42 protein-coding genes and 8 pseudogenes (2 of these 50 running past the window's edge) are annotated in these 57671 nt (G+C 72.1%); 24 read left to right on the forward strand and 26 right to left on the reverse strand.

Annotated elements, in window-relative coordinates; genetic code table 11:
- The 4 genes from ABZ079_RS27170 to ABZ079_RS27185 form a co-directional block, all read right to left on the reverse strand.
- A protein-coding gene (locus ABZ079_RS27170; RefSeq protein ID WP_356942069.1) for a SpoIIE family protein phosphatase crosses the window boundary here: on the reverse strand, positions 1 to 1422 show its 5' portion. It extends 1317 nt beyond the left edge of the window; the window shows 1422 of its 2739 coding nt (coding positions 1-1422); its start codon is at positions 1420 to 1422; its stop codon lies off the left edge, out of view.
- 85 nt (positions 1423 to 1507) lie between these two features.
- The gene (locus tag ABZ079_RS27175; protein WP_356942070.1) at positions 1508 to 4000 is read right to left on the reverse strand and encodes a SpoIIE family protein phosphatase; all 2493 of its coding nucleotides are present in this window, start codon (positions 3998 to 4000) and stop codon (positions 1508 to 1510) included.
- A gap of 671 nt (positions 4001 to 4671) precedes the next feature.
- Positions 4672 to 4959 carry a YkvA family protein gene (locus tag ABZ079_RS27180; RefSeq protein ID WP_356942071.1) on the reverse strand — a complete coding sequence of 96 codons (288 nt, stop codon included), beginning with the start codon at positions 4957 to 4959 and terminating at the stop codon, positions 4672 to 4674.
- 48 nt (positions 4960 to 5007) lie between these two features.
- Positions 5008 to 6213, reverse strand: a complete 1206-nt coding sequence (locus tag ABZ079_RS27185) for a hypothetical protein (RefSeq protein ID WP_356942072.1) — start codon at positions 6211 to 6213, stop codon at positions 5008 to 5010.
- Between the two features lie 202 nt (positions 6214 to 6415).
- On the opposite strand from ABZ079_RS27185, the gene ABZ079_RS27190 reads away from it, so the two are divergent.
- Positions 6416 to 6811 (forward strand): hypothetical protein, encoded by a 396-nt coding sequence (locus ABZ079_RS27190; protein ID WP_356942073.1) that lies wholly within the window; start codon positions 6416 to 6418, stop codon positions 6809 to 6811.
- 127 nt (positions 6812 to 6938) lie between these two features.
- On the opposite strand, the gene ABZ079_RS27195 is transcribed toward ABZ079_RS27190, so the two are convergent.
- Both ABZ079_RS27195 and ABZ079_RS27200 read right to left on the reverse strand, forming a co-directional pair.
- Positions 6939 to 8303, reverse strand: a complete 1365-nt coding sequence (locus ABZ079_RS27195; protein WP_356942074.1) for an FAD-dependent oxidoreductase — start codon at positions 8301 to 8303, stop codon at positions 6939 to 6941.
- 350 nt (positions 8304 to 8653) lie between these two features.
- Positions 8654 to 10513 carry an NlpC/P60 family protein gene (locus tag ABZ079_RS27200; RefSeq protein WP_356942075.1) on the reverse strand — a complete coding sequence of 620 codons (1860 nt, stop codon included), beginning with the start codon at positions 10511 to 10513 and terminating at the stop codon, positions 8654 to 8656.
- A gap of 405 nt (positions 10514 to 10918) precedes the next feature.
- On the opposite strand from ABZ079_RS27200, the gene ABZ079_RS27205 reads away from it, so the two are divergent.
- Positions 10919 to 12955 carry a DUF1996 domain-containing protein gene (locus tag ABZ079_RS27205; protein ID WP_356942076.1) on the forward strand — a complete coding sequence of 679 codons (2037 nt, stop codon included), beginning with the start codon at positions 10919 to 10921 and terminating at the stop codon, positions 12953 to 12955.
- A 350-nt stretch (positions 12956 to 13305) separates the two neighbouring features.
- On the opposite strand, the gene ABZ079_RS27210 is transcribed toward ABZ079_RS27205, so the two are convergent.
- Positions 13306 to 13983 (reverse strand): lipoprotein, encoded by a 678-nt coding sequence (locus tag ABZ079_RS27210; protein WP_356942077.1) that lies wholly within the window; start codon positions 13981 to 13983, stop codon positions 13306 to 13308.
- 120 nt (positions 13984 to 14103) lie between these two features.
- Here ABZ079_RS27210 and ABZ079_RS27215 point away from each other — a divergent pair.
- Positions 14104 to 14754: pseudogene (locus tag ABZ079_RS27215) on the forward strand (lipase family protein); the annotation flags it as partial.
- Positions 14755 to 14760: 6 nt separating this feature from the next.
- Here the strand turns inward: ABZ079_RS27215 and ABZ079_RS27220 are convergent.
- Positions 14761 to 15402, reverse strand: coding sequence for a class I SAM-dependent methyltransferase (locus tag ABZ079_RS27220; RefSeq protein ID WP_356942078.1), 642 nt, complete (start codon positions 15400 to 15402; stop codon positions 14761 to 14763).
- Positions 15403 to 15525: 123 nt separating this feature from the next.
- On the opposite strand from ABZ079_RS27220, the gene ABZ079_RS27225 reads away from it, so the two are divergent.
- From ABZ079_RS27225 to htpG, 3 genes are all read left to right on the forward strand, one after another.
- A complete protein-coding gene (locus ABZ079_RS27225; RefSeq protein WP_356942079.1) occupies positions 15526 to 15984 on the forward strand; it encodes a flavodoxin family protein in 459 nt (152 codons plus the stop codon).
- A gap of 124 nt (positions 15985 to 16108) precedes the next feature.
- Complete coding sequence (locus ABZ079_RS27230; protein WP_356942080.1) at positions 16109 to 16522, forward strand: DUF6193 family natural product biosynthesis protein; 414 nt, start codon at positions 16109 to 16111, stop codon at positions 16520 to 16522.
- Between the two features lie 545 nt (positions 16523 to 17067).
- Complete coding sequence (gene htpG, locus ABZ079_RS27235; protein WP_356942081.1) at positions 17068 to 18897, forward strand: molecular chaperone HtpG; 1830 nt, start codon at positions 17068 to 17070, stop codon at positions 18895 to 18897.
- Between the two features lie 42 nt (positions 18898 to 18939).
- Here the strand turns inward: htpG and ABZ079_RS27240 are convergent, their stop codons facing one another.
- Together ABZ079_RS27240 and ABZ079_RS27245 are read right to left on the reverse strand one after the other, a co-directional pair.
- A complete protein-coding gene (locus ABZ079_RS27240) occupies positions 18940 to 19596 on the reverse strand; it encodes a GNAT family protein (RefSeq protein ID WP_356942082.1) in 657 nt (218 codons plus the stop codon).
- A 104-nt stretch (positions 19597 to 19700) separates the two neighbouring features.
- Positions 19701 to 19883 (reverse strand): hypothetical protein, encoded by a 183-nt coding sequence (locus ABZ079_RS27245; RefSeq protein WP_356942083.1) that lies wholly within the window; start codon positions 19881 to 19883, stop codon positions 19701 to 19703.
- Between the two features lie 867 nt (positions 19884 to 20750).
- Between ABZ079_RS27245 and ABZ079_RS27250 the strand changes: the two genes are divergently transcribed.
- The 4 genes from ABZ079_RS27250 (at position 20751) to ABZ079_RS27265 (ending at position 23779) form a co-directional block, all read left to right on the forward strand.
- A complete protein-coding gene (locus ABZ079_RS27250; RefSeq protein ID WP_356942084.1) occupies positions 20751 to 21626 on the forward strand; it encodes a helix-turn-helix transcriptional regulator in 876 nt (291 codons plus the stop codon).
- Between the two features lie 83 nt (positions 21627 to 21709).
- On the forward strand, positions 21710 to 22525 hold the full coding sequence (locus ABZ079_RS27255) for an SAM-dependent methyltransferase (protein ID WP_356942085.1): 816 nt from the start codon (positions 21710 to 21712) through the stop codon (positions 22523 to 22525).
- Positions 22526 to 22623: 98 nt separating this feature from the next.
- Positions 22624 to 23100: an SRPBCC domain-containing protein gene (locus tag ABZ079_RS27260; RefSeq protein WP_356942086.1), complete on the forward strand. Its 477-nt coding sequence runs from the start codon at positions 22624 to 22626 to the stop codon at positions 23098 to 23100.
- A gap of 169 nt (positions 23101 to 23269) precedes the next feature.
- Positions 23270 to 23779: a hypothetical protein gene (locus tag ABZ079_RS27265; protein ID WP_356942087.1), complete on the forward strand. Its 510-nt coding sequence runs from the start codon at positions 23270 to 23272 to the stop codon at positions 23777 to 23779.
- A 67-nt stretch (positions 23780 to 23846) separates the two neighbouring features.
- On the opposite strand, the gene ABZ079_RS27270 is transcribed toward ABZ079_RS27265, so the two are convergent.
- Together ABZ079_RS27270 and ABZ079_RS27275 are read right to left on the reverse strand one after the other, a co-directional pair.
- The gene (locus ABZ079_RS27270; RefSeq protein WP_356942088.1) at positions 23847 to 23969 is read right to left on the reverse strand and encodes a hypothetical protein; all 123 of its coding nucleotides are present in this window, start codon (positions 23967 to 23969) and stop codon (positions 23847 to 23849) included.
- Positions 23970 to 24110: 141 nt separating this feature from the next.
- Positions 24111 to 24338 carry a hypothetical protein gene (locus ABZ079_RS27275; protein ID WP_356942089.1) on the reverse strand — a complete coding sequence of 76 codons (228 nt, stop codon included), beginning with the start codon at positions 24336 to 24338 and terminating at the stop codon, positions 24111 to 24113.
- A gap of 114 nt (positions 24339 to 24452) precedes the next feature.
- Here ABZ079_RS27275 and ABZ079_RS27280 point away from each other — a divergent pair, with 114 nt between their 5' ends.
- Genes ABZ079_RS27280 through ABZ079_RS27290 form a run of 3 tightly spaced genes read left to right on the forward strand, consistent with a single transcriptional unit; the run spans position 24453 to position 26145 of the window.
- Positions 24453 to 25139, forward strand: a complete 687-nt coding sequence (locus tag ABZ079_RS27280; protein ID WP_356942090.1) for a hypothetical protein — start codon at positions 24453 to 24455, stop codon at positions 25137 to 25139.
- The gene (locus ABZ079_RS27285) at positions 25136 to 25405 is read left to right on the forward strand and encodes a BON domain-containing protein (protein ID WP_356942091.1); all 270 of its coding nucleotides are present in this window, start codon (positions 25136 to 25138) and stop codon (positions 25403 to 25405) included. Before ABZ079_RS27280 ends, ABZ079_RS27285 begins: the two co-directional genes overlap by 4 nt.
- Entirely contained in the window at positions 25402 to 26145 is a 744-nt protein-coding gene (locus tag ABZ079_RS27290) for a metallophosphoesterase (protein ID WP_356942092.1), read from the forward strand. Before ABZ079_RS27285 ends, ABZ079_RS27290 begins: the two co-directional genes overlap by 4 nt.
- 15 nt (positions 26146 to 26160) lie before the next feature.
- Here the strand turns inward: ABZ079_RS27290 and ABZ079_RS27295 are convergent, their stop codons facing one another.
- From ABZ079_RS27295 to ABZ079_RS27310, 4 genes and pseudogenes are all read right to left on the reverse strand, one after another.
- The gene (locus ABZ079_RS27295) at positions 26161 to 27534 is read right to left on the reverse strand and encodes an MFS transporter (RefSeq protein WP_356942093.1); all 1374 of its coding nucleotides are present in this window, start codon (positions 27532 to 27534) and stop codon (positions 26161 to 26163) included.
- Positions 27535 to 28315: 781 nt separating this feature from the next.
- Positions 28316 to 29305: an aldo/keto reductase gene (locus ABZ079_RS27300; protein ID WP_356942094.1), complete on the reverse strand. Its 990-nt coding sequence runs from the start codon at positions 29303 to 29305 to the stop codon at positions 28316 to 28318.
- Positions 29306 to 29490: 185 nt separating this feature from the next.
- Positions 29491 to 29648 (reverse strand): annotated as a pseudogene (locus ABZ079_RS27305) (cytochrome P450); the annotation flags it as partial.
- Positions 29649 to 29691: 43 nt separating this feature from the next.
- Positions 29692 to 29894, reverse strand: a pseudogene (locus ABZ079_RS27310) (cytochrome P450); the annotation flags it as partial.
- Positions 29895 to 30225: 331 nt separating this feature from the next.
- On the opposite strand from ABZ079_RS27310, the gene ABZ079_RS27315 reads away from it, so the two are divergent.
- Positions 30226 to 31092 carry a hypothetical protein gene (locus ABZ079_RS27315; RefSeq protein WP_356942095.1) on the forward strand — a complete coding sequence of 289 codons (867 nt, stop codon included), beginning with the start codon at positions 30226 to 30228 and terminating at the stop codon, positions 31090 to 31092.
- A 247-nt stretch (positions 31093 to 31339) separates the two neighbouring features.
- A complete protein-coding gene (locus ABZ079_RS27320) occupies positions 31340 to 34714 on the forward strand; it encodes a pyruvate carboxylase (RefSeq protein ID WP_356942096.1) in 3375 nt (1124 codons plus the stop codon).
- A 90-nt stretch (positions 34715 to 34804) separates the two neighbouring features.
- On the opposite strand, the gene ABZ079_RS27325 is transcribed toward ABZ079_RS27320, so the two are convergent.
- The 4 genes and pseudogenes from ABZ079_RS27325 to ABZ079_RS27340 form a co-directional block, all read right to left on the reverse strand.
- The gene (locus ABZ079_RS27325; RefSeq protein ID WP_356942097.1) at positions 34805 to 35257 is read right to left on the reverse strand and encodes a hypothetical protein; all 453 of its coding nucleotides are present in this window, start codon (positions 35255 to 35257) and stop codon (positions 34805 to 34807) included.
- Between the two features lie 91 nt (positions 35258 to 35348).
- The gene (locus tag ABZ079_RS27330; protein ID WP_356942098.1) at positions 35349 to 36125 is read right to left on the reverse strand and encodes a polysaccharide lyase family 7 protein; all 777 of its coding nucleotides are present in this window, start codon (positions 36123 to 36125) and stop codon (positions 35349 to 35351) included.
- A gap of 257 nt (positions 36126 to 36382) precedes the next feature.
- A pseudogene (locus ABZ079_RS27335) lies at positions 36383 to 36710 on the reverse strand (chitinase); the annotation flags it as partial.
- Between the two features lie 244 nt (positions 36711 to 36954).
- Positions 36955 to 39051: pseudogene (locus ABZ079_RS27340) on the reverse strand (TIM-barrel domain-containing protein); the annotation flags it as partial.
- A 1157-nt stretch (positions 39052 to 40208) separates the two neighbouring features.
- On the opposite strand from ABZ079_RS27340, the gene ABZ079_RS27345 reads away from it, so the two are divergent.
- Positions 40209 to 41315, forward strand: coding sequence for a GNAT family N-acetyltransferase (locus ABZ079_RS27345; RefSeq protein ID WP_356942099.1), 1107 nt, complete (start codon positions 40209 to 40211; stop codon positions 41313 to 41315).
- Positions 41316 to 41590: 275 nt separating this feature from the next.
- On the opposite strand, the gene ABZ079_RS27350 is transcribed toward ABZ079_RS27345, so the two are convergent.
- The gene (locus ABZ079_RS27350; protein WP_356942100.1) at positions 41591 to 42328 is read right to left on the reverse strand and encodes a VOC family protein; all 738 of its coding nucleotides are present in this window, start codon (positions 42326 to 42328) and stop codon (positions 41591 to 41593) included.
- Between the two features lie 321 nt (positions 42329 to 42649).
- Between ABZ079_RS27350 and ABZ079_RS27355 the strand changes: the two are divergent.
- Positions 42650 to 43419: pseudogene (locus ABZ079_RS27355) on the forward strand (phytanoyl-CoA dioxygenase); the annotation flags it as partial.
- 242 nt (positions 43420 to 43661) lie between these two features.
- On the opposite strand, the pseudogene ABZ079_RS27360 reads toward ABZ079_RS27355, so the two are convergent.
- A pseudogene (locus ABZ079_RS27360) lies at positions 43662 to 44157 on the reverse strand (aminoglycoside phosphotransferase family protein); the annotation flags it as partial.
- Between the two features lie 95 nt (positions 44158 to 44252).
- Positions 44253 to 45260 carry a Ppx/GppA family phosphatase gene (locus ABZ079_RS27365; protein ID WP_356942101.1) on the reverse strand — a complete coding sequence of 336 codons (1008 nt, stop codon included), beginning with the start codon at positions 45258 to 45260 and terminating at the stop codon, positions 44253 to 44255.
- Between the two features lie 523 nt (positions 45261 to 45783).
- Between ABZ079_RS27365 and ABZ079_RS27370 the strand changes: the two genes are divergently transcribed.
- From ABZ079_RS27370 to ABZ079_RS27385, 4 genes and pseudogenes are all read left to right on the forward strand, one after another.
- Entirely contained in the window at positions 45784 to 46965 is a 1182-nt protein-coding gene (locus tag ABZ079_RS27370) for an NAD(P)/FAD-dependent oxidoreductase (RefSeq protein WP_356942102.1), read from the forward strand.
- 187 nt (positions 46966 to 47152) lie between these two features.
- Positions 47153 to 48949, forward strand: a complete 1797-nt coding sequence (locus tag ABZ079_RS27375; RefSeq protein WP_356942103.1) for an RICIN domain-containing protein — start codon at positions 47153 to 47155, stop codon at positions 48947 to 48949.
- Positions 48950 to 49067: 118 nt separating this feature from the next.
- Entirely contained in the window at positions 49068 to 49886 is an 819-nt protein-coding gene (locus ABZ079_RS27380) for an inositol monophosphatase family protein (RefSeq protein WP_356942104.1), read from the forward strand.
- Between the two features lie 98 nt (positions 49887 to 49984).
- Positions 49985 to 50207, forward strand: a pseudogene (locus ABZ079_RS27385) (coagulation factor 5/8 type domain-containing protein); the annotation flags it as partial.
- A 7-nt stretch (positions 50208 to 50214) separates the two neighbouring features.
- On the opposite strand, the gene ABZ079_RS27390 reads toward ABZ079_RS27385, so the two are convergent.
- Positions 50215 to 51168, reverse strand: coding sequence for an AraC family transcriptional regulator (locus tag ABZ079_RS27390; protein WP_356942105.1), 954 nt, complete (start codon positions 51166 to 51168; stop codon positions 50215 to 50217).
- 133 nt (positions 51169 to 51301) lie between these two features.
- On the opposite strand from ABZ079_RS27390, the gene ABZ079_RS27395 reads away from it, so the two are divergent.
- The gene (locus ABZ079_RS27395; protein ID WP_356942106.1) at positions 51302 to 51649 is read left to right on the forward strand and encodes an ANTAR domain-containing protein; all 348 of its coding nucleotides are present in this window, start codon (positions 51302 to 51304) and stop codon (positions 51647 to 51649) included.
- Between the two features lie 15 nt (positions 51650 to 51664).
- Here the strand turns inward: ABZ079_RS27395 and ABZ079_RS27400 are convergent, their stop codons facing one another.
- Complete coding sequence (locus ABZ079_RS27400; RefSeq protein ID WP_356942107.1) at positions 51665 to 52831, reverse strand: amidohydrolase; 1167 nt, start codon at positions 52829 to 52831, stop codon at positions 51665 to 51667.
- A gap of 142 nt (positions 52832 to 52973) precedes the next feature.
- Here ABZ079_RS27400 and ABZ079_RS27405 point away from each other — a divergent pair, with 142 nt between their 5' ends.
- Complete coding sequence (locus ABZ079_RS27405) at positions 52974 to 54437, forward strand: ornithine decarboxylase (RefSeq protein WP_356942108.1); 1464 nt, start codon at positions 52974 to 52976, stop codon at positions 54435 to 54437.
- Between the two features lie 410 nt (positions 54438 to 54847).
- On the forward strand, positions 54848 to 57127 hold the full coding sequence (locus tag ABZ079_RS27410) for a catalase (RefSeq protein WP_356942109.1): 2280 nt from the start codon (positions 54848 to 54850) through the stop codon (positions 57125 to 57127).
- Between the two features lie 135 nt (positions 57128 to 57262).
- Here the strand turns inward: ABZ079_RS27410 and ABZ079_RS27415 are convergent, their stop codons facing one another.
- Positions 57263 to 57671, reverse strand: the 3' end of a protein-coding gene (locus ABZ079_RS27415) for a GAF domain-containing SpoIIE family protein phosphatase (protein ID WP_356942110.1). The gene runs 1268 nt beyond the window's last position; 409 of the gene's 1677 nt are visible here — the last part of the coding sequence; the start codon falls outside the window, past its right edge; the stop codon is at positions 57263 to 57265.

The raw sequence follows: 57671 nt of genomic DNA on the forward strand, positions 1-57671 counted from the left end.
GCGCCAGCCGGGCGCCTGTCGCAGCCGGGGCTCCACCATCGGCTGCCCGGTGGTCAGGCTGCGGGCCTGCGGCGAGGTGGCCACGAACCGGATGCGCTCGCCGACCGGGTACAGCGGGGCGTCCCCGCGGACGCCGGCGCAGGCCGCGCGGCACAGCGCGGTCCCGGGCCTCGGCTCCTCGCCGCTGAGCACCGCGTCGAACAGGTCCACCGTCGCGAAGTCCGCGAACCGGGGCACCGCAAGCTGGGCCAGCTCCTCGGCGGTGCGGGTCACATCCAGGCTGGTGCCGATGCCCACCCCGGCGTCGTACAGCATGTTCAGCCGCTCGCGCGCCACCTCCGCGCGGCCGGACAGGGCGCGCAGCTCGGTGGAGTCCCGCAGCGTCGTGACGCTGCCGGCCGGGCCGCCGCGCAGGTCGGTGGGCCGCTGGTTGATCGCCAGCAGCCGGTCCTTGACCAGATGCACCTCATCGGTGGCGACCCGCCCGGAGGCGAGCAGCGTCGCCGTCTCCTCGTCCAGGCCCAGCTCCAGCACATCCCGCCGTTCGGCGTCCTGGGGCAGGCCCAGCAGGCGGTGCGCCTCGTCGTTGGCGAGCAGCAGCCGACCGTCGCCGCCGACGATCAGCACCCCCTCCCGGACCGCGTGCAGCACCGCGTCGTGATGCTCGTACATCCGGGTCATCTCGTACGGGCCGAGCCCGTGCGTCTGACGCAGCAGGCGTCTGCTGACCAGGGCCGTGCCCGCGGTGGCCAGCGCCAGCGCCGCCGCGGCCGCGGCGAGCAGCAGCGGCAGTTGCTGTTCGGCGGCCCCTCCCACATGGGCGGTGGTGATGCCGGACGAGACCAGGCCCACCACCTTGCCGGCGGAGTCCCTCACCGGCACCACCACCTGCACGAGCGGGCCGATCGTGCCGTGGATGTGCTCGGTGACCGTGCCCCCGGCCAGGGCCGGGCCGATCGTGCCGACGAACTTCTTGCCGATGCGGTCGGTCCTGGGGTGCGTGTAGCGAATGCCGTCGGTGTTCATCACGACGATGAAGTCCACGCCGGACGCCTTGCGGGCGGCCTCGGCTCTCGGCTGCAGGACGGCCGTCGGATCCGGAGTACGCAGCGCGGCCGCCGTGCCGGGCGCGTTGGCGAACGTCTCGGCGACGGCGAGGGAGCGGTTACCGGCCTCGATGTCGCTGTCGTGCCGCACCTGGAGCACCTGTGCCACCACGGCCGAGACGACCAGCAGCAGCACGATCACCACCTGGAGGACGAACACCTGTCCGGCCACGCTGCGCCCGGACACCGCCGACCGCAGTACCCCCGGCCGATCGCCGTTCGTGTCCTTTCCGTACGGCCGCGGTCCCCGCGGTGCGCGCGGCTGCCCGAAAGGACGGGGCGGCCGGGTCGCCGGTCGGCCGGGCAGTCGCACCATGCGCCCATGTCTACACTGCCCGGCGCCGTCAGGCGAGACCGTGACCGGAGGTGGCGGCCGCTTGTCCGGGGCGGCGCCCGCCCGGTCACCGGTGCGTGGGTGCCGAACGGCGGGCGGCGAGCAGCAGCGCCACGTCGTCGGGCCGGTCCGCGGCCTGCCGGGCGCTCGCGGTGAGCCGGTCGGCGACCCAGGACAGCGACCGTCCGCCCCGCCGTCCGGTGGCGGTGCCGGCCCCGGCGAGCGCCAGCCGCAGCGCCGTGATGCCGTCGTCGATGTCGGTGCCCGGCCGCTCCACCAGGCCGTCCGTGTACAGCGCGAGGATCGCGTCCGGCTCCAGCAGCAGCTCGGTCACCGGGTACCGGGCGTACGGATCCACTCCGAGGACGACACCGCCGGGGATGTCCAGCACCCGGGCCCGCCCGTCGGGGGAGCGCAGCAACGGCGGCGGGTGGCCCGCCCGGGCGACCCGGGCGCGGCCGGTGGCCGGATCCAGCCGCAGATAGCAGCAGCTGGCGAACTGACCCGGATCGAGATCGATCAGCAGGTGGTTCGTCCCGCTCAGCACCTCGTCCGGCGGGCGGTCGCCCAGCGCGAACGCGCGGACCGCGCTGCGGAGCTGGCCCATGGTGGCCGCCGCCTGCACCCCGTGCCCCTGCACATCGCCGATGACCAGCGCGAGCCCGTCTCCGGCCTCCACCACGTCGTACCAGTCGCCGCCCACGTCCATGCCCTGCGTACCCGGCAGATAGCGTCCCGCGGTCTCCACCCGCGGATGCGCCGACAGCCGGCGCGGCAACAGGGCCTGTTGCAGACCGCGGGCGAGCGCCGCCTCGCTGTCGTAGCGCTGCGCCCGCTCCATGGCGTGCGCGATCAGGCCCGCGAGCGCGGTCAGGACCGTACATTCCTCGGTGCTGAAGCGGCGCGAGCCCTCGAAGCCGAGGATGCAGGAGCCGACCGGCCGGCCGGAGGCGATCAGCGGCAGGAAGGCGCGGGCGCCCTCGTCCGCGTCGAGCGGGATACCCGGGTAGGCGGCCGCCAGCTGCTGCATCGACTCGAAGAACAGCGGCCGGCCCGTGGTGAGGGTTTCCACGCCCGGCAGGTGGGCGTCCATGCCGACCCCGTCGAACGGGGCCAGGAAGCCCTGCGGGAAGCCGGTCTCCCAGGCCAGGTACAGGTGGCGGTCCTGGAGCAGGTAGATGGCCAGGCGGCGGCCGCCGAACGCCGGCAGCAGCTCCTGCATGACCACCGCCGACACCTGCCGCGCGGTGACCGCGTCCGTCAGTGCGATGGCCAGGGCGATCGGCCGGTACAGCGGTTCCAGCGAGTGCCCGCTCGCCACCGCCTCCTCGCGGACGTGCGCGTCGGAGACCGGCTCGACCGGCGCGTCCATGCGGCTGGCCGGAACGAGCGTGAAGGTCAGCAGGTCGGCGCCGGGGTGCACCGACACGGCGAGCCAGTCACCCGCCCCGTCCTCACGGTCGGCGGCCGGCCGCCGGACATGGAAATGCACCGGGCCCGCGGACAGCAGGGCACCCCGCAGATGGTCGTCGTACGGTGCCCCGGCCAGCCACGGCATGGCCTCCCACAGCTCCCGCCCGAGCAGCCGGTCCCGGCCCGCGAGCCGGGAGGCGGCCTGGTTGGCGTACACGATCTGCCCCAGCCGGTCGAGGCAGAACACGCCCTGCGGCAGCAGATCGGCCGCGCCGTCGGCGGAGACGGCGGGACCGGGGTCGAAGACCACCCCACCGATCCTCGCGGCACCGGCGTCCTCGGCCGCCCACAGGTCCAGCAGCCGCAGTGTGCCGTCCGGCGAGCGCAGTGTGAGTGGCGCGCCCGGCCGCTTCCCGGCGGCCGTATCGCGCAGCGCGGCCAGAATCCGGTGCGCGTCGGCCGGGGCCACGGCGTCCGCGAGCGCCGCGTCCGTCCCCGCGAACTCGCCGGGGCGCAGCCCGAGGAGGGTGTGCAGCCGGTCGTCCGCGCGGACCGAGGAGGTCGCCGGGTCCCAGCTGAACCGTCCCGCAGCGGCCCGCGCGGGCAGGCGGGCGGGCGGCCGCACGCACAGCGGCTCCCCGTCCCAGGCGACCGTGCCCGGGTCCCCGTCGGCCAGGCCGAGCAGCTCGGCGCCGAGCCCCTCGGCCAGCCGGTCCAGCAGGTCCCGGTCCAGCAACTCGTCCACGGACTCGGCGACCGCCGGCCGCAGCACCGTCAGCACACCCAGCGGCTCGGCCCCGCCCGGCACCGGCACGTGCACCGACCCGAACGGGAAGGGCAGACCCGCCGCGAACTGCGGATACCTGCGCACCGTCTCCGTGGCGTTCGGCAGCACCACCTGCACGCCCAGCCGGTACGCGTCGGCGACCGGGAAGGGACGGCCCACGTGCAGCCGCCACCAGGGCTTGAACAGCGGCCCGGGCAACCCCACGAGTACCGCGAGACGCAGCAGCCCCGGAGTGCTGGAGCGCAGGTACACGCCCGCCACCCGGCCGCCGGCCGCGCCGAGCGCGCCGGTCGACGCGTCGGCCAGCAGCGCGGCCAGCCGGGCCCGCGTACGGACCATCTGCTCGCCGCTCCCAGCCATCGGCCCTACCTCGTCCCGTGCGCCTCCGGTGGATGACACAGCAAGAATGCGCCAGAAAGAGTGTGGAACGCACCTGGGCGGGAGGGGGAACCGGCGCGGAGCGGGCGGCGGTGGCGGCGGGTAGCGGTGTGGGGGCGGCGAGTGGCGGTGCGGAGCGGTCCGCGAGGGGCTGGTCCGCGGCGACCGGGAGGCCCCGACCGTGAGCGACGTACGTGACCCACCGCCGGAGCGTCGGTCATCCGGGCCGCTTCGCGAGGAGGTGCCGCTCGCGGTTCGCAGCCCGGAGGCGAGCTGCGGGGGCCCGGGTCGGCGTCGCCTGCGCGGACGCGCTCCGCGCCGTACTGGGCACAGGCGAGATCCTCCTCGGCCCGCCCCGTACGTCTCCGCACATCGAGCGAGCGCAGTCTGCCGGGGGAGCCGGCCAGGTCGAAGCCGGCAACGGACGCCCCGTCCTGGGAGCGAGCCGGCCCGGCTGACGGGCCTTCAGCTCGAGAGCCTCCTCCTGCGTACCGGCGAGGACGATCCGCTCGGCACCGCGCCGGAACGCCCGGGAGGCCACGGTGAACGCGTGCACACCGCCACGACCACGGCCGCAGCGGGGGGCTTTCGGCGCCTTGGCGGAACGGTGAACACGGGCTGCACCGCTCCACGGCGCGGCACGCGGCGGGCGTTCAGGAATCGGTCGTCCCGGGCGGCAGGGGGCGAGCGGAACGCAGGCTGCGCAGCGCGAGGAGCAGCACACCGATGTCGTCCAGATAAACGGGGTCGGGCACCAGGTCGGTGGGCAGCAGGAGGTACACGACCGCGCCCCAGAACACCCAGCGCGGGCCCGTGGGCAGGCCGGCCCGCCGCAGCGTGCGCCGGGCGCGCACCAACCGGAGCAGCAGGACGACGGCGACGGCGAGCAGCGCCGCCGCGACGACGGCGGCGATCACCAGCAGGGTCGTGGGGGACTCCATCCGGCCTCCTTCTTCGGTGGGAGGGCTACGACGGTTTCGGCGGACGGGCTACGACGACCGGTCCGTGCCGTCCGCGATATCCGTTTCATCCGTGCCGCCCGGTGAGCCGCTCGGTGGGCCGTCCGGGGCGGGTGCCGGGTACCGCAGACCCTTGGTGGTGAACTTCAGCCGCTCGAACGTCCGTGTCAACTGCTGGAGTGCGCCAGGCGTCCGGGAAGCGGACCGCTGCTGCTGCGGCAGTACGGGCGCGGGCACGTCGCGGTAGGCGGACAGAGCCTCCAGGGCCTGCTCGGCGGCCTTTTTGTACAGGTCCCGGGACTTCGTCATCGCGTCCAGCGCTTCGGCGTACATGGCGACCAGCTGCCGTTGGCGTTCCAGCTCTTCCTGCGGCGTCATCAGGGTCCAGTTCTCGCGCAGGTCCGTCAGTGCCTCTTCGGCGTCCCGCGGCAGGGGTGGGGGCAGGGCGACGAAGTGCCGCAGAGCCGCGATGAGTTCGGCCGGCTCGGAGCCGTCCAGGAAGACGTTGCGCACCCTGTGCTCCCGGCCGTCGTAGTCCTTCGGCGCCGGGTCCGGCGGCAGCAGCACGGCACCGCCGCGCGGCACCTCGACGCCGAGGTCCTTCAGCGCCCAGTTGACGGCGCGCAGCTGGTGCGGGGCGGCCCGGTGCTCCACCATGCGGTGCCTCAGGCCCGGCGGCAGCAACCGCACCAGCGGCAGCCGGCCCCGCTCGTCCGGGGTCATCGCCTCGTGCACGACGACGTTGACGCACCAGGCCTCGCGAGCCGCGGCCCGCAGCCGGCGCCGCATCTCCTTGTCATCCGCGGGCAGCGGGTTGACCTGCCGGAAGCGCACTCCGGTGACGGTGGCGTGGTGGTCCCAGGAACCGTCGTCACCCCCGCTCGACCCGCCCTCGGGCCAGAACAGCGTCGCCGGCGAGGGCCACGACTCGTCCCACGGGCACTCGGCTTCCGCGACGAGCCGCCACTCGTGCCCCTGCGACCGGCCTGTGATCGGTACGAGGGCCAGCCGGGCCCGCACGGTCACCGTGCCCGCGGCCCGCCAGCGCGCCTCGAAGACCCGGCGGGCCGCGTCCTGTGACGCGGGCGGTTCGGTGAAGTCGTCGATGTCGCCGCTCTCCCTGTGCCGGCGCAGGGTGCGCCGGACGACGTCCTCAGGAGCGGGACCGGTGTGGCGGCCGCGGGCCGCCCAGAGGGTCTGCGGGATGGTGGCGCGGTCGGTGGCGGAGTTCGACATGGGCCAATCTGCTGATGGGGGCGGGTGCGCCTCTCAGTATCACCGTTCAGCGCCGGAATATGTCCGCCGGGTCCGGAAGGCGGCGCGTGGCGGCGGGTGCGCGCCCCCGCGCACGGGACGCGCGCCGTTCACCCGGGGTGTACGCGGAACGCGTCGGTGGGCTGCCGTTCACCCGTGGTGATGCCCGCGTACGGCGCCCACAATGGTCCGGCGAACGGGGCCCACCCGTCCATCCGCTCAGGGGCGGGCCCCGTTCTCACGACACCCACGCGCGCGTGACCGGCTGCTCGCGCTCGCCCGATCCACCGACCGCAATGTCCGCCGCTGGAACGGCTGGACGGCCGCCCGGCACAAGGCCGCGCAGGCGGAACCGGTGGCCGTCGGGGCGGTGGAGACCGGACGGCGGGCCCGCGCCGGGCGCACGGCCTTCGCCCACGACATGTGGGAGACCCTCGACGCACCCCACCTACCGGTGGAGGGAGGCAGGTTGAGCACGCACCTGGCGGTCAGGGGTGGCAAGAACGTGTACGGCCCCTTCACCCGGCTGCTGCCGCCGGTGCCGGTGCACGAGCTGTTCGCCCGGGCCGCGGGGGCCTGAGCCGGGAGGGGGCTGAGACCGCAAGAGGGTGCCGAACCGGAAGAGGGGGCCGGCGCCTCGGCGCCGGCCCTCTCGGAGCCGCTCACGGACCGGGGTTTGTGCCCTCGGAGCCGTTGGGTGGCAGCACTTACGCCCCGCTCTCCCGCAGCATGTCCTCACGCTCGACGATCTTCACACGCTCGCGGCCCTGCGGCTCACCCAGTGCGCGCTCGGCGGCGTCCAGCCTGTACCAGCCCTCCCAGGTGGTGTAGCGGACGTTCCGCTCGGCGAGGAAGGCGGCCACGGCCTCCGGCTCGGGCGAGCCGGGGGTGTGCAGGCGGCCGTTCGCGTGGTCGTCCAGCAGGTTGGCCACGGTCTCGTTGGCGTCGCCCTTGGTGTGGCCGATCAGACCGACCGGGCCGCGCCGGATCCAGCCGGTGACGTAGGTGGACTGCAGGTGGGCGCCGCCCTCCTCGATCACCCGGCCGCCCTCGTCCGGGACGGTGCCCGAGTCGATGTCCCAGGGCAGCTTGGGCAGCTTCTCGGAGAGGTAGCCGACGGCTCGGTAGACGGCGGTGACGTCCCAGTCCTTGAACTCGCCGGTGCCCTTGACGTTGCCGGTGCCGTCGAGGGCGGTGCGCTCGGTGCGCAGGCCGACGACCTTGCCGTCCTCGCCGAGGATCTCCGCGGGGGACTCGAAGAAGTGCAGGAACAGCTTGTGCGGGCGGTCGCCGACGTCCCGGATCGCCCACTTCTCCAGGGTCTTGGCGACCATGTCGGCCTGCTTGTTGCCGCGCCGGGTCTCGATCGAGCCCTCGTCGTAGTCGATGTCCTCGGGGTCGACGATGACCTCGATGTTCGGGGAGTGGTCCAGCTCGCGCAGTTCCATCGGGCTGAACTTCGCCTGCGCCGGGCCTCGGCGGCCGAAGACGTGGATCTCCAGGGCCTTGTTGGCCTTCAGGCCGTCGTAGACGTTCGGCGGTATCTCGGTCGGCAGCAGCTCGTCGGCGGTCTTGGCGAGGATGCGGGCCACGTCGAGCGCGACGTTGCCGACGCCGAGCACGGCGACCTTCTCGGCCTCCAGCGGCCAGGTGCGGGGCACGTCCGGGTGGCCGTCGTACCAGGAGACGAAGTCCGCGGCGCCGTAGGAGCCGTCCAGGTCGATGCCGGGGATGGGCAGTTCACGGTCGGCCGTCGCGCCCGTGGAGAAGATCACCGCGTCGTAGAAGGCGCGCAGGTCGTCCAGGCTGATGTCCGCCGGGTAGTCGACGTTGCCGAACAGGCGGATCTGCGGCTTGTCCAGCACCTGGTGCAGGGCGGTGATGATGCCCTTGATGCGCGGGTGGTCGGGTGCGACGCCGTACCGGATCAGGCCGAACGGGGCGGGCATCCGCTCGAAGAGGTCGATGGACACACCGGGGTCGGCGGCCACCTCGGACTTGAGCAGGGCGTCGGCGGCGTAGATCCCGGCGGGGCCGGCTCCGACGATGGCTACCCGCAGGGGGCGCGGCATGATCAGGTTCCCTTCGAGCGTGGACAGGGCGACTCGACTGGGAAGCCTAAACTAAGGCAGACCTAAGTCAGTATGGGGGTCCGGCCTATGACCTCATAAGGTGATCTTATGCCTTGCCCAGGCACCCCTTATGGGCCGGCGCAACCCCGGCCTGGTCCTGGGCCCTGCTTTCGGCCGCGCCCAGGACCACATCCGTGAAGCACCTCGGCATCCGTTTCCGCGTCGGCAACGCGTCCGGGAACCGGACCTCACCCGCAGGCCTTTGGAGGAACCCCCCTCGACCACTACGAGAGCCGGCGCGCCCACCGGCGCCGTGACCGCCCCCCGGTGACCGCCGCTCCGCCGCGATGTCAGGCGGGCCTGATGATCCGGTGGATCGCCGCTTCCCCGGCGCCGTAGATCGACTCCTCGCGGATCGACGAGCCCGGACCGGGGGCGTGCACCATCATGCCGTCACCGACGTGCAGGCCCACGTGCCGGTCGTCGTCGAAGAAGAGGATCAGATCACCGGGCTCGAGACCGGCGAGCGTCACAGGGGCACCGACGAGCGCCTGCTGGTGCGCGGCGCGCGGCAGCGTGACCCCGGCCGCCTTCCACGCGGCCTGCGTGAGGCTGGAACAGTCGTAGGAGTCCGGCCCGGTCGCACCCCATACGCACGGCTTACCGATCTGCGCCCGAGCGAACGCGATGGCTTTGGCGGCACGGAGGGCGTTGGGTGACTCGGGGGCCTGCGTGGGGAGGGGGAGGGACCCGGTGGCGGTGGCGTCGGTGGCGAACGAGCCTGTGCCGGTGACGTGGGCGGCGCCCAGGCGGGGGAAGGATCCCGTGCCGGTGGCATCGGCAGTGCCCAGGTGGGAAAACGATCCCGTGTCGGTGACGGGTGCGGGGGTGGTGGGGTACGCGAAGGAACCGGTGTCGGTCACCGGGGCGGTGGTGGCGGTCCCGGTGATCCCCATCGGGGGTGCCGGTGCCGCTGCCGTCGCGATGGCCGATCCGCCAGGTATCGCCCCTTGCGCCCGCTGCCACGGTTCCGTGGCCTGCCCCGCCTGGACCATGGCGGACCGAGCCGCCGCCCGCTGCGTACCGGTGTCCCAGACAGCCTGCGCGGGGGCGGGTTGAACGGCGGTGTCTCCTATGGCCGGTTGAGCGGTGTACCGGGAGAGCAGATCGCGTGCCGTGGCGAGTTTGCGCCGGTTGCCGGCCTTGGAGACGGCGGGGACGGGGCGACCGGACGCGGCCGAGCCGGGCAGTGTCCTGGGCTCCTGAACGGACGCCGCCTGTGCGGCGGGCAGCGCGGCGGCGGGCAGCGCGGCGGCGGGCAGCGCGGCGGCGGGCAGCGCGGCGGCGGGCAGCGCGGCGGCGGGCAGCGCGGCGACCGGCAGTACGGCCGTCTCGCCGAAACCGCCTGCGGCCGGTTCCGCCGTACCGAGACCGAGCGGCTCGGACACCGATCGGAGGCCGCCGAGGCCGGGCGGCTCCGGTGCCGATCCGAGCGTACCGAGAGCGGGGAACTCGGAAGCCGATCCCGGCGCCGCGAGACCGAGCGGTCCTTCCGCGCCGACTCCCGGCAGTCCCGCCGATCCGGGCGCCGCCAGTTCCGGTGCACTCCGGTCGCCCGGTTCAGCCACTGTCCGACCGGTCAACTCGAGTGCGGCACTCGGACGTTCGGATCCCCACGCGCCGGCCGGTGCCGTGCGGCCGCTCCCCAGGGCCGCGAGGGGCCGACCCGCCGGGTCCGTCGCCGGGCCCGCCGTCAGTTCGGCCACCGCACGGTCGGCGCCCTGTTCCAGCTCGGGCCGGCGTCCGGACGGGCCCGCGCCCAGGGCCGCCCGTTCGCCGCCCGGCAGGCCGGTGGCCTCCCGCTCACCTCCCGGAAGAGCGAGGGCCCCTCTCTCCATGCCCGGGAGGCCGCCCCCCATCCGGTCCCGGGAGCGTGCCGGAGCCGCCGGGCCGGCGGGCAGCCGGTCGGCGGGCACGGCGGCGGGGACGGTCGGGCCGAGTTTGGCGCGTGCCACGTCGAACCACTGCCGGGCCACCTCGTCGAGCGTGGGTTCCGGTTGCCCACCCCGCCGCTTGGCCAGAGGCACGCCCCGTGAACGCGTCCGGGCCGCCATGGCCCGGGTCGCGTTGAAGTTCCCGGTCGCGTTCTCGGCCTGGTCGTAGAGGGAATCGATCCGCTGCCGCACCTCGTCGCGGCTCTCCGGCGCCATGGAAGACGTGCTCCTTCCTTGCCCCGCGGGGCAGTTGGGCCGTTTCGTCCGACCGTCGAGCATCCGGTGCCGGACCACACGGCGGCCCGCCGGGGGTTGAGCCGGGCGGCCTTGCGTCAACCTAGCCAACGTGTGTACCTCGTGTGAAGGTTGAGGTGTGGAATGTCCGATACGTATTTGTGATGTTCGCGATGAGGTTCGACGGGGAACAGGCGGCGCTGACGTTTTCCTGTGAGATCCCGGTGAATTCGCGTTTCGGTTGAACACAGTGGCACCGTCCTCCGTATGGGGCGGGGGAACTCCATGTCCGACCGGCAATGACACACACAGGGGACGACCTTGGTACGCAACAGGCGCAGACGCCCGACCGGCGCACGACGCGCGACCCTCGCAGCGGTCGCCCTCATGCTGGGCGGAGGTGGACTCGTCGCGGCGAACGTCTATGCCTCGGCCACGGAGGGCTGGGGCGACGGCTCCCACACGAACGCCCATGGGCAGGTCTTGTCCACGGGCATGGCGACCATCGACTGCCCCGACGTCGGCAGCCGGCTGACGGCTGTTCCGGACGAAGCCCGAGCGAACGTCGACCGTGAACTCGCCGTCCTCGACCAGCAGACGGCGGCGGCGTACCGGCGGCTCCAGGCTGCGGGACAGGCCGGCGGCCAGGACACCGACTCCGTCAACGGCGCGATCATGAACCCGCTGAACGACAAACGGGCGGGGACCATCGAGCGCATCGCCGACGCCATCGACCAGGCGGGGAAGCGCCCCGAGGGCCTCGGCGACCTGGCCGAGTGCGCCCTGCGTCCCGGCGGCGGCGACAACGGCGGTCAGGCCACCGCCGCCCCGAGCGACGGAACCCAGCAGGGCGGCGCGGGCCAGGCCGGCGCGGGCCAGGGAGGCAACGGACCCGTCGTCTCCGACTACACGGACATCACCTCCGTACAACCCGACGTGCCGAACCCGCCTCAGCAGGCCGGCGCCTCGCGCGGCACCTTCACCTCCGACTGCGGCGTCAACGCCAACGGCCTGTTCAACTCGGACAACGTCATCGTCGCCCCCGGAGTCTCCAACGGCGCCCACCACTTCCACGACTACGTCGGCAACCAGGGCAACAGTGCCTTCGCCAGCGACGAGGACCTGGCGAACGCCGACACGAGCTGTGTGGACAAGGGCGACAGGTCCACGTACTACTGGCCGGTGCTGCGCCTGCAGAACGGCACCCGGGAACGGGACGCCGGAGCCCCGGGTGGCGGTACGGAGGGCAACGCGGGCAAGATCGTCACGCCGAAGCAGGTGACGTTGACGTTCGTGGGCAACCCGCGCGAGAAGGTCACCGCCATGCCCCGCCTGCTGCGCGTCATCACCGGCGACGCCAAGGCCTTCGTCAACGGCCCCGGCAACGCCAACGCGTCGTGGAGCTGCACCGGTTTCGAGGACCGGCAGCTGAAGGACAAGTACCCGCTGTGCCCGCAGGGCAGTGACGTCGTACGCACCTTCCGGTTCCAGAGCTGCTGGGACGGCCGCAACATCGACAGCGCCAACCACCGCACCCACGTGGCCTTCGCCACCGCCGACGGTTCCTGCCCGGCGGGCTTCCGCCCCATTCCGCAGCTCGTACAGCGCATCGTCTACGACGTCGAGGCACCGAGCCTGCAGGACGGCGGCCGTACCGTACCGCTGTTCGCGGTGGACTCCTTCCCGGAGCAGCTGCACAAGCCCGTGACCGACCACGGCGACTTCATCAACGTCTTCGACGAGGACCTGATGCGCGAGATGGTCGACTGCATCAACTCCGGTCGGAACTGCGGCCCCGACGGCGCGGGCAACGGCGACGACAACGGCAGCGGCTCCGGCGACGACAACGGTGACGACAACGGCAGCGGCTCCGGCGGCGACAACGGCACGGGCAACGGCAGCGGTTCCGGTGACGACAGCGGTACGACCGCGACGCCGACGGAGAGTTCGGCTCCCGGTACGAGCGCCGCGCCCACGGCCGGTTCCGGCGCCGATGAGACGAAGACCCCGGGCTACGGAGCCACGACCGATCCCGGCGGGAGCGCCACCTCCGTACCGGCACCGTCGGTCTCCAACTCCGGCGAGGCACCGAGGACCGACACGGCGACCGAACCGGCCCGTAGGACCAAGCGGGGCGCGGGCGACCAGGCCGTACCGGCCAAGTCCGCCAAGCCCTCCTCCCCGCCGGCCGGTTCGGCGGCACCGGCCGAGTCGGCGCCGTCTCCGTCCGCACCCGCCGCGTCCACGTCGGGCCCGGCCGCCGCGGCCGGATACGCCCAGCCCGCGGCCGCACAGGCGCGGCCGCAGGCGACGCAGGGCGGACTCGCCGAAACGGGTGCCCACCTCTGGCCCGCGGCGATCGGCGGGCTGCTCGCCATGTCAGGCCTGTTCATGCTGCTCCGGGCCAGGCGCCTGCGCTACTGACCGGCACACCGGCAACGGCGACGACGGACGCCGGTCAACCGACCGTCGGCGACCGACGCCGACCACCCGCGTCGGTACGGCCGAGTCGGCCACCGGACCGGCTTACCGCGCGGCGGCCCGCCTCCACGAGGTGTGGCCGCCGCGCGCCGTACGCGGGGGCCTGAGCCGGTGGTCGCGCCTTGTTCGCGCGGCTCTTGTGTGAGCGCTCCCAGAGGGCCAGGCCCTCAGCATGTCCTCCCTCCGACCGAGCCCCGTGATCCGGCCCTGCCGCCCCGCCCACCTGCACATCGACATCCTGCCGCGCTGGCAGGGGCGGGGCATGGACTGAGCGGGGGCGCGGGCGGCGGGCCTCAGAGGAGTTCGAGGGTCTGCTTGGCGAGGTCGTACGCGGGCCGCATCGCCTCGTGCTCCTCGGTGTCCATGCCGCCGAGGTGCAGGACGACCGGGCCGTCGGGGGTGCTGACCGCGAAGGCGCTCTCCTTCTTCGTCTCGTCCAGGAGCTTGCTCGTGTAGAGGTACTCGACCTCCACGCCGGACAGACCGCCGCCGGTCTTGAACGAGCGGTACTTCGCCTTGCTCGTGTTGTCCTCGGCGGCGACGAACTCCCGCAGCACGCTGCCCGCGTCACCGTCGCCCGCCTTGCCGGTCCACACGCGCAGGAACCCGATGTTGCCGGCCGGCTTGGCGTCGATCTCGCAGGCGGTGGTGACCGGACCCTGGCGAAGGAAGGCGTCGGCGAGCGCTCCGGCCAGGTCGTCGTCGGAGCGCTTCGACGCCTTCGACAGCTCCGCCTGCGCGTCGATCGCCTTGGCCTTCCAGTCCTTGGCGATATCGAAACTGACGGGCAGTTCGCAGGCGGAACCGGCCGCGCCGATCCTGCCACCGCTCGCGGTCGCCTTCGCCGATCTCGACGCGCTGGACGCCCCCGGGGCCCTCTTGCCGTCCGGCCCGCTCGACTCGGCACATCCGCCGAGCGCCGTCGCCAACAGCGTCGTCCCCAGTGCGACACCTACCGCTGTGCTCCGCATGATCCCCACCTTGACCTGCACCTTCGTCTCCCCGATGGTCCGGCCGGACACTGTAGCCGAGGAGGCGGACAACGGCCCAGGGGATAAGGGGACGGGCCCTTGCTGACAGTGACTGGCTGTGCGACCGCTGCCGCCGCCGCACTCCAGCCGTCCTACGCCCCCGACGTCACTCTGGCCGGCACCTACGCCGGTGCCCCGCCCGCCGATCTGACCGAGGCGACCGAGGCGATCGAGGCGATCGACGGCAGCGATCCGGCCGGCGCCCTCGGCTGGGCCGTCAACGGCTTCCTGCGGTCCGACCCGGTGCTGAAGCCGATCGCCGAGAAGCACCTGAACACGGCGGGCAAGGCCGACCTGGCCATGATGTGCGTCGGCGACGCGATCCTCTCCTACAACTCCGCGCACAGCACGGCCTGGACGACCGACGGCATCACCCTCAGCGACGTCATCACGGCCGAGCCCGCTCTGCAGGACCTCCTCGGCCGGCAGCGCATCGGCACGGGGAAGCCGGCGAGCCCGGTACGCGTGGCGACCGGGATCAAGGACGACCTCGTCCCGCACGCACAGGCCCGCCGACTGGCCGCCGACTGGTGCCGCAAGGGCGCCCGGGTCACTTATGTGCCGGTCGCGGCACCGCAGTGGGGCCGTGCCCTGCTGAAGCACTTCGCGCCGCTGCTCACCGACCAGGGCGACGCCATCGGCTGGCTCACCGACCGGCTCGCGGGCAGGCCCGCCGGCTCCACCTGCCGGTCCCTGCCCCTCCGGCCCTGAGCGGCCTCATCCCGCGTCACGACGGCAGTGCAGGAACAGGTGCGGCTCGGGTACGGCATCGGGGTGGGCCGGTGCGAACACGGCGTGCTCCGCGGCCAGCACCGACAGGCCCGCCCCGGTCACCAGCTCCGTGAACGCCCCGGCGGCGAAGCTCGTGACCCGCACCGGCTGCCCCATGAACACCCCCTCGGCGTCCTCCACGTCGAGGGGGACGGTGGCCAGCGCGACCAGTCCGCCCGGCCGTACCGCCCGCGCCAGCTTCGCCACGACGTCGGCCTGCTCGGCGCGGCACATCTGAAGCAACGAGAAGTACCCGCACACGGCGTCGAACGAGGCTTCCTCCAGCGGCAGTTCGCGGATATCGGCGAGCCGGAACCCGGCCCCGGGCACCTGCCGGCCGGCCAGCTCCACCATGACCGGTGAGACATCGACGCCCAACACCCGGTGCCCGGCCTCGGTGAGGGTCTGCGCGGTCGGCCGTCCCGTCCCGCTGCCCACGTCCAGCACCCTGCTGCCCGGCGCCAGCCGCTCCAGCAGCCAACGCAACGACGCCCGGTGCGGCTCGGACGCGGCGAACGCCTCCTCGTAGGCGAGCCCCAGGGCGTCGAACACCACAGCGGCCGGTGCCCGGCGATCGTCCTCGGCCACCCTGTCTCCTCCTGTCGCCTTGTGCAGGCTGCCGGGCCTCGTCCTACCCAGGGCGGGCGCCCGCGACGCCCTGCGGCCCCCTCCGTTTGCGAGGGGTGGCCGGCGCACGGCAGGGTGCGGGACGTGCCTACCTTGCTGATCGTCCATCACACCCCGTCGCCCAACTGCCAGACCCTGTTCGAGGCCGTCGTGTCCGGCGCCACGACACCGGAGATCGAGGGCGTCCGTGTCGTCCGGCGGGCGGCCCTGTCCGCCACCGCCTCCGACGTCCTCGAAGCCGACGGCTACCTGCTCGGCACCCCGGCGAACCTCGGCTACATGTCCGGCGCGCTGAAGCACTTCTTCGACCAGATCTACTACCCCTGCCTGGACGACACCCGGGGCCGCCCGTTCGGCTACTACGTCCACGGCGGCAACGACGTCACCGGTGCGGTCCGCGCCATCGAGGCCGTCACCACCGGCCTCGGCTGGCGCCGCGCGGCCGAGCCGGTGACCGTCACCGGCGAGCCCGGCAAGTCCGGCACGGAGGCCTGCTGGGAGCTCGGCGCCACGGTCGCGGCGGGGCTGATGACCGACGGGTGACTCCCGCCGGTGCCGGGCGCGCGGCCACCGGAGTGATCTCCGTCTGGTCGCCACCGCCCGCAAGCGGGCTATTCGATCAAACAAAAGGCCTCGGTCGGTCGCGTCCCCCGTGCAGGATGGCGACGTGAACAGGGATGCAACGCGCGACGCCGTCGTTGAAGCAGGCTGGCAGGCAGTACGAGACGACGGGCGCGTACGGGGGGAACTGTTGGAAGCGGCCTACGCCGAGCCCTGCCTGCGGCAACTTTTCCCCTGGACGGGGATGGGAGAGCTTCACTTCAGCCGTTGCACCGAATGGCGGTGGACCTGGGACATCCCCTACATTCAGCCCGCCGCTGGGGGAACCTACTGGGTCTCCGGTCCTCTTCGAAGCCAGACTGTTGGTCCGGCAGCAACAGCACAGGAGGCCGTCGCCATGGTGGTCCAGCGTCTTCCGGCGGGCTGCGGTCCCGCCTTCCTGGGCACCCCGGAAGAACTCGCGGCCCACGGAGCCACCGCGAAGAGGCACCAGACGGACGAGGGTCAAGAGACAAGCTGAGTGGCTGTGCCGCATCCCTTGATCTGTGACGCCCGGTGGGCTGAGGCTGTCGCGGGCCCCATCCGTGAGGTGAGCGAATGGCGAGCCGCCTCGAAGCGCCGGCGTTTTCGTCGGCCAGCCCCTGGACGACGACGCCGGAACCGGGGCGTGCCGAATCCATGTCGATCACCAGGGCGACGCCAGTGCGATATGCCGGGATGACAAGACGGAGACCGCGGCATGACTACCGCTGAAAACCAAGCGCAGCTCGCATCTGCGGCCCGAGTGAACGACTATGACAGCTTCGCCGAGGCACCCCCAGCGCCCTCAGCCGCGCGACCAGGTTCGCTGAGACGGAAGCCCGAACGACTCGGTTCGTTGAGAAGCGACTCGATCGCGTGAGACAGGACACTGGAGCCGGACATCCGCACGTGCTCAGCTCCAGCACCGGCCGAGGCAGGCCGGAACGGCGGTGCTGTGCACCGAGGGCGCTTGTGTGGACAGTTGCCGGTGTGTCAAATTTCGTGGGCAAACGCACGCACACGTCACCAGCCAGAAGGGAAGCAATGAGCACCGAGACGCTGGAGTTCCAGGCCGAGGCGCGCCAGCTCCTGCAGTTGATGGTCCATTCGATCTACTCGAACAAGGACATCTTCCTGCGCGAACTCATCTCCAACGCCTCTGACGCCCTGGACAAGCGGCGCCTCGCCGGACTGACGGACGACGGCCTCAGGGCTGACGACCTGCACATCGGCATCGAGGTCGACAAGGAGGCCCGCACGCTGACCGTGCGGGACAACGGCATCGGCATGTCGCGCGACGACGTGGTGGGGCTCATCGGCACCATCGCCCGATCCGGTACGGCCGAGACCCTGCGCCGGCTCCGGGAGAGCAAGGAATCCGCCGAGCTGATCGGTCAGTTCGGTGTCGGTTTCTACTCCGTCTTCATGGTCGCCGACAAGGTCAGCCTGCTCACGCGCAAGGCCGGTGAGGAGACCGGCGTGCGCTGGGAGTCGGACGGCGACGGCACCTACACGATCGAGACCGCCGAGGGTGTTCCGGAGGGTACGGCGGTCACCCTCCACCTGCGGCCCGCGGACACCGAGGACGCACTGCACGACTATGCCGCCGAGTGGAAGATCCGGGAGATTGTCAAGCGGTACTCGGACTTCATCGCGTTCCCGATCCGGTTGGGGACCGAGACCCTCAACTCGATGAAGGCGCTCTGGGCCCGGCCGCGGTCCGAAGTCAAGGACGAGGAGTACCGGGAGTTCTACCGGCACATCAGCCATGACTGGTCGGACCCGCTCGAGGTCATCCAGATGAGGGCGGAGGGCACCTTCGAGTACGAGGCCCTGCTCTTCATCCCGTCGCGCGCCCCGCACGACCTCTTCCAGCGTGACGCCCGCCACGGCATCCAGCTGTACGTCAAGCGCGTGTTCATCATGGACGACAGCCGCGAACTCCTGCCCGGCCACCTCCGCTTCGTCAAGGGAGTCGTGGACGCCGCCGACCTGTCGCTGAACATCTCCCGCGAGATCCTCCAGCAGGACCGGCACATCCAGCTGATCCGCCGCCGCCTGGCGAAGAAGGTCCTGTCGACCATCAAGGACCTCATGCGGAACGACGCCGAGAAGTACCGCACGTTCTGGCGCGAGTTCGGCCCCGCGGTCAAGGAGGGCCTGCTGGACGGGAACGAGGACCACAAGGCGATCCTCGACATCGCCTCGTTCGCCTCCACCGCGGGTGAGGATCCCACCACCCTGGCCGACTACGTCGCCCGGATGAAGGACGGTCAGGACAAGATCTACTTCATGACCGGCGAAAGCCGCGCGCAGGTCGAGAACTCCCCGCACCTGGAAGCCTTCAGGGCCAAGGGGTACGAGGTCCTGCTGCTCACCGACCCGGTGGACGAGATCTGGGTCGACGCGGTGCGGGAGTACGACGGCCGGGAGTTCCAGTCCGTCGCGCGAGGCACCGTCGACCTGTCCTCCGAAGAGGACCTGTCGCAGGAGAAGTCGGGTGCGTACGCGCCCTTGCTGACCTGGCTCAAGGAGACGCTGGACGACGTCAGGGACGTACGGCTGACGACCCGTCTGACCAGCTCGGCGGCCTGCCTGGTCAGCGATGCCGAGGGCCTCACGCCGACTCTGGAGAAGATGTACCGGGCGATGGGCCAGGAAGTCCCACCGGTGAAGCGCATTCTCGAACTGAACCCCCACCACCCGCTGGTCAGCGGGCTGAAGTCCGCGCACGAGCAGCGGGCTGCGGGCCCGGAACTGACCGAAACGGCCGAGCTGCTGTACGGCACCGCGCTGCTCGCGGAAGGGGGAGACCTGGCTGACCCGGCACGCTTCGCCAAGCTGCTCGCCGACCGCCTCGCCCGGACCATGTGACCGGCGCTCCGCCGGTCGTGGCGCGGGACGCCCTGCGCGGGATCAGCCGCAGCGAACGGCCGCCGTGGAGTCGTGCCGGTGCCAGACCGCGTCGACCACCCGGCCGTCGGGCAGGGTGTGCCGGGGTGGCCCCTGGTCCGGGACGAAGCCCGCGCGGGCCAGGGCCCGCCGGCTCGCGGTGTTCCCGGGCTCGGCGCCCGCCCGGACGGTGGCCAGCCCGGCGTGGTCGTGCGCGAGCGTCACGCCCGCGCGGAACAGTTCCGCGCCCAGGCCCTGGCCGCGGCAGCCCGGCGCCAGCCAGCCGCCCATCTCGCCGGACCCCTGCTCCAGTTCGAGGGCTCCCGCATAGCTGAGGTCGGACCTGCGCACGCAGACCAGGATCATCGGGTCATCGGGTCCGGGCAGGAACGGCTCGGCCAGCCGCCGGGGGAGCCGGCGGCCGTCGTCGCCGGAGGGCCGCCACCGCAACAGGGCCCTTCGGGTACCGGGATCGGGCACGACCTGGTCCGCCTGGGTGCCGAGCCACCGCTGCGCCTCGGCGTCCGCGCACGCGGCGAGCGCCGCCGCCACGTCGAGGCGGTGCCGCGGAGTGAACAGCAGCAGCCGTTGCGTGGCCAGGACGTGCCGGCCCGGCGCGCACCGCCCCGGAACGGGCAGGCCGGGCGCGGCTCGGTCCCGGCGGATGAGCGACCAGACCATGAAGCCCTCGAACCCCCCCCGACCGAACGGCTTGAGCGGCGGACGCGGAGCCCATGGGGATGCGAGCCGCCGACGGATGCGGACGATCCGCACCGGCGGCGAATCTAGCGGGTATGGAGGTCGGGCGTCGTCTCCGCAGGGGTGTTCCGCACGCCATCCGCCCCCTGGGTGAGCCGGAGGCGAGGGGAGCGGGCTCGGCCGGCCTGCTCCTGCGAGCCGGGCTTGGGGCGGGTGCGGGTCCAGGACGGGTCGGCGGCGACGGCTGGGCGGGGGGCGGTGCGGTGCATGCGGATCCTTCGGACTGGTGGGGGCGGTCCTGGGGCGGCGGTGTGGGGAGTGGCCGGAGGGCGGCTCCGCCCGGACGGCGCGTGCGGGCCGGCCGGGCGGATGTGTCACACCCCGGCCATGGTTCGGGGTTCCGGCCGGCAAGGGCCCGCGCCGGTGCGGGCGGGCAGGTCGAAGACGGCGGCCGAGCCGGGAAGCAGGGCTCCGGAGACGGGCCGGCCGGGGCCGTCGGGCCCAGGGAGTCGACCGAGACGCTCGCCTCCGGGTGGTCTGGAGACGCCGGCCGGAACCGTCGGTCGGTGCGGGCGGACCGCGGGGCGCGCCGTTCGGCAGGGGTGGGCCGTGGTGTCCGGGGTCGGGTGGGGACGGCCCGTGGTGTCCGCGGTCCGGTAGGGGCGGTCCGTGGTGTCCGTGGCCGGGTAAGGGTCTCGCGTGACATCCGGGGCCCGGTGCGGGCGGGGTACCGCGGGCAGGCGTGGCAGCCCTCGATCCAGGAGCGGAGGGTCCGGTCTCCGGTCCTCGGGAAGTCGGCGGAACGGTCGGGGGAGGGAGGGCGGAGCCATCGCCGTGCGCCTTTCGTCCGGCCTCGTGTGGGGGTGTCGGGCCGGCCGCTCACACAGCAGACGACACACCACCTCACCGGAGGCCGTGGTGCGGCCCGGTCTCCCCGAACCCGGCCCCGCCGTCTGCTCCTTGGATCGGCCGGAACAGTGCCTCCACTCTGGCATCTGCCAACGACGACCCGCAACCGACAAGTTGAAATTTGCAAGTGGTCAAGTGCATGCTGCTTTCGCCGGCTGGTGATCGCATGGCTCGGAGAACTCCGACGCGTGCGAGGCCGGCCCTGATGCCTGGGGAGGGGTGGGGGTGTGACCGCGGAGACCGACTGGGGCGGTGCCCCTTCCGTTCTGCGTATGATTCTCGGCCGGCAGTTGGAGGAGCTGCGGACTCGTGCCGGTCTCGGCTACGCCGAGGCGGGCGCGGCCATCGGCGTCAGCCACTCCACGATCCGCCGCATGGAGGCCGCCAAGGTGGCCCGGCTGCGGCTCGCGGACGCCGAGAAGCTGCTCCAGGTCTACGGCGTCACCGACCGGCAGGAGATCGACACCTTCCTGCAGTCCGTGCGTGAGGCCAACAAACGCGGCTGGTGGCACACCTACCGCGATGTGATGCCCGACTGGTTCGCCGCCTATCTCAGCCTGGAACAGGCGGCGTCGCAGATCCGTGCCTACGAGAACCAGTTCGTGCACGGCCTGCTCCAGACCGAGGACTACGCGCGCGCCCTGCTCGGCGCGGGCAATCCGCACGCCTGCGCCGAGGCCACCGAACGGCGCGTCGCGCTGCGCATGCGCCGTCAGGAACTGCTGGCCAGGAAGGCACCGCCGCGGGTGTGGGTGGTGATGGACGAGACCGTGCTGCGCTGGCCGGTGGGCGGGCCCGAGGTGATGCGCGCGCAGATCGACCATCTCATCGAGGTCAACCGGCTGCCGCAGGTGACCGTGCAGCTCATGCCGTTCGCCCACGGGCCGCATCCCGCGATGCGGGCGGGCGCCTTCCACCTCTTCCGGTTCCGGGCCCCCGAACTTCCCGACATGGTCTACCTCAGCGGCCTCGTCGGAGCCGTCTACCTGGACAAGGCCGAGGACGTCGTGGTGTACCGCGAGGCGCTGGACCGGGTGGGCGCCCAGGCCGCACCCGCCCGGAAGACCGAGGACCTGCTCGGCGCGATCCGCAAGGAGCTGTGATGGTGCGTGCGGTGAGCGAACTCCCTTTGCCCCACCCCTCGTGTGCGAGTCCCACACCCCCCGACCCGAACTGGAGACACGGCGTGCGCGACAACGGATGGCCGGCCGACCGGATCGACACCGAGAACGCCCACTCCGCCCGCATCTACGACTACATACTCGGCGGCAAGGACTACTACCCCGCCGACAAGGAGGCGGGTGACGCCATGTCCGGGGAGTGGCCCGCCCTCCCGGTCCACATGCGTGCCAACCGAGACTTCATGAACCGCGCCGTGCGCTGGCTCGCCGAGGAGGCGGGCATGCGGCAGTTCCTGGACATCGGCACGGGCATCCCCACCTCGCCCAATCTGCACGAGATCGCCCAGGCCGTGGCCCCCGACTCCCGGGTCGTCTATGTCGACAACGACCCGATCGTCCTCACCCTCTCCCAGGGCCTGCTCGCCAGCACCCCCGAGGGCCGCACCTCCTACATCGAGGCCGACTTCCGCGACCCGGCCGCCATCCTGGACGCCCCCGAGCTGCGCGAGACCCTGGACCTGAGCCGGCCGGTCGCGCTCACCGTGATCGCCATCGTCCACTTCATGCTGGACGAGGACGACGCGGTCGCCGTCGTACGCCGTCTGCTGGAACCGCTGCCCTCGGGCAGCTACCTGGCCATGTCCATCGGCACCGCCGAGTTCGCGCCCGCGGAGGTGGGCCGCGTGGCCCGCGAGTACGCGGCCCGCAACATGCCGATGCGGCTGCGCACCATCGACGAGGCCCACGAGTTCTTCGCGGGCCTGGAACTGGCCGAACCGGGCATCGTCCAGGTGCACAAGTGGCACCCCGACGGCACCGGCGAGAAGGACATCCGCGACGAGGACATCGCGATGTACGGCGCGGTCGCCCGCAAGCCGTGACAGACCCGGGGCCGGGGTCCGCAACCACCTCCCGGACCCCGGCCCCGTTCGTGTTGTACGACGGGCCGGGCCGCCCCCGAGCCGGTAGCGTCGGGCCCATGTACGCCACCCGTGTCGCCCGGCGCGTGCAGGCCTCCCCGCAGGCCGTCTACCGGGCTCTGCTCGACCCGGACGCGCTCGCGGTCTGGCGGGTCCCGACCGGTATGGCCGCCCACGTCCACGGCTTCCAGGCCCGCGAGGGCGGGGCCTTCCGGATCTCCCTCACCTACGGCGACGAGGGGTGCACCGGCAAGTCCGGCGTACACAGCGACACCTACCACGGCCACTTCGCCCGGCTCGTGCCCGACGCCCTGGTCGTCGAGGTGTTCGCGTTCGAGACCGACGACGACGCCCTGCGCGGCACCATGACCATGACGACGACGCTCACCGCGAGCGGCGACGGCACGGACGTGGAGATCCTGCACGAGGGCATCCCCGACGCCATTCCCCGCGCGGACAACGAGCTGGGCACCCGCATGGCCCTGGACAATCTCGCGCGGCTGGTGGAAGGGCGGCCGCCGCCCGAACCGGAGTGACCAAAAGGGAGGGGTGACTCGTCCGGAATTCGCCGCAACCCTTTCGGCGATTCGAGTGCCGGGAATTCCTGGGGAAGAAAGAGGGAAGAAACGGAACCGGAGCGCGGGAAATGAGGTCTTAGGGTCCGTCGACGGCCGGGATCGGGCCGGTCGCGAAGAAACCGGGGGAATGAGACAGATGTCCGTCCGCAGCCGCAAGACCCTCCTCACCGCCGTGGCCCTCACCGCCGGCCTCAGCCTGGCCGCCGTGACGCCCGCCCTCGCGGGGAGCGCCGCGAGCCATACCACCCGCGCCGCCGCCGTGTCGTCCGCCCAGGGAGACCCGCGCAACGTCACCCAGCACGTGGCCGACTTCTACGGGGCCTACGTCGACTCCGTCTGGGCCACCGACGACCCGTCCGCCGCCGCCAGCGCCAAGGCGCTGCGTGCCTTCTACCTCTCCGCCGGCGCCCAGAAGAAGGTCGCCGCCTACGAGAAGAAGGAGCACGCCGACGGCATCCTGTTCGCGCAGAACGTGCCGGTGAAGTGGAAGGTGACCTCCGCGGGTTCCGGTGCGGGCCACGCCACCAGCCGGGTCACGCTCACCTGGAGCGACGGGCCGCACGCGCAGGTGAGCACGATCGATGTCCGGTCGGACCTCAAGACCCTCAAGATCACCGACCTCAGGCCGGTCGGCTGACCCGGAGGACGGGGCGTGCGGCCCCGCCCCGCCCCACTCGGGGCGGGGCGCACGCCCGAAGCGCCGGTCAGGCGTGCCCGCGCGGGTAGGGCCGGGGCAGCGGCAGGCCGCGGTCGGCCATGAGCTGCCGTACCCGGTGGGGATAGTCGGTGATGATGCCGTCGACGCCGATGTCCATCAGTGCCGCCATGTCGCCATGTCGTCACAGGTCCACGGGACCACTCGCAGCCCGCCGGCGTGCGCCTCGGCGACCATCGGCGCGTCCGCATACGGCAGGGTCAGCGCGAGAGCCAGACGCCGGCCAGCCAGGGGCGGTAGCCATAACCGACTGTCACGTCGGGCAGGTGCCCCCGCACACGCGCGGCCGGGGGCAGAGTTCGACGCGTTGGCGCTGTTTGAGCAGAAGTACGCGGCGGGCGTCGTCGTGGCCGGCCTTCCGGTACCAGCTGCGCACCCCGCAGGTCCACGTGCCGGACGGCGGCCGGGCGAGGGTGAAGTCGACTGCCTGCATCAGCAGGGCGACCACTGACGGGCCATGGCCGTCGGGACTGAGGCGCACACCGAACGGTTCCCAGGTGTGCCGTGTCGGTGCGGGCCCGCCGGGTACCCGTAGGACCCCCGGGCCGAGACCGGCCGCGATCGGGGGAGCAGGGGTGTCGCGAATGGAGAGGTCATGACGCACAACGGGGAGGACACCGCGCCCGCCCGGCGACCGGAGATCACCGAACTCCGCATCACCGCGGACGGGCCCGACCAGCAGGACCCGCCCGCATCGGAGACGTCGGAGCTGCCCCAGGACCGCAGCCAGGCGATCCTGGAGGCCGCCAAGGAGATCGGCGCCCTCCTCAAGCGTGCGGGCCATCCCTTCGCGCTGGCCGGGAGCGTCGCCGTCTACGCCCACGGCGGCAGCCGCTACCTCCAGCACGACGCCGACTTCTGCGTGCTGCCCGAGGATGCCGAGTCGGTGGCCGCCACGCTGCGCGAGGCCGGCCTCCCCGTACGGACCCCACCGGAGGACTGGCTGCTGAAGACCACCTGCCACGGGCAGAACGTCGACATCATCTTCGCCCTCGCCCACCAGCCCGTCGCCAAGGACATGCTCGACCGCGCCCACACGCTGCCGGTCGACTCGGTACTCATGCCCGTACTGTCCCCGACCGATCTGATCCACAGCCTGATCAGCGCCTTCTCGGAGCACTACTGCGATTTCGGGTCTGTCCTGCCGGTGGCCCGGGCCGTCCGCGAGAAGGTCGACTGGGACGTGGTGCGGGCGACCTGCGGCGACCAGCCCATGCCGGCCGCCTTCCTCTTCCTCCTCGAACGGCTGAACGTGATCGACCCCCAGGAGGGGCAGTCATGACCGACGCAAGCCCGCCGGCGACGGCGAACCTGGACTACCGCGTCGCCCACCTCGCCGAGCACCTGGCCTCCGGGCCCCTGGGGGAGCTCGGGGTACGGCTGGAGCCCCGCGGCGACGCGGTCCTGCTGACCGGAACCGTGCCGTCCACCCAGTGCCGGGACGAGATCCTGCGCATGGTGCGCGAGGAACTGGCGGGGCACCCGGTCCACTGCGACCTTCTCGTCGCCGGGACCTCCTCGCCCGACCACGGGGAGGATCTGACATGATCCGCGTCGCGGCCGTCGGGGACATCCACATGGGCCCCGAGAACCAGGGCGCACTTCGCCCTTCCTTCGAGACACTGCCCGACTGCGCCGATGTGCTGCTGCTCGCCGGCGACCTCACCCGCCACGGCACACCGGAGGAGGCCGCGGTCGTCGCCCGGGAGATCAAGGACCTCGGGGTGCCGGTCGTCGCCGTCCTGGGCAACCACGACCACCACGACGAACGGCCCGAGGAGGTCACCGCGATCCTCCGGGACGCGGGCGCGCACGTCCTGGAAGGGCAGGCCGCCGTCGTCACCTCCGACGGCGCACGGATCGGAGTCGCCGGGACCAAGGGATTCGGCGGCGGGTTCGTCGGCCGCTGCGCCGGGGAGTTCGGCGAACCACTCATGAAGGAGTTCGTCCGCTACACCCGCCGGTGCGCCGACGGTCTGCACACGGCCCTGAAGGACCTGGGCGACTGGGACTGCGACGTGCGGATCGCCCTGACCCACTTCTCGCCCGTGCCGGACACGCTGGCCGGGGAGCCGCCGGAGATCTATCCGTTCCTCGGCAGTTATCTGCTCGCGGAGGCCATCGACACCGGTGGCGCCGACCTTGCCGTGCACGGCCACGCCCACGCCGGCTCCGAGCACGGCATGACCAGCGGGGGCGTCCGCGTGCGCAATGTCGCCCAGCCGGTGATCGGACAGGCGTTCCACGTGTACCACCTGCCGGGACGGGACGAGCGCCGGCGGACGTGAGCCCCGCGCTCTCCGTCAGGCGGCCGTACCCAGGGCCTCCCGGCTCCGGCAGGCGGCCGTACCCAGGGCCTCCGGGCCGGCCGTGCCGCCGTCCTTCGCGGTCAGCGTCACCGTGACCGGGACCGCGCGCCGGCGGACCAGCAGGCCCGCGCCGATCGACCCGGCGATGAGCAGTCCGCCGGCGACCAGGGCGCCGCGCGCCCCGGCCCACTCCATGAGCAGACCCAGCAGGGGCGGCCCGCCCAGGCTCCACACCGTGCCGATGCTGCTCCACACCCCGAGCACCCGGCCCCGCAGATGCGCAGGCGGATCGGTCTGCAGCAGGGCCGTACCGGCGGTGTCGGAGACGGACTCCACCACGGCCATGGGCAGCACCAGCACCAGCAGGACGGCCAGCGACGGGGAGAGTCCCGCCACGACCTGGAGCAGCGCGCCGGCCGCCGCGAGCAGACCGACGGTCCGGACGGACGGCTTGCGCAGCCGGGCGCCGAGGACAGCACCGAGGATGCCGCCGACGGCCAGCACCGTGGAGACCGTGCCGAACGCCCGGGCGCCGCCCGCCAGCGGGCCGGTGACGAGGACGGCGAGCGTGAGGCCGTAGTTGCGGCCGAAGACGGAACTGATCCCGGTGATGCCCGCGAGCGCGACCAGACGGGGGCGGCGCACGAAGAAGGTCAGCCCCTCGCGCACGGTCATCTCCGGACGCGCCGGGACGGCCCTCACTTCGGTCGACGGCTCCTGGAAGGCACCGCGGGCGGGCCGCAGGAACGGCACGACCGAGGCCACGAACAGGAACGACAGTGCGTTGGCGGCGTACGCGGCGGAGGTGCCGAGGAAGCCGACGGTCACACCGGCCAGGGCGGTGCCGGCCAGCCGGCCCGCGCTGTGCACGAGCGCTCCCACGCCGATCGCGGACGGCACGTCCTCCACGGGCACCAGATCGTTGCCGAGCAGCGCGCACGCAGGTCCGTCGACTGTGGCGATGATGCCGGTCACGGCGGCCAGCACCAGCAGCGCCGTCATGTCGATCCGGTCCAGCGCCACGAGCAGCGCCGTGGTGAACGCCACCGCACCGAGCAGGGCCTGGCTGACGGCGACCGTCAACTTCCGGGGCCAGCGGTCCACGGCCGCGCCGCCCAGCAGGCTCACGAACAGCGCGGGCGCGGCCTGCACGGACATCGACACACCGGTCGCCGCCGCCGAGCCCGTGATGTGCAGCACCAGCAGGTTCTGCACCGTGAGCTGCATCCAGGTGCCGGCGTTGGAGACGAAGTTGGCGGCCGACCACCAGCGCATACCGCGATGGCGCAAGGACCGCCACGGCGAACGCGAGGCGACGGCGGTACGGGACACGGGCGTGGGCAGGGCAGGGGCAGGAGCAGCAGACACGGAGGGGTACTCGACAACCAGGGGAGTCGGAAGAGACCGGCGGAACCCGTCGGGCCGGCGGCGCTGCATGGCCGGGCCGCCTGGTCAGGGCGCCGACCATGCTGGCAGACGGGACGGGTGAGCCGTCACCGGACCCCCCGCCGACAGGGGCGTACGCACGCCAAGGCGCCCTGTGCGTACGTCACTTGGATGTCCGCGTGTGCTTCCTCACAGGGCCCCGTCCGCCGGGCGCCGTACCGACCGCTCGGTGCGGGACAGCGCACCGCGCGGTCCTGGCGAAGGAGGCGTGTGAGGCGTGCCGACCGGCACGGACAGCGGTGCCGGCCCCTCGGTCACGCTCCGGCGCGCTCGGCCACTGCTTTCCCCGTACGGGTACCGAACCGGCCACCGCGCGCAGCGCCTGGGGCGGCTGCCCTCCGCGCTCTTCCCGCCGTTCTTCGCCGAGGCGACGGGCCTTCGCCGTCCGGTCGGCGAGCCCGCAGCCCCGGTGACGGCCCGGCGCGGCGGTGTGCCTCACCCTCCCGCCGGGGATCGACCTCGTGGGGGTGGTGCCGCCGCAGGCGGGGGAGCGGAGCGTGGGGGGTGACGTGCCACAGGCCGCGGGGGGCGACGCGGGCGCTGTTCCCCTCAGGAGTCGCCGCTCACCCGGCAGACACGGCCAGCAGGAGTGGCGGCCTCGTCCCCGGGTTCCCACCCCGGAGACCGCGGACCGGGACCGGGCGCGGGCGGCCCGCACGGCTCGTGACCACCCTGACCGCCGGCCGCCCGGCGTCGTGTGGGGCTAGCGGTCGACCGCCCGCATCCCTGCCTCGTCGTAGCGCTCACCGGCCGCCTCGGGCAGCTCTGCGTCGATGCGGGCCAGGTCCTCCTTGGTCAGCTCGATGCCGGCCGCGGCGGCGTTCTGCTCCAGGTAGGTGCGGCGCTTGGTGCCCGGGATCGGCACCAGGTCCTCGCCCCGGGCCAGCACCCAGGCGATGGCCAGCTGGGCCGGGGTCACGTCCTTCTCCGCGGCGATCTCCTTCACCTTCGCCGCCAGCCGCAGGTTCGCCTCCAGGTTGGCGTCGGTGAAGCGGGGGTTGCTGCGCCGGAAGTCGTTCTCGTCCAGCTCGTCCGGGGAGCTGAAGCGGCCCGCGAGGAAGCCGCGGCCGAGCGGCGAGTACGGCACGAAGCCGATGCCCAGCTCCCGGCAGGCGGGCAGCACCTCGGCCTCCACGTCCCGCGTCCACAGCGAGTACTCGCTCTGCACGGCGGTGATCGGGTGCACGGCATGGGCGCGCCGGATGGTCTCCGCGCTCGCCTCGCTCAGCCCGATGTACCGCACCTTGCCCTCGGCGACCAGCTCGCCCAGCGCGCCGACCGTCTCCTCGATGGGCACGTTCGGGTCGACCCGGTGCTGGTAGTACAGGTCGATGTGGTCGGTGCCCAGGCGCTCCAGTGAGCCGTGGACCGAGCTGCGTACGTGCTCGGCCGAGCCGTCCTGCCGGCCGACCGTGCTCATGTCGCCGGGTACGGCGTCGTCCATCCGGTAGTTGAACTTCGTCGCGATCACGTACTCGTCGCGATGTCCCCGTATCGCCTCGCCGACCAGCGACTCATTGGTGAGCGGGCCGTAGACCTGTGCGGTGTCGAGGAAGTCGATCCCGAGTTCCAGGGCGCGCCGGATGGTCGCGATGCCCTCCTCCTGGTCGGCGGAGCCGTAGAAGGCGGACATCCCCATGCACCCGAGGCCGATGGCCGATACCTGGAGGTCCCCCAGACTGCGCTTCTGCATGTGACGTCCCAGCCTTTCGTGCACACTCGTCGGTCGTTCTCCGGGCGCGAGGGCCTTCTTCCATCTAGCGACGGATTCCCGCACCCGGCATCCCGTGGGGGAGGCCGGGCGCGGGCAGCCACACGCGCCGTCCGCGACGCTACGAGTTGGAGCGCTCTCCAAGTCAAGGCGTGCCGTGGGCGGGACTACGGATTCAGCCGCACCGGCAGCTCGCGGTCGTTCTGCGTGACCACCGGCTTGTTGCGCAGCCCGGTCGCCGGCACCGCCAGGTCCAGGCCGGGAAGCGGGCGTACAGCGCGGGGAGCGCCACGCCCGCCTCAAGCCGGGACAGGGCGGCCCCCGGACCCCCGGCAGCACAAAAGCGGGTCGGCCGAGGCGACGCGGGATCAGAGGGCAGGTACGGGAGTGAACCGGACGGGCAACCGGGTCAGTCCCCTGAGCCAGGGCGAGGGCGGCGGCCGAGGGACTCGGCGGGCACCGCCAGGTCGATGTCCGGCAGCCGGTCGAGGACGACCTCGATGCCGGTTCGCGCGATCACCTCGGCGATCTCCCGCGCGGGGAACGGGCAGCCGTGCTCGCCGTGACCGAAGGGCTCGGAAACTGCGGGCGGGTGCACGCGCCGCGTGCGGCGGGAGCCCTGTACCGCAGGACGGAGCGAAGGGGGCGAAGGTTGCCTCTCGGTGCCCGATTCCCACCGTGGGTCTTACCACCCGTAAAGGATGTTGACGCCCGAGTTCCGGGTCGCTGAACTGTCACCGATCGGCCCTCGCCGGGACAGAAGCCCTTATTGAGGGGGAGGGGGTGATGTCTGAAATAGGCGGATGACGGGAAAGCGCCTCGCGCGGCCGGAGGTCCGGGCGCGAGAGGAAAGGGGCGATGTCGGTGACGGGGGATCCGAAGGTGACGGGCTGTCGTGTCTCATGACCACTGAAGGGAGCATCGAGCGCTTCCGCTCGCCGCTCGCGCGCCTCGCCCGGCTGACCGGGCGCACGCTGCGGGCCGAGTGGCACGCCATCGTCGTCGACCCGGTGCAGCGGCTCGCGCGGCGCGGACTGTCCGGGCTGCTGCTGGCGTTCGTGGCCGCGTTCGGTGTCATCTTCTTCCATGACATCGCCCAGCACCCCACCGGTGCGGTGTGGGTGCGACGGCTCGGTGGGGTCACGGCCGACCTGCCGCTGTGGATGTCCCTGCTGCGCACCCCCGTATCGCTGTACGTCCCCGCGCTGGACCTGCCGGTGTGGGCGGGCATCACCCAGCTCTTCCTCGCCTTCGCGCTCGCTGAACTGACCCTCGGCCGCGCCCGCACCCTGGTGATCGCCTACGCCACCACACTGGCCGGCACGCTCACCGCCCGCCTGATGCTCGCGATGGGGCCCGGCTGGTGGGGGTTCGGACTGCCGCCCGAGTGCGGACAGGTGCTGGACACCGGGCCCTCCGCGGCCGTCGTGGGGCTGTTCACCTATCTCGGGGTCATCAGGCACGCCCCCGTGGTGTTCACGCTGACCGGCGGCTCGATGGTGTGGGAGTCCATCGCGGTCCCCAATCTGGCCGGACGGGAGCACCTGATCGCGGTGGGCACGGCGATCGTCCTCGGGCTGCTGCACGGCCGCGGGAAACGGCTGCGCGCCCTGGCACGGGCCCTGCTGCCCACAGGGGGCACCGAGCGCACCTTCGTGCACTCCAGGCCGGCCCCCGCACCCACGTGCACCGTCCCGGCCCCGGCAGCGCCCGCCGACCGTCCGGGCAACACCCAGCCCAGGGTTTCGACGAGGTCTCTCGAACGGTAGTCCAGATCCGCGTAACCCCTTGCCGCACCCGCTCCGCGCGCGCCGCGCCGGTCCTCGCCGCCCCGCCGCGATGCCCCCTTCCGGCCCGACCGGCACGGCGCGCCCCTGTGGCGTCGCCCACCCCGTCAATGTGATGGTTTTCGCACGTCGCCCCGTGCGGGCACCCCCTAGGGTGGCCGCGAGGCAGGGCAGGGTGTGGCTGACACCAGGGTGTTCGTCGCCGGCAGGCAGCTGAAGGGAATCCAAGATGTTCCGCAAGGTGCTGGTCGCCAACCGTGGAGAGATCGCGATCCGCGCGTTCCGGGCGGGTTACGAACTAGGCGCGCGCACCGTCGCCGTCTTCCCGCACGAGGACCGCAACTCGCTGCACCGGCTCAAGGCCGACGAGGCGTACGAGATCGGAGAGCCCGGGCATCCGGTGCGGGCCTATCTCTCCGTCGAGGAGATCGTGGGCGCCGCCCGCCGGGCCGGGGCGGACGCCGTCTACCCGGGCTACGGCTTCCTGTCCGAGAACCCCGAACTGGCCCGCGCCTGCGAGGAGGCGGGCATCACCTTCGTCGGCCCCAGCGCCCAGACGCTGGAGCTGACCGGCAACAAGGCCCGCGCGGTCGCCGCCGCCCGCGCGGCGGGTGTGCCCGTGCTCGGCTCCTCCCAGCCCTCCACCGACCTGGAGGAACTGGTGCGGGCCGCCGAGGAGATCGGCTTCCCCGTGTTCGTCAAGGCGGTCGCGGGCGGCGGCGGCCGCGGCATGCGCCGCGTGGAGGACCCCGCCCAGCTGCGCGAGTCCATCGAGGCCGCCTCCCGCGAGGCCGCGTCCGCGTTCGGTGACCCGACCGTCTTCCTGGAGAAGGCCGTCGTGGACCCGCGCCACATCGAGGTGCAGATCCTCGCCGACGGCGAGGGCAACGTCATCCACCTCTTCGAGCGCGACTGCTCGCTCCAGCGCCGCCACCAGAAGGTCATCGAGCTGGCGCCCGCCCCCAATCTCGACCCCGAACTGCGCGACCGGATCTGCTCCGACGCCGTCCGCTTCGCCCGCGAGATCGGCTACCGCAACGCGGGCACCGTGGAGTTCCTGCTCGACCGCGACGGCAACCACGTCTTCATCGAGATGAACCCGCGCATCCAGGTCGAGCACACCGTGACCGAGGAGGTCACGGACGTCGACCTGGTCCAGGCCCAGCTGCGCATCGCCGCCGGCGAGACCCTCGCCGACCTCGGCCTGTCCCAGGACAGCGTCACCCTGCGCGGCGCCGCCCTCCAGTGCCGCATCACCACCGAGGACCCCGCCAACGGCTTCCGTCCGGACACCGGCCGGATCAGCGCCTACCGCTCGCCCGGCGGCTCCGGCATCCGCCTCGACGGCGGCACCACGCACGCCGGTACGGAGATCAGCGCGCACTTCGACTCGATGCTGGTCAAGCTCACCTGCCGGGGACGGGACTTCAAGGCCGCGATCGGCCGGGCCCGCCGTGCGGTCGCCGAGTTCCGCATCCGCGGTGTGGCCACCAACATCCCGTTCCTGCAGGCGGTCCTGGACGACGCCGACTTCCAGGCCGGCCGGGTCACCACCTCCTTCATCGAGGAGCGCCCGCACCTGCTCACCGCCCGCTCCTCCGCGGACCGCGGCACCAAGCTGCTCACCTACCTCGCCGACGTGACGGTGAACAAGCCGCACGGCGAACGGCCCGACCTGCTCGACCCGCTGACCAAGCTGCCGCCGCTGCCCGCGGGTGAGCCGCCCGCCGGATCGCGTCAACGCCTCGTGGAACTCGGCCCCGAGGGCTTCGCCCGGCACCTGCGGCAGTCACCGACGATCGGCGTCACGGACACCACCTTCCGCGACGCCCACCAGTCCCTGCTCGCCACCCGCGTGCGCACCAAGGACCTCCTCGCCGTCGCCCCGGTCGTCGCCCGCACCCTGCCGGAGCTGCTCTCCCTGGAGTGCTGGGGCGGCGCCACCTACGACGTCGCCCTGCGCTTCCTGGCGGAGGATCCCTGGGAGCGGCTGGCCGCCCTGCGCGAGGCCGTACCCAACCTCTGCCTCCAGATGCTGCTGCGCGGCCGCAACACCGTCGGCTACACCCCGTACCCGACCGAGGTGACCGACGCCTTCGTGCAGGAGGCCGCCGCCACCGGCATCGACATCTTCCGCATCTTCGACGCCCTCAACGACGTCGGCCAGATGCGGCCCGCCATCGAGGCCGTACGCGAGACCGGCACCGCGATCGCCGAGGTCGCGCTCTGCTACACCGCCGACCTCAACGACCCCGCCGAGCGGCTCTACACGCTCGACTACTACCTGCGGCTCGCCGAGCAGATCGTCGGGGCAGGCGCACATGTCCTCGCCATCAAGGACATGGCCGGCCTGCTGCGCGCCCCGGCCGCCGCCAAGCTCGTCTCGGCGCTGCGCCGCGAGTTCGACCTGCCCGTGCACCTGCACACGCACGACACCGCCGGCGGCCAGCTCGCCACCTACCTCGCCGCGATCCAGGCGGGCGCGGACGCGGTCGACGGGGCGGTGGCCTCCATGGCCGGGACGACCTCGCAGCCGTCGCTGTCGGCGATCGTCGCCGCCACCGACCACTCCGAGAGGCCCACCGGACTCGACCTCCAGGCCGTCGGCGACCTGGAGCCGTACTGGGAGGGCGTCCGCAGGATCTACGCCCCGTTCGAGGCGGGCCTCGCCTCCCCGACCGGCCGCGTCTACCACCACGAGATCCCCGGCGGCCAGCTGTCCAACCTGCGCACCCAGGCCGTCGCCCTCGGCCTCGGCGACCGCTTCGAGGACATCGAGGCCATGTACGCCGCCGCCGACCGCATCCTCGGCCGTCTGGTCAAGGTCACCCCGTCGTCCAAGGTGGTCGGCGACCTCGCCCTGCACCTGGTCGGAGCCGGAGTCACCCCCGAGAACTTCGAGGAGACCCCCGACAGGTTCGACATCCCCGACTCGGTCATCGGCTTCCTGCGCGGTGAGCTGGGCACCCCGCCCGGCGGGTGGCCGGAGCCGTTCCGCACCAAGGCGCTCCAGGGCCGTGCCGAGCCCAAGCCCGTCCCCGAGCTGTCCGCCGAGGACCGCGACGGGCTGGCCAAGGACCGGCGGGCCACCCTCAACCGGCTGCTGTTCCCCGCCCCGACGCGCGAGTTCGACACGCACCGCCAGGCCTTCGGCGACACCAGCGTGCTGGACAGCAAGGCGTTCTTCTACGGCCTGCGCCCGGGCAAGGAGTACGCCGTCGACCTGGAGCCCGGGGTTCGGCTGCTGATCGAGCTGCAGGCGATCGGCGAGGCCGACGAGCGCGGTATGCGCACCGTGATGTCGACGCTGAACGGCCAGCTCCGGCCCATTCAGGTCCGTGACCGTGCGGCGGCCTCCGACATCCCGGTGACGGAGAAGGCCGACCGGTCCAACCCCGGTCAGGTCGCGGCGCCCTTCGCCGGTGTGGTGACCCTCGCCGTGGCCGAGGGCGACGAGGTGGCGGCCGGTGCCACGATCGCCACCATCGAGGCGATGAAGATGGAGGCCACGATCACGGCGCCGAAGGCGGGCCGGGTGTCCCGGCTGGCCATCAACCGGATCCAGCAGGTGGAGGGCGGCGACCTGCTGGTGGAGATCGCCTGAGAGACACGTCCGCCGCGGCCGGCAGGACCGGCCGCGGCGGACGTGCGGTGCGGGCCGGAGGGCGCGGAAGAGCTGCCGCCGGCGGACGGCTCAGTCCCAGAGCGGGTAGGTCATGACCGGCTGGAAGCCCTCCGGACGGGCGCCGGCGTAGGTGAGGCTCATCCGGGTGAAGTGCTGCACTCCGGGGTCCTTCTTCCACGCCTGCGGGCGGTCCAGGCGCACGGTCACCTGGTAGTAGCGGAAGGTGCCCGCCGCACAGTACGGCTTGCAGTCGTTGACCATGTTCACGCCCACTGCCGTCGCCGTGTCGAAACCCCAGTGCTTCCACTGGAGCCCCGACAGCCGGCTGTTGCCGTCGCCGCAGGCGAGGATGAAGTCGACCGGCCGGATGTCGCGCTGCCACTGGCAGTCGACGAGCACGGGCGGCGGTGGATCGACCTTCGGGGCAGTGGCCGCCGGACTGGCCGACGCCGTGGTCATGGCCGCCGTGAGCAGGGCTCCCGCCACCAGCGTAACCGCTCTTCCCACCACTGATCCGCGCATGGCCGCTCCCGCCCGTCGTGCTGTGTCGGACCGCACATCGACGCTACGACCGTCCGCCCGAATGCACCAATCGCGCAGGTCACACGGTGGGTCAGCCGTGCGAGACGGTCAGCCCGTAGAACGCGACACGGGCACCCTTCGTGGTGCTGTCCGAGGACGACTGGTTGTAGGAGCCGGCCTTGAAGTACTGCTTGTAGGGCTGGAACGAGGACGGGATGCCGTAGTGGGTGGTGGTGCCGTTCACGGTCAGGTCGACGGTGTTCCCGCCGGAGACGGCGATGGTGTAGGTCCAGGTCTTGCCGAGGGACACATGTCCTACGGGGTGCTGGGTCTGGCCGCCGGCCGGCGAGTTCTCGGTGCCGAGGACGATGTCCCCGTTCGCGTGGTAGTACAGCTCCAGCAGCGGCTTGGTGGAGGAGCCGCCGGTGCCGAGGTGGATCTGGCCGACGCACACGTTCTTGGTCACGGACACCACGCGCAGGACCGCGCTCATGCGGTGGGAGCCGGCGAGCGGCCAGTCGGCCGCGGTGCCGTCGCGGTTCATCTCGCGCAGCTCGGAGCGGGCGTAGTTCGAGTTCGGCGTGGTGACGCCCTTCTCGGGCGCCCAGAAGGTCATGGCGCCGTCACGGGTATCCGTGTAGAAGTACGCGTCCTGGTAGCCGTTCGGGCCCTGGAGCCGGGACGAGGGGATGGTGGTGGGCTTGCCGGGGGAGCCGACGGGTTCCTGGAGCTGCCACACCGACAGGTCGAAGTTGCCGCCGGGCGCGACATGCGGATCGGCCGCGTCCGCGCCGCCGGTGCCGAGGACGGTGAGGGCGACGGTGAGGCCCGCGGTGGTCGTCGCCGCGAGAAGCCGGGATCGGGTCATGTGGGGGTCCCTTCGTCGGACCGGATGTGTTCAAGCTGATGAACGCTGAACGCGTGCTTGGTCGCCGGTGACCCGAGAAGCTAAAGGTCTGAACCTGACACGTCAAGATGTTCAGCTGGGTCGGCAGGCGCCCCCGTCCTGCCACGGCCCTCATTCCGACCGAGTACTCGGCGAAATCCCAGATGGTCTGGGTCACGCTGGAGCCCCGGTTCAGGGACCAGGACGTGAACCGGTCCATGTGGTGGCCGGTCGCGTAGCTGGTAGGCGGCCGCCGTGGAGGTCGCGTCCGCGCAGGCCTGGCCGAGCTTGGTGCCGCCGTACCCGCCGATGGAGACGGAGACGTCAACGCCCCCGGCGCGCATAGTGTTGATCAATGACTGCACGGACGTGTCCGAGGAGACGGGCGCCGTACCGCCCCAGGTCGGCGTGCAGCCGCCGTCGGGGGCGAGAACGAAGGCCAGGAAGGACTTGAGGCCGGTGGCGTCCAAGATGGCGGCCGGGTCCGGCGGGCCGTTGTCCAGTGGCGTCAGACAGGGGGGCGGCGGCGTACCAGCGGTTGCTGAGCGCGCCGGACGCGCCCGAGGCGGCATGCCCGAAGACGTCTCACTGCGGGCCTCCAGAGGGTGGGGTGGGGGAGCCCCCGAGCGGGGGAGCCCCACCCTCTGAGAGGTGTTGCGATCACGTCATAGATTGGACGAGACCAAGGGGCTCTTTGGGCTGGGCCATAATCTCTTCACCTCCCGTCGACCAGCCGCAGGGTGAAGCCCCGATCCAGTGACCGGCTCGGCGTCGTGACAGTGGTGACGTGCGTGCCGGCGTCGTACGACCACGCGGAGCCGGGAAGTTGGCGCCCGTCGAGGAGAACGCGCCCGGGTGCGGAGCCGCCGTGCACGGTGAACCGGTACGTCCGCGCGGCGACCTTGCCCGCGTAGTCACCGTTGCTCGCGCCCACGGTCACGGTCGTCCCCTTGGCGCCGCCGTGCACCGACACCCGCTGGGCGGCGGCGGAACCCCTGGTGAAGTCACGTGTCACACCGTCGTCCTCGTACAGCGTGTAGTGACTCGTGCCGTGGGCGGCCGGATACAGGTCCCAGTCCAGCTCGTGCCGGTCGCGGGTCTGCCAACTCGTCGTCCCCTTCGGCCACATGGGCACGATCGCGCCCTCGCGCACGAACAGCGGCAGCGTGTCCAGTGGGGCGTGGTAGCCGTTCAGCGTGGTCGGACCCCGGTATGTGCGCCCGGTCCAGTAGTCGGTCCAGGTGCCCTTCGGGAGGTAGATGCCGTCTCGGGTGTCGGAGTCCTGGTAGACCGGGGCGACGAGGAAGTCGCGGCCCGACAGGAACTCGTACTTGGCCTGTTCGCCCAGGGTGCCGGGGTCGTCGGGGTACTCCAGCCACAGCGGACGCACCGCGCCCACACCCGACGTCGCCGCCTCGGCGGACAGGGTGTACATGTACGGCAGCAGCCGCTCCTTCAGCTGCAGGTACTTGCGGTTGATGGAGGTGTACGGCTCACCGTCGAGCCAGGGCTGCTGGTCGGCGGACTTTCCCGTGGTGATGTCCGAGGCCCAGCCGTCCATCGTCATGATGGCCGGCAGGAACGCCTTCCACTGCAGGTCGCGGGCGTACATCTTGGCGTCGTGCCGGTAGATGCTGCCCACGTCACCGGTGTTGTAGGCGATGCCGGACATGGTCGCCCCGGCGTAGGTCGGGATCTGCCAGCGGATGTAGTCCCACGACAGCTTCTGGTCGCCGCTCCACAGCACCCCGCACCGCTGGGCGCCCGCCCAGGACACCGGCAGCCATACGAAACCGCGCGCGTCGCTGTTCTCCTCGATGCCCTTCTTCGCCGCGTCGCAGGCGTCCAGCGCGAACTTGTAACCGTTGCCGACCCAGGCCACGTCCAGCTTGGCCACCCGCTGGCCCGCCTTGACCTGGTCGGCCAGCTTGTCGATGCCGTCCTGGGTCCACAGGCCGAGCTGGGCATGGTGGTCCTGCAGGCCCTTGGCGGTCTGCTCCAGGTTCTCGTACCCGCAGCCGTAACCGTCGTTGACCAGCATCCAGCCGAGCGGCATCCGGTGCTCGGTGTACCCGTCCGCGATCTTCAGCGCGTCCAGCGTGTGCCGCTCTCCCCGGTTGGCGTTGTGGAGGTAGCAGTCGGAGTCGCCGGGTTCGAGACCGTAGACCGGCGGCATGAACGGTTTGCCCACCAGCGCCGTGTACTTGCCGATCACCCGCTTGGCGTCGCCGAGGAAGTAGTAGGCGTCCAGGCGCCGTTCCTGCTGCCCGGTGGTGACCGGCGCGCCGAAGGTGTACACGCCCGGCGCGAAGGTGTTGCGGAAGGCGCCGTAACCCGCGCTGGAGAGGTAGAACGGTTGGGAGTTGTTGTAGCCGCCCTCGTTCCAGTCGAAGCTGTTCGCCACGTACATCGTCCGTCCGCGGTGCGAGAAGCCGCCGTTCTGCTCGCCGCCGCCGAAGAACTGCTCGTCCGCGCCCCGCGCCAGGCTCTGCCGCATCCCGCCGGTCGACCAGCGCAGCGGCTTGTCCTCCTGCCAGATCCGGGTGCGGTTGTCGGGTCTGTACAGGCCGAACCGCAGCGGCTGCTTGTACACGCGCAGGACGGCCTCGGGGGAGCGGATGCCGTAGTAGTCGCCCGCGTCGAAGGACGAGGTGTGCCGCTGGAGCGCGGGCTGCTTGCGCACGATCGCCGTACCCGCCGGATCGCTCAGCGAGCCGGACGGGTCGGCCTGGAGCCGCAGCTGACCGTCCTTCAGGAAGTCGGCGCGGGCCGTGAGCCCCCCGGCCCCGATGGTGTAGCTGCCGTCACCGCCCGAGAAGGACGTGAGGTCGCCGGCGTCCGTGGTCGCGGGCAGGTACGCGGTGCCCGTGAAGGAGTTGTCGTGCACGGCGTACGGCACGACCACCACGTGGTACGTGCCCGACGCCCGCGGGATCACCGTGGCCTCGGGGTCGGCGGTGCCCGCGCTGGACGCCACCTGTTTGCCGTGGTCGTCGTAGACGTACAGGTCGAAGTCGTCCGAGGGGCGTTCCCACTTGATCGACAGCGGGATGCCGCCCTCGGGATTGTCGTCCCAGTAGCCGTCCGGCACCGAGACGGTCAGGTCGAAGCGGTCGCAGACCTTGTTGTCGGGGTCGGCGGCGGCATCGGGGCAGCTCTCGGTGCCGCCGCCGGTGCCTTTGGCGTAGACCGGGCTCTGCCAGCTGACGCTGCTGTGAGCGGGGTCCAGTACGGCGCCCGTGGCGGTGGCGGCCTCTGCGGGCACCGGGCCGGCGAGCACGGTGCCCGCCAGGGCGGTCGCCAGTCCCAGCGGAACCCAGGCCGGCCACGGCACACGATGTCGGAGTCTTCGCACGGCGGAACAGCTCCCCTCAACACCCTTACGGATTGACTGCCCTTGCGGAAAATGCTCAGAGACGCTTGAAATAAGCGCTAATCGAGCAACTTCACGCAGGAAGCCTCGGGTCTGGCGCAGGTTCATGTCAATACCGCCGTGGGTGCCGGACTCCGTGTCAGACCGCGGCCGGCGGTTCTTCCAGGGGCGGCGCGGCGGAAGAAGTCGGCGCGGATACGGTCGGCGACCGCGGAGACCACCCCGCTGCGGTGTCGGCCGGGGCCGCCGCGGGTGCGCAGCGGCCGGTCACCCGTGATCGGCAACCAGGACCCGACGCCCACGGCGGAACGGCCGGGACTGCGGTACGCCGACCGTGACCGACGGCATTACGGACGAGCACGAGCGGAAACGCACCCTGCATGCTGAGTCGTCACCGATGTCCGCATACCCATGGCGAACCTTCCGTCGCCTGGGGCACCCTTGACAGCGTGCGTGCTGTTTCGCGAGGTTTGATCCCTGTTCCGAGGTTCGGGATCCCGGCCGTCGATCGCGCAACGGGCACGTGCGGCGGGGATCGGCGGACACAGGAACCAATGGCAGGACGCGCCCGGCGCGTTATGGGGGGGAGCGATCGCCTATGCGATCCATGAGCCGTGAACCACACGCATCACCGGGCTGTGCCCTCCGCGGCAGACCGCCCGCGAAGCCGGCGGAAGGGCGGTCGAGCTGACGTGCGGATCACCATCCACAGACCCGGCGAGCTGACGTCCGAGCTGCGCGGCGCCTGGCACCGCGCGATGGACGAGTCGCCGGAATACGCCAATCCCTTCCTGGCGCCGGAGTTCGCGATCGGGGTCGGCCGGTTCCGGCGCGGGGCCCGGGTGGCCGTGCTGCGCGAGGGCGCGGAGCCGGCCGGTTTCTTCCCTTACGAACGCGGGCCGTTCGGCACCGGACGGGCCATCGGGCTCGGACTGTCCGACTGCCAGGCCCTGGTGCACCGGCCGGGGATCACCTGGCACCCGCAGGAACTGCTGCGGGCCTGCGGGCTCAGCATCTTCGAGTTCGACCACCTCGTCCAGGAACAGAAACCGTTCGGGCCCCATGTCACCGGCACCTTCGCCTCACCGGTGATCGATGTGAAACCGGGCGACGGCGGCTACCCGGAGTGGCTGCGCGGCGCGTACCCGCGGCTGGCCAAGACGACACTGAAGAAGGAGCGCCGGCTCGGCCGGGACGTGGGCGAAGTGCGGTTCGTGTTCGACGAGCGCGACCCGGAGGTGCTCCGCACCCTCATGCGGTGGAAGTCCGCGCAGTACCGCAGGACCGGCCGCATGGACCGGTTCTCCCGGCCGTGGATCGTCGGCCTGGTCGACCACCTGTTCCATGTCCGCGAGGAGCACTTCACCGGGGTGCTGTCCGTGCTGTACGCGGGCGACCGCCCGGTCGCGGCCCACTTCGGGCCCCGGTCGAGCACGGTCCTGGCGGCCTGGTTCACCGCGTACGACCCCGAACTCCATTACTACTCACCCGGCTTGATGATGCACCTGAGGACCGCCGAGGCGGCCGCCCGGCATGGGGTGACCCTCGTCGACCTCGGCCGCGGCGACAAGGAGTACAAGGACTGGCTGAAGACGCGCGAACTTCGGGTCGGGGAAGGCTTCGCCGACCGGCCGCATCCGGTGGCGCTGGCCCAGCGGCTGTGGCGCAGGCCGGTACGCGGCCTGCGGAACACGGTGCTGGCCCACCCGCGGCTGCGCGACCCCGCCGACCGGCTGCTGAAGACCGTGGGCACAGTGCGTACACGCGCTCTGGAGGCCGCCCGTACGCGCCGCGGCTGACCGGGACGAAGGACCCCGGGGTGATCGGGCATGCTCGGTGTGCTCCGTCTTCCAGCCGTCGATGGGGACCCTGGCTCGGAGTCCCGGGACCATCCGTGTCAGCGCCGGTCGCGGCGGCGTCGGGCGGCGGAACTCGTCGTCGGCCACTCTGCCGGCGAGCTGGGTGGTCCCGGTGGAGGCGTGGCCGAGGCGGCGGACGACTTCGACGGGCGCCGTCATCGACGAGTCCGGTGGCGTGGGCGTGGGCGTGGCGGAGAAGGTGGGGAGGCTCCGCGTCAGGCCGGGCCGAGGACGCAGAACTCGTTGCCTTCCGGGTCGGCCAGGACCTTCCACGGGAAGTCGCCCCGGCCTGCGTCGGGGGGCGTCGCGCCGAGGGCCTTGAGCCGGGCCACCTCGGCCGCTTGACCGTCGAAGGGGTAGGGCGCCAGGTCGAGATGGACGCGGTGCCGCACGTCCTTCAGGTGTGGCGTGCGGAGGAACTCCAGATACGGGCCGACACCCTTGGCGGAGCGCAGCAGCGCATGGTCGTCGGTCACCTCGTGCGGGGTCCAGTCCATCGCCTCGCCCCAGAACCGGGCCATGGCCCGCGGGTCCGCGCAGTCGACGACCACCGCGGCGATCGGCCCGGTGTCCCGGTAGATCTCCCGAGGCTCCGGGACGCAGAACACGTTGCCCTCCGGGTCGGCCAGAACTGTCCGCTGGAGGTCGCCTCGGCCCACGTCGGCGGGCGTCGCGCCGAACTCCTTCAGGCGCGCGACCAACTCCGCGTGATGGGCCGCAGAGGTGGTGGCGAGTTCGATGTGCGCGCGGTGTCTCACCGTTTCGGGGTCCGGGACGGCGACGACATCGACGCGGACGACGGCGGGGTCCGGCCAGGCGGAACCCACGGGCTTGACGCTGGTCGCACCGGGTTCCTCACTGGAAACACTCCAGCCGAGCGCCTCCGACCAGAACCGGCCCAGCGTCGAGTCATCCCGGGCCTTGAAATTCACCTGGAAGAGTTGCAGCGCCATGCCGCCACCCTATAGCCAGGGGTGAACTGACCGTCGGGACGGCTGAATTCGGACGGGCGGCCGGAGGCCGATCACGACTTCCCACCGGGCCGGGGCGGAGCCCGCGGCCGCACGTCGCGTGACTGTCAGAGACGTCCCTCCCCGTCCGTCGGGTCCAGCCGGGAGGGACCCCGAGCCGTCCTCCGTGTGCCTGGAAGGCACCGAAGTCCATGGATTCCCAGCTCGTCTTTCAGAGGGGCAAGAAGGGGCTCGGTGGACACCCGACAAAGACGGTGCGGAGAATGTCGGGTGATCAGGACCGGGGTCGCCGCACGATGGGGCATGGATGACACGACCCTGGTATCCCGCTTCCTGCGAGACGGCTTCGTGAAGTTGGAGGGCGCCGTCGCGCCGCGCGTGCCCGCGGACTGCGCGCGGCTGCTGTGGCGAGAGACGGGCTGCGACCCGGACGATGCGGCGACGTGGACGCAGCCCGTGCACTGGGTGACCGGCATGGCGCAGGGGCCGTTCGCCGCCGCACCCAACTCCCCGTCCCCGCACCGGGCGTACGACCTGCTCGTCGGCGCGGGACGCTGGGAGCCGCGCTACTCGCTGGGCACGTTCCCGCTGCGCTTCCCGCACGAGGAGGAGCCGGACGATGCGGGCTGGCACATCGAGGGGAGCTGTCTGCCGGAGGGCGAGAGCTGGTACTTCACGAATCTGCGCTCCCGGGGCCGGGCGCTGCTGATGCTGTTCCTGTTCAGCGAGGTCGGTGAGGAGGACGCCCCGACCCGGATCCGGGTCGGCTCACACCTCGACGTGCCGAAGGTGCTGGAGAAGTACGGTGAGGGCGGGGCGAGCGGGCTGGCCCTTGCGCCCGATCTGGTGGCCGCGTCCGGCCACCGGCCACTCGCCCTCGCCACCGGGTCCCCGGGCGACGTCTTCCTGTGTCATCGTTCCTGGTGCACGCGGCGCAACCGCACCATGGAGTGCGGCCGCGCTTCATGGCCCAGCCGCCGCTGATGCCGGCCGCGCCGTGTGAACTGGAGCGGGCCGACGGCGCGTACTCACCCGTGGAGATCGCGATCCGTCGGGGCCTGGGACGGGAGACCCCCGGTCCGGACGGGGACGGCACGACTGCAGCGCCGGATAGACGTGGCTACGGGGACAGCCGCGAGCCGAGCGACCGGGGCTCGTGGCCACTCCTCGCAGTGGGACACCGCGGTGACCCTCCGCGACCGCTCCCCAAGATCAGTGCCGGAGAGGTCAGTTGTCGAGGGGTTCGGTTGGCACTCCGTTCCACGGGAGGCTGATGTCGATGAGTGGCCGCACGCCCGCCGCGGCCGTCAGGTTCGCTGAGCGTGTTGCCGAGGAGTTCCCGGTCAGGATCGGGTAGCTCGGGGGACCGCTCCCGGTCGTTCACCTCTTTCCGTGCCACGGCGACTCGATCGGTGAAATGCGGTGCGTCCAGATCGATCTGGCGCAGGGCGGCATGGTGCCGCAGGAGTACGTCTGTGTAGTCGGGTGGCGCGATCTCTGATGCCACAGGTTCGTAGTAGGTCCAGAGTGAGATGGCGAAGGCATCGCGCAAATAGACTCGGGCCTCTACCCGAGGGTCGAGCTCAGCCACCGGAGCGTCGACGTCGGTGAGATGGTGAGCACTCTACTTCGAACTTGGAATCAGCCAGATGCCCAAGAGGTGCGACCCGCGCCAGAAAACCGCACGGGACCAGGCGCAGCGCGACGCGGTCCGAGTTGTGGATAACAACCACATTGTCGACCTGAAGCCCCAGCTCCGAAGCGGTCGCCCGTCCTGCCTCAATTGCGCGGCGGAGGCCTGATGGCTCCATACCGTTCTCCCTGATGGGTGAGTCTTCGTGGACATCATCCGGCGCCCAAACCCCGAACCGGCGATAAGCATCGCAAAGCAGGACCTGCACAGGCCCTACGCGGACGGACTTGCGATGCGCAGGGTCGCCGAGGGGGACGGGGTGGCGGTGTCGGCGGTCCCGGTGATGTCCGTCCACCAGTCGGGGCCGTCCTCGACGTAGCGGAGCAGGACGCCCTCGCGGATCGCCCACGGGCAGACCACGGCCCGGCGCAGCCCCATGAGCTTGAGCGCCGTGTGTCCGACGACGGCACCGGCCAGGCTCTGGGCCGCCCGCGGCGCGGAGATCCCGGGTAGTTGGGCGCGCTCGGCGGCGGGCAGCGCGGCAAGGGTGTGCACCGCCTCGCGTAGATCCCGGCAGGCCAACCCCCGCTCCACGAACGGCCCGTATCGCCCGGGCGCGGCGCCGCACAACCGCGCCAGCTGTTGGAACGTACGGGAGCTGACGGCAGCGGTGCGCGGTCGCTCCCAACGGATCCGCGAGGCCACGTCCCGCAGCTCATGGCGGATCCGGCGGCGCAGCTCCTTCAGTTCGCCCGGCCCGGCCGGGCCCTGCGCGCCCAGGTACTCGCGGGTCAGCCGGCTCGCCCCGAGAGGCAGGGAGACGGCGAAGTCGGGCAGCCGTCCCCTGCCGAAGGCCACATCCAGCGAGCCGCCGCCGATGTCGAGCAGCGCCAGCGGCCCCGCGCTCCAGCCCAGCCAGCGGCGGGCGGCCAGGAAGGTCAGCTCGGCCTCGGTCTCGCCCGGCATGGTGCACATGCGGATTCCGGTGCCGGACGCCACCCGTCGCAGGACGTCCTGCCGGTTGGGCGCACTGCGGACCACCGTGGTCGCGAAGGCCAGCGGATCCGCCGCATGCCACCTGCGGGCCGTGGCACCCGCCGCGGCCACCGCCTTGACCAGCCGCTCCACCGCCTCGTCGGCGATGGTGCCGTCCGGACCGACATGCTCGGACAGGCGCAGCTTCCACTTGACGGTGTGCACCGGCAGCGGAACACCACCCTCCACATCCGCGACCACCAACCCGACCGTGTTCGACCCCGCATCCACCACGCTCACCCGCATGGCCGGGAAGTACCCACTTCACCGGCAACGACCCTTCACACAGGGGGCGCGCCGGTGCACAAAGGCCCGCGCGCCTCAGGAACCGGCCGCGCGGCAGTCCGACACGGACCAGTGGCGCGAGGCGTACGCCCGGGAACCCGCGGGCGCCCGCCCGGTGCCCCCGCCCACTGGGCCGCACGCCCGTTGTGTCCTCACCTCCCCCCCCGCGTCCGGCCGGGCTGCGGCCTCGTGAGCCGTCAACCTCCATCCGCGTCCGCCCCGGCTGCTGCGGGATCGTGCGCCGTCCCCCCGGCGGCCGCGTGGGTTCCCCCGGCGTCCGCGTGGGCTCCCTGGCCCCCACGCCGTCACCTCGCCACGCCCACCCCGGCTCCGCCCCCGCGCTGCCGCGCCATGGCCCGAGCGGCCGGGCTCGCGCCGGGGCGCCCCGCACTCCGGCGCTGTCCGGATCTCGGCCCCCGAGTCCCTCGTACGGCCCGCGCTGCCCTTAGATGGTCACGACCACTGTCGGCACGGGGAGCGGCACGTGACCAGAACGGACGCGACGAGGGTACTGGTGATCGGCGGCGGCATCGCGGGTGCCGCGACCGCGCTGGGCCTGCACAAGGCCGGACACGACGTCACCGTGTTCGAGGCGCACCCCGACACGGCCGAGGACATCGGCGCGTTCCTGACCCTGGCGAGCAACGGCATGCGCGCTCTGGCGCAGCTCGACGCCACGGACGCCGTCACGGCGATCGGATTTCCGCTGACTTCCCTCCGGCTGCTCGACAGCCAGGGCACCGAGGTGGCGCACGCACCGCTCGGCGAGGCCACCGACCCCGCCCTGCGCTACCGCTGCGTGCGCCGCGGCGAGCTGAACGCGGCCCTGCAGGGCGAGGCGGCCCGGCGCGGCATCCCGTTTCACCACGGCGCCCGGCTGGAGTCCGTGACGGACGGCCCCGACGGCATCACCGCCCGCTTCGCCGACGGCACCAGCGCCACCGGCGACCTGCTCGTCGGCGCCGACGGACTGAACTCGACCGTGCGCCGGCTCATCACTCCCGGAGTACGGCCCACGTACGCGGGCCAGCGCGTCTTCTACGGCTACAGCGCCACCGCACCCGGGGCCGATCCGACCGGCACCATCACCATGGTCCGGGGCAGCGGGGCAGCCGTCGGTTACGCGGTGTCGCCGACGGGGGAGACGTACTGGTTCGCCCGCGTCGGCGGAGACCCGCTGCCGGCGGGTGCCCCCGCACAGCGGTCCGCGGCGCTGCGTGAGCAGTTGCTGCCACTGCTGCGCAGCGACTCCACACCCGCCGCCGGCCTCGTCGCTGCCGCCGACGACGCGATCACGGTCACCAACGCCAGCGAGCTGCCCCTCGGCGCCACCTGGCGGTCCGGACGCATCCTGCTCATCGGCGACGCGGCCCATGCGGCCTCCCCGGCCACCGGCCAGGGAGCCTCCATGGCCCTGGAGGACGCCGTCGTCCTCGCCAAGGCACTGCGCGATCTGCCCGATCCCGAGAGCGCGTTCGCCGTGTACGAGCGGCACCGCCGCCCGCGGGTGGAGTACAACATCACCGTCAGCGGCGGCATCTCCCGTGGCAGCCGCACCCCGTCCCGCCCGGCTCCCGTCAAGACCCCCATGGCGCCGGACGAGGCACTCATCCGCCAACTCGTCTGGGACACAACGCTGTCCGCGGAGCCGCCCGAGAAGTACTGAGCGGCACGGCACGCTCTCGCGAAGACACGCGTCCGTGAAGGGCGCCCACCCGCACCCACCCGCGCATGCGTCGGCGTACGCCCGCTCGCGAAAGTGCAAGAGGCGGAGCACTGGAGTCCATTGCCGGGGAAACCGCCGGGGCCGGATCGTTCCGGGCAACCGGCCCCTTCCGCACCAAGGAGCACCCGTGCGACTCTTGAGCAGAGCAGGCGGCACCATGGCCGCGACCGCCGCCCTGGTCCTGGGCGGTGGCGCAGCGCGCCCGGCGGCGGCCGTGACCCCGGCCGACGCCACCTACACCGTGACCGTGGGGACCCCGGTACCGTTCGCCCACCCCACGGACACCCCCGCCACCCCGTACGTCGACCAGGACGGCACCTTCCACTACCAGCAGTCCGCCGCGCTCTACGGCGCCGAGGACCCGCGCACTTGGGACTTCTACACCGGCAGGGACTTCGACACCGCCACGTACGACAAGACGCTCAGCAAGGCGGTCGACCCGGCCAACCCCGCCGACCGCAACGACGACACCACCTGGCGCTGCAACAACAGCCCCACCGGCAGGGAGGCGACGTACGCTCCGAGCGGCTCCCGCTACGCGCAGAAGAACTACTGCGACATGTCCGGGGTGTGGGTCGACCCCGACACCGGCTACTGGTACGGCCTGGTGCACAACGAGTTCACCCCGCAGCCCTTCGGCGACGGACTGCACTACGACGCCATCGACTACGCCGTCTCCACCGACCGGGGCCGCACCTGGACCATCAAGGACCATGTGATCACGTCCCCGTACAGCACCGAGCGCGGTGACACGACGGCCTTCCCGAACCAGACGTACTCCTACGGCGACGGGGACCAGCGCCTGTTCGTCGACACCGCCTCCGGATACTTCTACGTCTATTACGGCTCGCGGATCATCGACAAGAGCGGCGGCTGGAAGGCGTTCTACGAGCATGTCGCACGCGCCCCGCTCTCCGCGAAGATGGCGCCCGGCTCCTGGCGCAAGTGGTACGACGGCGCCTGGTCCCAGCCCGGCACCGCCGGCCGGGAGAGCAACATCGTCCCGGTCGACGCCGGCCACCCCACCGGCTACACCCCCGCCTCCGCCGAGTACGACCCGGCCGCCACCGGCACCGCCGCCGAGCAGATCGCGGCCGGGAAGATGCCCCCGACCTCGCCGCTGTTCGTCATGAACATCGCCTACGACGCCTATCTCGGCCTGTACATCGGCGAACCGCAGGCCGTCGACCAGAGCGGCGACTCACCGCAGTACCTGTACGCCACCGACGACCTGGCCACCCAGAAGTGGCACCTCATCGGCGACACCGGCGGCTACACCAACGCCTCCTGGTACCGCTGGTTCCTGGACGGCGCCAACCGCACCGGCTCCACGATCGTCGGCAGGACCTTCCGCTCCTACTGCTCCTTCGGTTGCTCCGACGACGCCTCGGGCGAGTACGTCGACATCACCATCGGCTCCTCCGCGCCCGCAGCCCCACCCGTGGAGACAGGCCGCCGCTACCGCATCGCCAGCGAAGCGGGCCGGTACCTCGCCCAGACCTCCGGCGGCTCCGCCATCACCTCGATCGCCAGGCCCACCGGGTCCGGCCGTGACTCCTGGATCTTCACCCCCACCGGCGATGGCGCCCTCACCGTCGCCAACGCCGCGAGCGGCCGCTTGCTGGGCGTCGACTCCACCGCCACCGCCGGCCGTGCCTGGGGTGCCAGGCCCACCGCCACCGCGGCACGGGCCGGCGGGCCCACCGTCGGACAGCAGTGGTTCGTGCTCCCGGCCTCCTCCGGGGACGGCACCTACCGTCTGGTCAACCGCTACAGCGGCCTCGTGCTCGGCCTCTCCAAGACCTCCGGCCGACTGGCCGAGACCACACCCCCGCGCAACTGGACGGACAGGAGCGGAACCTCCGTCGGCGGCGGCCGCATCGCGGCCGAACAGACCCTGTGCCTCACCCCGAGCGGGGTGTAGCCCGGACCCCGGACCGGGTGCTCCGGCCCGCGGCCCCCCGCCCGCACAGGATTCCCGCCTGTGCGGGCTCGGGCGTACCTCCATGGATCGTTCGACCGGTTCTGCCTATCCTGCGCCCATGTCGATCAACAACGGGGAATCCGGCGACGCACAGCTGGCCGTGACCGCGGCCCAGGCCGGAGCGGCTGTGGTGCGTGACCTGTACGGCAAACGGCTGGAGCGCTATGAGAAGTCCGCCGGTGACTTCGCGACGGAGGCGGACCTCGCCGCCGAGCGGGCCATCCTGGACGTCCTGCGCGAGGCCCGCCCCGAGGATGCGGTGACGGGAGAGGAGAGCGGACGTAGCGGCGCCGCCGGCGCCCGTCGCAGCTGGCTGGTCGACCCGCTGTGCGGCACTCTCAACTACGCCGTGCACACCAGGCTCGTGGGCGTGAACGTCGCGCTGCGTGTGGGCGCGGAGGTCACGGCCGCGGCGACGGCCGACCCATTCAGCGGCGAGGTGTTCTGGACCGACGGCATACGGGCCCAGGTCCGCGGGGACGGCACCGATGCCGAGCTGACGCCCTCGGCCGGCTCCGCGCTGGTGGACGTCAACCTCGACCCGCCGTTCCCGAACGCGCCCGGCTTCCAGGCCGCGCGCCTGCTGGCCGACCCCGGCTTCGCCGAGCGGTTCCGGCCCCGGGTCATTTCCAGCACCCTCGCCGTCGCCTGGGTCGCCGCAGGGCGCAGGGCCGCCTATGTGACCGACGGCGACCTGCGTGACAGCGTGCACTTCGCGGCCGGGATCGCGCTGTGCCGGGCGGCGGGCTGCACGGTGACCGGCCTGTACGGCGAGCCCGTGCACACCGGTGCGGGAGGACTGATCGCCGCCGCCGACGCCGAGACACACGCCGCACTGCTGGAACTGGTCAAGAACCAGGCGGACCGGCGGGGTTGACGCGGACGCGGCTCCGTCGACGTCACCCGCGCCAACGCCAACGCCAACGCCAACGCCATCGTCCTCGGACTCGGCCTCGCCACCCTGGTCCCGGACAAGAACGCGGCCGGACGGTCTTCTGCCGGAACCAGAAGGCGTACGACGCCCCGAACGCCGCCGCCATCACCCACGACGGCATCGTCGGCCACGCGGCCTACAGGGTCGCCGACTCCGTCACCACCCACGAGGCGTGGGGCCTGGGCAGCCACTGCGACCGCCGATCCGTCGATCGTCCAGGCCCACGGCATCCTGATGCCCACCACCCCGGGCATCAGGGTGCACGCCTTTTTCAGCCGTCGGACAGGGTCTCGTGCGGAGCCCGCCGGTAGGTGTCCCGGTAGAGGGCGGCGAAGCGGCCGGGATGGTGGAAGCCCCAGCGGGCGGCGATAGCGGTGACCGTGACACCGCTGCCGGGATCGGCGGCCGCCAGCTCGTGATGGGCGTGCGCGAGCCGTACCCGGCGCAGCTGCGCGAGCGGGGTCGTGTCCAGGTGACGGCGGAAGGCGTACTGCACGGCGCGTACCGTCACATGGGCCGCGGCGGCGATGTCGGCGACCGTGACGGGCTGGTCGGCATGGTCGTCGATGTAGGCGAGAGCGCGCCGCAGTACCGCCGAATGCGCGTCGGCGCGGTCGGCCGCGGTCGGCTCCGGCAGCGCCGTGCTGGGGAACGCGCCCAGGACGCTCGCCGCCAGGTGCTGGGCCGCCGTGGCGGCGATGAGCGGCTGGTCCGCGATCTCCGGATCGGACAGCACCGCGTCGCGCAGATGGGTGATGGTGTGGCTGAGGTGGCGGGCCGCGGCCGCCGAACGCGGCCGATGACCGGTCAGCCGCACCGGCTGCGGGCCGTCCGGGCCGGCGGCCACCTGCGCGAGCAGCGCCGGATCCAGCATCGTGATGTTGTAGCGGGCGTTGCAGATCCGCCCCGAGTACGGCAGGTCCGGCGGGGCGAACAGCACCACGTCACCCGGCCCGAAGGCGTCTTCGACACCGTGGAAGCCGTGGTCCTGCACGGTTCCCTCGTGGACGACGCACAGGCAGATCCTGCCCAGCGGCGTCACCGAATAGCTCATCTCGAAGTCCAGCGCGAGTTCGTCGACGCTCACCGCGGGGATACCGGCACGCCGGATCCGTGCACGGTTCGATCCGGGAGTAGCGCTGCCGATACGCATCCTGGCGTAGGCATGGCTGAGGAAGTCCTCCGTGACGTCCAGGTCGTCGCTGTCGAAAGTGAGCGATTCCATGGCCCCCACTTGCCCCCGAATCTCCGCACCATGTGCCCGCTGACCAGCCCTTTTTCGTTTTCTGTACAGAGGCTGGCCAAGGTGTTCGCCTGGTGGCTGTTCCTGGTGCGGCGTGCTGCGCAGGGTGAACGGCATGATCGGAAGTGACGAGCAGGCGGACCGGCTGAAGGCGCTGGAGGAAGAGGTGAACCAGCTGCGGCGGGCCGTGGTCTCGCACGCGCTCGTCGACCAGGCGATCGGCGTGGTCATGACCGTCGGCGGCCTCACCCCCGAACAGGGCTGGGAGGTCCTGAAACGCGTCTCGCAGCACACCAACGTCAAACTGCGGGAGGTGGCGCGCCTCCTGGTGCGGTGGCCGGCCCGCGGCCGGCTGCCCGAGGCGATCCACCGGGCGCTGACAGCCGCCGTGGAGCACGCGCGCGAGAGCCGCGCCGACAGCCGGGAGGACGAGCCGGAGGTGCGGTGCGGCCAGTTGGGCTGAACCGCGACGCGGCCCTCAGCCCTCGGTGCGGCGCAGGTCCTCCCACGCCCGGCGGCGCAGGTCCGCGTCCCGCAGCACGTCCACGGCCGTGCAGGCCAGCGCCTCCACGACGGCGGTCAGGACACGGCGGCCGCGCTCGGAGGCCGCCGCCTCGGCGAACTCCGGTGTGTGGTCGGAGCCGCCCGCACCCATGATCGCGACGAAGGGATGGATGGCGGGCACCCGGCCGCTGACGTTGCCGATGTCGGACGAGCCCAGGTAGACGCCCGGAGTGGGTGGGGTCAGGCTGATCCCGGCGCGGTCCAGATGCCCGGCGAATCGCTCGGAGAGCACCTCGCTGTCGCGGAAGTGCTCGTACCGCACGCTCGCGCGGTCCATCGTGGCGGTCGTGCCGGTCGCCCGGGCGACGCCCTCGGCGGCGGTGCGCAGCTGTGCCGCCAGCTCGTCCAGGGCAGCGGTGGTGAGCGCCCGCAGTCCGAAACGGCCCTCGGCGTACTCGGGCACGATGTTCGTGGCCGTGCCGCCATGGGTGATGATGCCCTGGACATGGGACCCCGCCGGCAGCCGCCGCCCGAGTGACGACAGCACGTTGAACAGTTCGATCAGCGCCGCCAGCGCGTCGACGCCCTCGGTCGGATTGCCCGTCGGATGCGCGGCCCGACCCCGGAAACCGACCAGGTACTGCTCCTGCGCGGTCAGCGGCGCCCGCATCCAGTCGTACACACCGGGGTGGAACATCAGGGCGGCGTCCACGCCGTCGAAGACCCCGGCCTCCACCTCCAGGGCCTTGCCGCCGCCGCCCTCCTCGGCGGGCGTGCCCACCGTCAGCACCGTTCCCTCGTGCCCGTCCAGCACGGCGTCCGCGACCAGGGCGGCCCCCAGTCCCGCGGCCGCGATCAGATTGTGCCCGCAGGCGTGGCCGAGGCCGGGCAGGGCGTCGTACTCCAGGGGAAAGGCGACGACGGGCCGCCCCCGTCCCGCGCGCGCCGTGAACGCGGTGGGCAGACCGGCGACCTCCCGCCGCACCTCGAACCCCGCGCGCTCCAGCTCGCCCGTGAGCAGCGCCGCCGCCCGGTGTTCGGCGAAGGCGGTCTCCGGGTCCGCGTGCAGGGCCAAGGCCACGGCCCACAACGCGTCGGCGCGTCGCGCGGCCTCCTCCCGGACACGGTGGTAGAGCGACACAAGGCCTCCTGCGGCTCGGCGGGCTCCTTACGTTGGGGGACCGGGTTCCACCCGAACGGCGGCCCGACACCGGCTCGGTGGGTTTGGGGCGCGCGGCGGGTGCAACACGGTGGATGCGGCACCGACCGGCAGGAGGACAGCCATGGAGCACTCACGCGTACCCGTCCTGGAGGCTCTGCAGGAGTTCCGGCGACGAGGGGACGTGGTGTACGGGCCACCCGGGCACAAACAGGGCCGCGGGACCGATCCCCGTGTCGCCGAGATCCTCGGGATGGACGTCTTCCGCTCGGACGTGCTCAGTCTGAACGGGCTCGACGACCGCCGTCAGTCCCAGGGGGTGCTGGAGCAGGCCCAGGAGCTGATGGCCGACGCCGTCGGCGCCGAGCACGCGTTCTTCTCGACCTGCGGCAGTTCTCTGTCGGTGAAGACCGCGATGTGCTCGGTCGCCGGGCCGGGGGAGAAGCTGCTGCTGTCCCGCAACGCGCACAAGTCGGTCATCGCGGCCGTCATCATCAACGGCGTGGAACCGATCTGGGTCCACCCCAAGTTCGACGCCGAACGGCACCTGGCCCACCCGCCCGAGCCCGACGACGTACGCGACCGGCTGCGGGAACACCCGGACGCCAAGGGCATGCTGCTGATCACGCCCACCGACTGGGGCACTTGCGCCGACGTCCGCGGAGTGGCCGACGCCTGCCACGCCTTCGACGTGCCGCTCATCGTGGACGAGGCGTGGGGCGCCCATCTGCCCTTCCATCCGGACCTGCCCGTGTGGGGCATGGACGCGGACGCCGACCTGGTCGTCACCAGCGTCCACAAGATGGGCGCCGCCATCGAGCAGAGTTCGGTCTTCCACCTGCAGCACGACCGGGTCTCGCCCGACGTGCTCAAGCAGCGCGAGGACCTGCTCGGCACCACCAGCGCCTCCTGCCTGGTGTACGCGGCCCTCGACGGCTGGCGGCGGCAGATGGTGGAGCAGGGACGCGAACTGCTGGACGCCGCCCTGCACCGCGCCGAGCGCATCCGGGCCCAACTGCGCGAACTGCCCGAGCTGCGGGTGATGGGCGGAGAGATCATCGAGGAGGGACTGGCCGCCGAGTTCGATCCGCTGAAGATCGTCGTCGACGTACGCGGCCTCGGCATCAGCGGTATGCAGGCCGCCGAGTGGCTGCGCGCGAACCGCCACATCGACGTGGGCGGGTCCGACACCTGCCGGATCAGCGCCTCCATCACCCACTCCGACGACGACGAGACCGAGAAGCTCCTCCTGGAGTCCCTGCGCTCGCTCGTGGAGCGCGCCGACTCCATCGAACGGCAGCCCGCCGTCCGGCTGCCCGAGCCCCGCGCGCTCGAACTGGAACAGGCGGTCCTGCCCCGCGAAGCCTTCTTCGGACCCGCCGAACAGGTGTCCGCCGAACGGGCCGTCGGGCGGATCGCCGCCGAGATGATCAGCCCCTATCCGCCGGGCGTGCCGGTCGTGGCGCCCGGCGAGGTGATCACGGCGGAGATCGTCGACTACCTGCGCAGCGGTGTCGAGCACGGCTTCCTCATCGCGGACGCCGCGGACCCCACCCTCAAGACCCTGCGGGTCGTGGCACGCACATGACCGGCGTATCCCGAACTGCGCGGGCCGGGGCCGGCGCCTAGGGTGACGTATGCGGGCGGGCCGGTGCTTGCCCGCCCCGGGTCAAGAAGCCGGCCCTTCTGGCGAAGACTTTTTCCGGCAGAGGGCCCTTGGCCCCGTCCGGCGGTCTCCGGGTCCAGTGTGTCCGGCGGGCCTGCCGTCCCGGCAACTCGATATGAGACGGCCCGACTTCACCCCGACCGGGAATCCCCCGCGATTCCCGGTTTCGGACGCCCTGGCCCGGGGACCTCGGTACGAGGGCCACGCCGACCCCTTTCATGTGTTCTCTCTGAATTGTTCATGTTGTCGGCTGCATGATCCGGGCCCGGCACCGCGCGTCTTCCTCACCCCGCCCGGGCCGGACCCCCGTGACCAGCGAAGGAACGGTATTGATGAGCGAGACCAACCCTCTCAAGCGAGCGGCGGACAAGGTGGCGGGCGCCCTCCAGGGTGGGCACACCGGACCGGAGGAGGGCATCCCAGGAAAGCCGGGCCCCGAGTCGCCGTCGGTCGCCGAGCCGACCGAGGCTCGGGAGCCGCTGCCCCCGAAGCCCGACCAGAGCGGCCCGGACACCGTCTCACCGACCGGGCAGCCGACCGGCGCCGACCAGGCACGGATGGCGCAGAGCGGCCGCTATCTCACCAACGCCCAGGGCACGCGGCTGTACGACACCGACCACTCACTCAAGGCGGGTCCCCGCGGCCCGGTGCTCCTGCAGGACCACCATCTGCGGGAAAAGGTCATGCACTTCGACCACGAACGCATCCCCGAGCGCGTGGTCCACGCCCGCGGCGCCGGAGCACACGGGGTGTTCCGCAGCTACGGCACGGCGGCGAACGTGACGAAGGCGGCCTTTCTCGCCGAGGACGTCGAGACACCCGTCTTCGTGCGCTTCTCCACCGTGCTGGGCTCCCGCGGCTCTTCCGACACCGTCCGCGACACCCGGGGCTTCGCGACGAAGTTCTACACCAGCGAGGGCGTCTTCGACCTGGTCGGCAACAACATCCCGGTGTTCTTCATCCAGGACGCGATCAAGTTCCCGGACGTCATCCACGCCGGCAAACCGCACCCGGACCGGGAGATCCCGCAGGCGCAGAGCGCGCACGACACCTTCTGGGACTTCGTCACCCTGCACACCGAGGCCACCCACCACACGCTGTGGAACATGTCCGACCGGGGCATCCCGCGCTCGTACCGCACGATGGAGGGCTTCGGCGTCCACACCTTCCGCCTGGTCAACGCCGCCGGTGAGACGACTCTGGTGAAGTTCCACTGGAAGCCGAAGCTGGGCGTGCACTCCCTGGTGTGGGAGGAGGCGCAGATCGTCAACGGCGTCGACCCGGACTTCCACCGCCGGGACCTCGCCGACGCCATCGAGGCGGGCGCCTACCCGGAGTGGGAGTTCGGCATCCAGACCTTCCCCGACACCCCCGACCAGACCTTCGAGGGCATCGACCTGCTGGACCCGACGAACATCGTCCCCGAGGAGCTCGCCCCCGTGCAGCCCATCGGGCTGCTCACCCTGAACCGCAACCCGTCGAACTTCTTCGCCGAGACCGAACAGGTCGCCTTCCACGTCGGCCACCTCGTCCCCGGCATCGACATCACCGACGACCCGCTGCTGGCCGGCCGGCTCTTCTCCTACCTGGACACCCAGATCACCCGCCTGGGCGGCCCCAACTTCCCGCAGCTGCCCATCAACCGGCCGCACGCACCCGTCAACGACATGCTGCGCGACGGCATGCACCAGACGGCCGTGCACCGGGGCGTGGCTCCCTACCGCCCCAACTCCCTGGACGGCGGCTGCCCGTTCACCGCCGGGGCGGACATGGGAGCGTATGTCGAGACACCCGTCCGCGTCCCGGAGGCGACCAAGGTCCGCGAGGCGCCCGAGTCGTTCGACGACCACTTCAGCCAGCCGCGCCGGTTCTGGCTCAGCATGAGCCCGGTGGAGCGCGAGCACATCATCGGGGCCTACACCTTCGAACTCGGCAAGTGCTACGAACAGGCCATCCGGGAGCGGGCGTTGCAGGTCCTGGCCAACATCGACCCGGAGTTGTGCGCGGGCGTCGCCGCCGGCCTCGGCCTGCCCGCCCCGGAGCCCACCGTGCACCTGGCCGACGTCGAGCCGAGCCCCGCCCTCTCCCAGGTCGGCCACACCTGGCCCACGGACGGCCGGATCATCGGCATCATCACCGGGCCCGACGGCGACCTCGACGGCGTACGGGCCGTGCGCCGGGAGGTGCTGGACAGCGGCATGGTGCCGCTCATCGTCGCGCCGACCGGCGGCACCCTGGGCGCGGACACGGACGCCCTGACCGTCCAGCGGACCTACGCCACCGCACGCTCCGTCGAGTTCGACGCCCTGTTGGTGGCCGGCACGCCCGGGGTCGGCGCCGACGCCTACGGCGCCCGCGACGCCAAGGCCGGCCTGCCCGCGACCCAGCAGGCCACCCCCGACCCCCGGGTCGGACTGCTGCTGGCGGAGGCGTTCCGGCACGGCAAGGCCATCGGCGCGGCCAAGGGCGGCGACAGCGCGCTGGAGGCGGCCGGCATCCCGCTCGACGCCCCGGGTGTGGCCGTCGGCGACGGCGCCACGAACGTGCTGCAGCAGCTCATCCGACTGCTCGGCGCGCACAGGGTCTGGGAACGCTTCCCGTCCGCCGCCTGACCGACTCGGTTCGCCCACGGGTCCGGGCCGCCTCGGCGGCCCGGCCTCCCGCTGTGTCCCGCAGTTGTTCGGCCGGCATGGCACCGGACCGGCACGGGACACGACCAGGCCGGCGCCGAACCGGCGCTCGGCCGTTCAGGACGTCGACGTGCGGCAGAGCAACAGGCAGATGTCGTCGTCGTGTTCGGAGTCGTACAGCATCGGCTTCAGCAGGGAGTCGGCCGCCGTGTCCAGGTCCTCCAGGTCCGCGGCGCCGAGCGCCCCCATGGCCTGCGCGAGCCGATCGATGCCGGCGTCGATCCCGGCCGATCGCCGCTCCACCAGGCCGTCGGTGTAGAGCGCGAGTGTGGAGCCCGCCGGCAGCTCGACGGTGTGCTCCTCGTAGTCGTAGGGCATCGGAACGCCCAGCATGATCCCCGGCTTGGCCTCCAGCACCCGCACCTCGCCCCCGGGCGCCCGGGTGAGCGCGGGCGGATGGCCGGCGGCGGCCCAGACCACACCGGGCGCACCGGGCGTGAACCGGGCGATCGCGCAGGTCGCGTAC

It is taken from the genome of Streptomyces sp. NPDC006314 (genome assembly GCF_040613075.1).
Lineage (GTDB): Bacteria > Actinomycetota > Actinomycetes > Streptomycetales > Streptomycetaceae > Streptomyces.

What these genes read in the sequence shown, in the direction of transcription:
- ABZ079_RS27290 (WP_356942092.1), top strand. Translation starts at nt 25,402, where the DNA reads ATGATCCGCGTCGCGGCCGTCGGGGACATCCACATGGGCCCCGAGAAC.
- ABZ079_RS27265 (WP_356942087.1), top strand. Translation starts at nt 23,270, where the DNA reads ATGAGACAGATGTCCGTCCGCAGCCGCAAGACCCTCCTCACCGCCGTG.
- ABZ079_RS27365 (WP_356942101.1), bottom strand. Translation starts at nt 45,260, where the DNA reads ATGCGGGTGAGCGTGGTGGATGCGGGGTCGAACACGGTCGGGTTGGTG.
- ABZ079_RS27300 (WP_356942094.1), bottom strand. Translation starts at nt 29,305, where the DNA reads ATGCAGAAGCGCAGTCTGGGGGACCTCCAGGTATCGGCCATCGGCCTC.
- ABZ079_RS27190 (WP_356942073.1), top strand. Translation starts at nt 6,416, where the DNA reads ATGGTCCGGCGAACGGGGCCCACCCGTCCATCCGCTCAGGGGCGGGCC.
- ABZ079_RS27195 (WP_356942074.1), bottom strand. Translation starts at nt 8,303, where the DNA reads ATGCCGCGCCCCCTGCGGGTAGCCATCGTCGGAGCCGGCCCCGCCGGG.
- ABZ079_RS27405 (WP_356942108.1), top strand. Translation starts at nt 52,974, where the DNA reads ATGGAGCACTCACGCGTACCCGTCCTGGAGGCTCTGCAGGAGTTCCGG.
- ABZ079_RS27185 (WP_356942072.1), bottom strand. Translation starts at nt 6,213, where the DNA reads ATGTCGAACTCCGCCACCGACCGCGCCACCATCCCGCAGACCCTCTGG.
- ABZ079_RS27245 (WP_356942083.1), bottom strand. Translation starts at nt 19,883, where the DNA reads ATGCACCGCACCGCCCCCCGCCCAGCCGTCGCCGCCGACCCGTCCTGG.
- ABZ079_RS27210 (WP_356942077.1), bottom strand. Translation starts at nt 13,983, where the DNA reads ATGCGGAGCACAGCGGTAGGTGTCGCACTGGGGACGACGCTGTTGGCG.
- ABZ079_RS27410 (WP_356942109.1), top strand. Translation starts at nt 54,848, where the DNA reads ATGAGCGAGACCAACCCTCTCAAGCGAGCGGCGGACAAGGTGGCGGGC.
- ABZ079_RS27270 (WP_356942088.1), bottom strand. Translation starts at nt 23,969, where the DNA reads ATGGCGGCACTGATGGACATCGGCGTCGACGGCATCATCACCGACTAT.
- ABZ079_RS27350 (WP_356942100.1), bottom strand. Translation starts at nt 42,328, where the DNA reads ATGGCGCTGCAACTCTTCCAGGTGAATTTCAAGGCCCGGGATGACTCG.
- ABZ079_RS27315 (WP_356942095.1), top strand. Translation starts at nt 30,226, where the DNA reads ATGACCACTGAAGGGAGCATCGAGCGCTTCCGCTCGCCGCTCGCGCGC.
- ABZ079_RS27180 (WP_356942071.1), bottom strand. Translation starts at nt 4,959, where the DNA reads ATGGAGTCCCCCACGACCCTGCTGGTGATCGCCGCCGTCGTCGCGGCG.
- ABZ079_RS27260 (WP_356942086.1), top strand. Translation starts at nt 22,624, where the DNA reads ATGTACGCCACCCGTGTCGCCCGGCGCGTGCAGGCCTCCCCGCAGGCC.
- ABZ079_RS27285 (WP_356942091.1), top strand. Translation starts at nt 25,136, where the DNA reads ATGACCGACGCAAGCCCGCCGGCGACGGCGAACCTGGACTACCGCGTC.
- ABZ079_RS27200 (WP_356942075.1), bottom strand. Translation starts at nt 10,513, where the DNA reads ATGGCGCCGGAGAGCCGCGACGAGGTGCGGCAGCGGATCGATTCCCTC.
- ABZ079_RS27380 (WP_356942104.1), top strand. Translation starts at nt 49,068, where the DNA reads ATGTCGATCAACAACGGGGAATCCGGCGACGCACAGCTGGCCGTGACC.
- ABZ079_RS27390 (WP_356942105.1), bottom strand. Translation starts at nt 51,168, where the DNA reads ATGGAATCGCTCACTTTCGACAGCGACGACCTGGACGTCACGGAGGAC.
- ABZ079_RS27280 (WP_356942090.1), top strand. Translation starts at nt 24,453, where the DNA reads ATGACGCACAACGGGGAGGACACCGCGCCCGCCCGGCGACCGGAGATC.
- ABZ079_RS27205 (WP_356942076.1), top strand. Translation starts at nt 10,919, where the DNA reads ATGCTGGGCGGAGGTGGACTCGTCGCGGCGAACGTCTATGCCTCGGCC.
- htpG (WP_356942081.1), top strand. Translation starts at nt 17,068, where the DNA reads ATGAGCACCGAGACGCTGGAGTTCCAGGCCGAGGCGCGCCAGCTCCTG.
- ABZ079_RS27395 (WP_356942106.1), top strand. Translation starts at nt 51,302, where the DNA reads ATGATCGGAAGTGACGAGCAGGCGGACCGGCTGAAGGCGCTGGAGGAA.
- ABZ079_RS27325 (WP_356942097.1), bottom strand. Translation starts at nt 35,257, where the DNA reads ATGCGCGGATCAGTGGTGGGAAGAGCGGTTACGCTGGTGGCGGGAGCC.
- ABZ079_RS27175 (WP_356942070.1), bottom strand. Translation starts at nt 4,000, where the DNA reads ATGGCTGGGAGCGGCGAGCAGATGGTCCGTACGCGGGCCCGGCTGGCC.
- ABZ079_RS27320 (WP_356942096.1), top strand. Translation starts at nt 31,340, where the DNA reads ATGTTCCGCAAGGTGCTGGTCGCCAACCGTGGAGAGATCGCGATCCGC.
- ABZ079_RS27240 (WP_356942082.1), bottom strand. Translation starts at nt 19,596, where the DNA reads ATGGTCTGGTCGCTCATCCGCCGGGACCGAGCCGCGCCCGGCCTGCCC.
- ABZ079_RS27330 (WP_356942098.1), bottom strand. Translation starts at nt 36,125, where the DNA reads ATGACCCGATCCCGGCTTCTCGCGGCGACGACCACCGCGGGCCTCACC.